This is a genomic window from Myceligenerans salitolerans, from assembly GCF_017349295.1.
Taxonomy (GTDB): domain Bacteria; phylum Actinomycetota; class Actinomycetes; order Actinomycetales; family Cellulomonadaceae; genus Myceligenerans; species Myceligenerans salitolerans.
Genome location: NZ_JAFMPK010000048.1, coordinates 65,192 through 115,707, shown reverse-complemented (window position 1 = coordinate 115,707; position 50,516 = coordinate 65,192). Strand labels below are relative to the sequence as shown.

Here is a 50,516-nt window from a genome sequence, read left to right as displayed (position 1 = left end):
AGGCTCTGGCCGGATCCGGTGTTGATGGTGACGACCCAGTCGTCGGTGCCGGTGACCTCGAAGGTGGTGTTGAACCGGTCACCCCAGGACTCCCCGGCGGTCACGCTGACCGAGCAGGTGCCGTCGCCGCCGCCGTTGTCGCCGCCGTCGTCGCCCCCGCCGTTGCCGTCGTAGTGGGTGCCCTCTCCGCTGTTGAGCTGGTCGAGCACGTAGTTGTAGGCGGCCTTCTTGTTGCCGTTGCCGTCGAACAGCAGCGGGGTGCCCTGGGAGCGCCACGAGTCGCTGTCACGCACGCCCCACACGGTGATGCCCTCGCAGCGGGAGACCGCCATGCAGGCCTGCGTCACACCGCGGAACTGCTCGGCCTGCGACGTTCCCGACCCCTCGATGTCGAGCTCGGTGATCTGCACGTCGACGCCCAGGTCGGCGAAGTTCTGGAGCGTCTCGTGGTAGTTGTTCGGCACGGGGTTGCCGGAGTTGAAGTGGGCCTGGAATCCGACGCAGTCGATCGGCACGCCCCGCGCCGTGAAGTCGCGGACCATGTTGTACACGGCCTGGGTCTTGGCGTGGTTCCAGTTGTCCGTGTTGTAGTCGTTGTAGCAGAGCTTGGCGTTCGGGTCGGCGGCGCGGGCGGCCCGGAACGCGGCCTCGATCCAGTCGTTGCCGGTGCGCTGCAGGTTGGAGTTCCGGCGGGCGCCGCTGTTGCCGTCCTCGAACGCCTCGTTCACGACGTCCCAGGCGTAGACCTTGCCGCGGTAGTGCGAGGCGACCTGGGTGACGTGGTTCAGCATCGCCTGACGGAGCGCCGAGCCCTCCATGTTCTGCATCCACTGCGGCTGCTGCGAGTGCCACGCGAGGGTGTGGCCGCGCACCTGCTTGCCGTTGTTCAGCGCCCAGTTCACGATCTGGTCGCCGGCGGAGAAGTTGAACTGGCCCTGCTGCGGCTCGGTCGCGTCGAGCTTCATCTCGTTCTCGGCCGTGATCATGTCGAACTCACGGTTCGCGATGGTCGTGTACTGCGAGTCGGAGAGCTTGTGGCCCGCGATCGCGGTGCCGTAGTAGCGGCCGGACTCGTCGGCCGCCGCGTGCAGCGTCGATCCGGCGGCCTGCGCGGAGGTGACGGCCAGGCCGGTGGTGAGCACCACGGCGGCGAGCGTTCCGAGCCCTGCGGCCCGCATCACGGACCTGCGGCGCCAGGGGAATGGTCGGGTCATCGTCGATCCTGTCCTCTCTTGACGTGCCCTCGTTGGCACGCTCGATAGAAAAGGTTTTCGGGACACAGCTAAGCACATCGCCGCCTATCTCGCAAACGTTTTCGATAACGATAAACTTGTGCGAACCTCTCAACGGCGGTGGCAGGACCCTGCCGGTGCAAGGCATCGGGCACACCAGACATAGTGGGGGTATGGGAGAGAGCGAGAGCCCGCCCGGCGGGCGCGTGCCGCACGACGACGCGTGGTTCGCCGCGCTGTTCGACGCGCACCACCGGTCCTTGTTCCGGTACTTCGTGCGCCGGCTGCCCGCGACCGGAGGCGCGCGGACGAGCGACGCCGAGGACCTCGCGGCCGAGGTCCTCGCCACGGCGTGGCGCCGCCGCGACGACGTGCCGGACGGCGCCGAGCTCCCCTGGCTCTACCGCACCTGCGGGTTCGTGCTGGCGAACCACCGGCGCAAGATCCGCGCGCTCCCGGTCGCCGTCGTCCCCGACGAACCGGACGACGTCGATCCGGAGAGCCTGGCGGTCGACGACGACGCCGTGCGCACCGTCCTCGCCTCACTCAGCCCTCGCGACCGCCGCGTCCTGCTGCTCGTCGCGTGGGACGGTCTCGACGGCGACGCGCTCGCCGAGGTCCTGGGCGTCTCGCGCGGCGGTGCCGACGCCGCGTTGTCCCGTGCCCGTTCCCGCCTCCGTGAGGCGTGGCTCACAAGCGAGCAAGCCCATGACGCGTGACGACATAAACCCGGGTGAGGAGCAGGACGACCAGGGCCCTGCTCCGCGAACGGAACCCCTGGACCACGACGAGCGCGGAGGGAACGCGATGAACGACGACGCCTTCGACCGCCTCCGTGCCGCCGATCCCGCGCACGACGCGTCCGAGCCGGTGGCCGGAGTGCTGCGGGCCAAGGTGGACGCCCTGATCGGGGCGGATGCTCCGGCCGCTGCCCGCTCCGGCGGCGGGCCGTCGTCGGCCGGTGCGGGTGCGGACGAGCTGGCCCCGCGCCGGTCGCGACGCCGGCAGCCCTGGCTGGTGGCGGCCGCCGTGGCGGGATTCGTCGCGGTCGGCGGCGGCGGGTACGCGGCAGGCTCGAACGGGTTGCTCGCGACCGGCGGGAGCGGGACCGAGGCCCTGGACGCGGCCTCCGTGCCCGAGGCGGCGCCACCGATCACCCTCGACCAGGGGCCCGACGCGGCGGGCGAGGGTCTCGCCGAGGGATCGGCCGGACCCGGGAGCACCGAGGAGGTCGCGCCGGACGTCCAGGGTGAGATCGGGCGGGAGCCGGCTGTCGGCACCTTCCTGTACCCGGCGCCGTCGCACACCGTGTTCCACGCGGGAGCCGGCCTCTCCGACGACGGGGGTGAGCTCGCGGCGTACACGCTCGACGCACGGGCGGCATACACGGAGGAGACGGCCGAGCGCGCGGCCCGTGCGCTCGGCCTGCGCGGCGACGTCCGCCGGGAGGGCGACGCGTGGGTGGCCGGCGCGACCGACGGATCGAGTGCGTCGCTGCGGATCGCCGCCGACGGCACCACCTCGCTCTGGTTCCACGACACCTGGCCGGACTCGTGGCGCTGCGACGTCGTCCCGCCCACCCTGCCCGAGGACCCGACGAGCGACGACGGGGACGCCACGGGGCAGGGCACGTCAGGCGCCGCGGCCCCTGACGGTGGGATCGCACCCGGTGACGGGGTCGACGGCAAGGACGGTCTCGCGCCTCCCTGCCGGGAGGACGACGCCGGGGCGCCGTCGTCCGGGGAAGCCCGTGAGCAGCTGCGGCGTGTCATGGAAGCGCTCGACGTCGACGTGGAAGCCTTCGACCTCGCGGTGGACGCGAGGGGGATGGGTACCGCGGTCACCGCGTTCCACACGATCGACGGGCGCCGGACGGGCCTGCAGTGGTCGGCCACGGTGTCGGGCACCGGGCCGGACGCCCGCATCGTCTCGTTGAACGGGTTCCTCGCCCCGGTCACGGAACTGGGGACCTATCCCGTGGTCTCGGAGCGCGAGGCGGTGGAGCGGCTCGGTGACACGCGATTCGGTGCCTCACCCGGCGGAGTCCGGACGCTGGACCCCGCGGCCTCCCAGGGCGCGGAGGGGACGGCGCCTGACGGAGCGCCCGCACCCCTCGAGCCCGGTGCCCCCATCGCCTGGCCGGTGCGTGACGTCACGATCACGAACGCCGACCTCGGTGTGGCGCAGCACGTGCTGACCGACGGCGCCGTGGTGCTCATTCCCGCGTACGAGCTGACGGGGGCGGGCGGCACGTGGTCGGTGATCGCCGTCGTGGAGGATCGTCTGGACTTCGCGGGGCGCTGACCGGGGGGATAGGTTCGGTGTGCGCAACCACCGAACAGAAGGAGCTCTCATGCCAGTCCGTACCGCCCGCACCGCCTGGAACGGCACCCTCCAGGAGGGGTCGGGTCAGGTGGAACTCACGTCGTCCGGCGCCGCCACGTTCGACGTGTCCTTCCCGCGCCGTGCCGCCGACGACGCCGAAGGCGTCACGAGCCCTGAGGAACTGATCGCCGCGGCGCACTCCTCGTGCTACGCGATGGCCTTGTCCGCGGAGCTCGGCAACGCCGGTGGCACGCCCGAACAGGTCGAGGTCGGTGCCGACGTCACGCTGGCGCCGGACCCGGCCGGCGGCTTCCGGATCTCGGCCGTCGCGCTGACGGTGCGTGGCTTCGCCAGTGGTGTCGACGAGGCCGGGTTCAAGGCGGCCGCCGAGGCGGCCAAGGCGGGCTGCCCCGTCTCGAAGGCGCTCGCCGGCGGTGTGGACGCGATCACCCTGGACGTCACCTTCGAGGGCTGACCGCCGACCCCGGGCGGGCGCCGCGGTAGCGCCCGCCCGGGTCACGCTCGCGTCGGTGGAGGCGGTTCCACGTGCTCGTGCGACGTGAAGCCGCCCCGGTGGATCAGGTCCGCCATCGGCTTACGTGCCCGGCGGGCCGGTGAGCCCGCCGCACCACCGGTGGCCGGATGCCCGACGGCGATCGCACCCGTGATCTCGTACTCCGCGGGGATCTCCAGGGCGGTCCGCACGGCGGGGGTCTCGCGCGGCGGGACGCCGAAGAAGCAGGCACCCAGGCCTTCGTCCACGGCGGTCTGCAGGATGAGCAGCGACGCCATGCCGGCGTCGACGTGCCAGTAGGGGACCGGCCAGCGAGACTCGTCGAGATCCTCCCAGCCTTTGTCCTTCTCCGCGTACCGCCGCAGGTAGGCGTCCTTCGAGGTGAGCACGAGGACCACGACGGGGGCCGTGCGCATGCCGACGAGCCAGGTGGACATGTCTCGATCCGACCGGGCGCTGCCCGAGTCCGCGCCGCCGGTCCGGGCGCCGCCGTCCGGCGGCGTGGCGGCCGTCCAGAAACGGTTCCGGTCCTCCGGCTCCTCGAGGACGACGAACGCCCATCCCTGGCTGAAGCCGGCGCTCGGTGCGCGGACGGCGTTCCGCAGCATCCGGTTCACGGCGTCGGCCGTGACGGGTTCGCCGGTGAACCGGCGGTGCATACGTCGCCGGCGGACGACCTCCTGAAACTCCATGGGCTCATCCTCCCCCGGAAAGCATCGGGGCGACCCGGCGGCGGCACGCTCCCGGAACCCGTGGAGGCACCCGCCGAGAGAATGCGACAATCACGGTCGTGCCCTCGCAGACCCGCCGTCCCCAGTCTCGTGCTCAGGTCGCCGCCGACGCGGACGCCACGACCGCAGGCCAGATCCGGCAGGAAGAGGCCCGCCTCGCGGCGGAGGCCGAGGCGCAGGACGCCGCCGCGATCGCCCGGGAGGCGGTCGCCGGCGCGCTGCGCACCGTCGTCGCGGGCGAGGTCGACCACTCCACCCGCCGTCGTGCCGAGTACTCCACGGACGCGTCGAACTATCGTGTGGTCCCGGACATGGTGGTGTTCCCCGAGTCGACCGACGACGTCGTCGCGGCGCGTGAGGTGCTCCGTGAGCTCGAGGTTCCCGTCACCGCACGCGGCGCGGGCACCTCGGTCGCCGGGAACTCCGTGGGGACGGGTGTCGTGCTCGACTTCTCCCGCCACCTCGGTGACGTGCTCGAGGTCGACCCGGATGCCCGCACGGCACGCGTGCAGCCGGGCACCGTGATGTCCAGGCTCCAGGCCGCCGCGAAGCCGCACGGCCTGCGGTTCGGGCCCGACCCGAGTACCCAGAACCGCGCCACGTTGGGCGGCATGATCGGCAACAACGCGTGCGGACCGCACGCCGTGGCGTACGGCCGTACCGCCGACAACGTGGTGTCGCTCGACGTCATCGACGGGCGTGGCCGCCGCTTCGTCGCGGGCGCCGGTGATCCGGAGTTCGCGGCCGTGCCGGGGCTCAAGGAGCTGGTCCGGGAGAACCTCGCGCTCATCCGGACGGAGTTCGGCAGGTTCGGCCGGCAGGTCAGCGGCTACTCGCTGGAGCACCTCCTCCCGGAGAACGGATCCAACCTGGCACGCGCCCTGGTCGGTACCGAGGGCACCCTGGTCACCGTGTGCGAGGCCACGCTCTCCCTCGTGCCGCTCCCGACCGCGCCCACGCTCGTCGTCCTCGGCTACCCCGACATGGCGACCGCCGCGGACGACGTCCCCGTGCTCCTCGGCTTCCAGCCGCTCGCGATCGAAGGACTGGACGCGCGGCTGGTCGACGTCGTCCGTCGTGCCAAGGGCGCGCGAGCCGTCCCCGATCTTCCCGAGGGCGCCGGCTGGCTGATGATCGAGGTCGGCGGCGAGACCGAGAACGAGGCGTTCGGGCGGGCACAGGCGATCACCGCCGCCTCGTCCGCCCTGGACGGCGCCGTGCTGCCCGCCGGCCCCGACGCGGCACGGATGTGGCAGATCCGCGCCGACGGCGCAGGCCTGGCCGGACGTACGTCCTCGGGCGAGCAGGCGTGGCCCGGCTGGGAGGACTCCGCCGTCCCGCCCGAGAAGCTCGGCGCCTACCTGCGTGACCTCCAGGCCCTGATGGATCGTTACGGCGTCGACGGGCTGCCCTACGGGCACTTCGGCGACGGATGCATCCACCTGCGGATCGACATCCCGCTCGAGGCGTCGGGGTCGATCCTGCGTACGTTCATGCACGACGCGGCCGAGCTGGTGGCCAGGCACGGCGGGTCGCTGTCCGGCGAGCACGGCGACGGTCGCGCCCGGTCGGAACTGCTGCCCCTCATCTACTCGCCCGAGGCGATCAGGCTCATGGAGCGGTTCAAGGCACTCTTCGACCCGGACGACCTGATGAACCCCGGCGTCGTGGTGCGCCCGCGCGCCGTCGACCAGGACCTGCGCCGTCCGTCCGCCAAGCCGGTGACGTCGGTCGTGCCGCTGGCCGGCGTCGTCTCGACCCTGCTGGGCGGGCCGTCGGCGCGGACCGGACACACCGGCTTCGGGTTCGCCCACGACCACCACGACCTGACGACGGCCGTGCACCGGTGCGTCGGCGTCGGCAAGTGCCGCGTGGTCCCCGAGCCGGGTGGCACCAGCACGTCCTTCATGTGCCCGAGCTACCAGGCCACGCGCGACGAGAAGGACGTCACGCGAGGCCGTGCCCGCGTCCTCCAGGAAGCGGTGAACGGCAACCTCGTCGGCGGCCTCGCCGCACCCGAGGTCCACGAGTCCCTCGACCTGTGCCTGAGCTGCAAGGCCTGCTCGTCCGACTGCCCGGCCGGTGTCGACATGGCGCAGTACAAGTCCGAGGTGCTGCACCGCACCTATCAGGGACGGCTCCGGCCGATCGACCACTACGTGCTCGGCTGGCTGCCCCGCTGGGCACGGCTCGTGGGACCGTTCAGCCGGCTCGTCAACAAGGTGCTGACGCCGCGCTGGGTGCAGAAGGCCGTGCTGTGGGCCGGAGGGATGGACCCGCGCCGCGAGATGGTGCGGTTCGCCGAGGTCCCGTTCCGGGAGTGGTGGCGCCGCGGCGGCGCGACCGGCGGCGTGCCTGGCCTGCGCGTCGGAGGGACGCCCGGCCACGAGGCCGAGACCGCCGCGCGGCTCGCCGCCAGGCCCAAGGTGGTGCTCTGGGCGGACTCGTTCAGCGACTCGATGGCGCCCTCGGTACCTCAGGCCGCCGTCGACGTGCTCACCGCGATGGGCTACGAGGCGGTGGCGGCCGACGACGGCGCCTGCTGCGGGCTCACCTGGATCTCGACCGGTCAGCTCGACGGCGCACGGCGGAGGCTCGAGAACCTTCTGCGCGTTCTCGGACCGTACGCCGTGAACGGGATCCCGATCCTCGGGCTGGAGCCGTCCTGCACCGCCGTTCTCCGCTCCGACCTCGTAGAACTCTTCCCCGAAGACCCTCGGGCACTCGCCGTGTCGCGAGCCGTGGTGACGATGGCCGAACTCCTCACGGGCAGGGGCGGGCCGGACACGATCCCGCTCCCGGCGCCGAGCCCCGACTGGTCCCTGCCGTCGATGAAGGACGTGACCGCCGTCGTGCAGCCGCACTGTCACCAGCACTCGGTGATGGGCTTCGCGGCCGACCGTGAGGTCCTCACGTCCGCGGGCGCGACGTTCGACGAGCTCGCGGGCTGCTGCGGCCTCGCGGGCAACTTCGGGATGCAGAAGGGCCACTACGACGTCTCGGTGGCGGTGGCGGAGAACGCGCTGCTCCCGGCCCTGCGCGCGGCGTCACCCGGCGACGTGTACCTCGCGGACGGCTTCTCGTGCCGCACCCAGGCGGACCATCTCGCGGACGTCCAGGGCAAGTCCCTGGTGGAGCTGATCGCGGAGCGGCTGTAGGAAGTGGCTCCCGGGAGCCGGCCCCGCGGTCAGAGCCGACGGGAGGAACGACCGGATGACCACTGCCGCGGGCGCGGCCTCATTCCCAGACGCGGATCCGCATCGTGAGGTCGTCGTCGGTGGCGTCGAGGATGCCGACCGACACCGTGCGCTCCTCGTCGGTCTGACCGCACATCCACAGGCCGTCGCCGAGATCGCGAGGACCGAGCTCATCACCCTCGACCAGGGTCTGGGACGCACAGTCCGCCAGGGTCGGCTCGGCATCGACGAGGCGGATGGCGCGGACTTCGAGCGCATCCGTGTAGCAGAGGTCGGAGCCGAGCTCATAGGACAAGCCGTAGCTGTTGACGACGAGGTCCCAGTTGGGGGCATCGCTGTCGAGATCGAGACAGGATCCTGCGGAGATGGCGACATCGTCGTCCTCGCGGAGGACGTCCGCGGGCGGCGTCGATCCGGTCTCCGGCGACGTCGTGTCCGACGAGGTGGCGTCCGACGACGGGCTGCTCGTGAGCCGGGCATTCTTGTCCTCGAGCGCGGAGACCTGGTCGCGGAGTGTGGTTGCCTCCTCCCGTGACGCGGCGAGCTGTCGTTCGAGCTCGTGCACCTGCGCCGACAGCTCGCTCGACGACTTCTCGGTGACGGTCTGCCGGACCTCCAGCCAGTTCGAGGCGACGGCGCCGGCGATCGTCGACGCCACCGTCAGAGCGCCGACGACCAGCGCGGCGATCACCTCACGCGAGGAGATCACGTCGCGAAGGCGGCGCTTCGCCGTCCCGGACCGGTCGGCGAGCTCCGGGAAAACGCGTTCCGGACGGGCGGAGTCTCTCGGGGCGGTGCGCTCGTCGTCGTTCACGGACAACCTTCCGCAGGTCACGTGCCGGACATATGGGCGCATAGAGCATGGCACAGGCCGGGAGGTGAGACAGAGTTGCGAGGTGCGGTGGGAAGAATCTGATCAGCGTGACGGGAAGCGGGCGTAGCGGGCGACAGCCGTGCGGACCTCCGCGGGGAGCTCGTTCCAGTCGTCGACCGTGTCCAGGTCGACGGCGGTGCTCGGACGACTGGTCGTCACCGCCCGCAGCCCGAGCCGTCGGGCTTCCGCCTCATGGGCATGACGGCTGTCCGGCCCGAACCGGAAGCGGAAGCCGACGGCTGCGCCGCCGTTCAGGAGCAACAGGTTCGTCCCGCGCCCCGCCCTGTCGGTCGCGATCACCACGTCGGCGGCCTGGGGCCGGTCCGGTGCCCCGAGTTCCGGCGACCGGCGCTCAGGAGGAGGTCCGGAACGTCGACCGTCCGGATGAAGGGGCGCTCGCGTCGCCAGGGCCGTGATGTCGGCGGGGGTGAGCGCGGGAAGATCGGCGTGCGCGACGAGCAGGGACGAGGGCGCGCCGAGGGCGTTGCCGGCGTCCGGTGTGCCCGAGCCGACGGCCTCCCGGGCCGTGTCCAGCGCGGCGTTCAGTCCCGGTCGGTCCGGTGACTGGGCCAGGAACGCCAGCTCGCCGACGTCGGACAGCTCGCCGACCGCCGAGCGTGCGAAGCCGATGTCCGCGGTGACCACCACGACCCGATGCACCTGCGGCGTCGCCAGCAGCGTGCCGACGACATGCTGGGCCAGCACGGTGATCAGCGCCCGCCGACCGTCGTCGTCGAGGACCGACGCGAGCCGTGACTTGCCGGAGACGCCGTCGCGCAGGGGGACGACGGCGGTGACGCCCGTCGCGAGGCGCGCGGGACCGGCGGGTGCCGGCGTGGCGGAAGAGCTCACGCGCGCGTCCCGAGCAACTCGTGCGCGAGCCGTGCGCGTCCCTCGGGACCGCCCATGATCGTGTCGGTCACCAGGACCTCGAAGCCGAGATCCGCGACCGGGCCGGAAAGGTGGGAGTCACGCTCGTCGATGCACATGACGTCCACGAGCCCGGTGTACAGCCGGGCCACGCCGAGCGCCGACACCTCGTGTCCCAGCGACTCCAGGATCTTCGCGGCCGGTCCCTTGATCGCCGCGCCGCCCACGATCGGGCTGACGGCGACGCGCCGCGCCGCGGTCCCGGCCAGGGCGTCGCGCACGCCGGGCACCGCCAGTACCGGGTCGATCGACAGGAACGGGTTCGACGGGGCGAGCAGCACCAGCTCGGCGTCGCGCAGCGCATCGATGACGCCGGGCGCGGGCCGCGTCGCCTCCGCGCCCTCGAAGTGCAGGCCGAGCACCTCGTCGGCGTGCTGGTGACCCACGAAGTACTCCTGGAAACCGAGCCGCCCGGACGGGGTGTCGACCATGGTGGCCAGCCGGTCGTCGGTGACGGGCACGACGCGTGGCCGTACCCCGAGCGACTCCGCGATCTGCGACGTCACCGTCGAGAGCGGCGTACCGGACCGCAGCCGGGCCGTGCGCGCGATATGCGTGGCGAGGTCCTTGTCCCCGAGCGTGAACCAGGTGTCCTCGCCGAGCCGCGCGAGCTGCCCGAGCGTCGCGTAGCTCTCCCCGCGCAGCCCCCAGCCGCGTTCCTCGTCGTTGAGCCCGGCAAGCGTGTACAGAACGGTGTCGATGTCGGGGGATATCCACAGGCCGTGCAGTTCGGTGTCGTCGCCGACGTTGACGACGACGGTCAGGGGATGCCGCGCCTCCGCGCTCCCGGGGGCCGCGACCGGCTCGCTCCCGGGGGCCGTCAAGTCCGTCGAGGCCGTCACCGGCTCGTGCGACGGCGGTCGCAGGGCAAGGTCGAGGCCGTGCGCGAGGCGGGCGCCGCCGACCCCGCCGGCCAGGAGAGTCACTCGTTCCACGCCCCGAGCCTATGCGCCCCGGACGGCCCGGTGCGGCGGCCGCCGTGTCACGATGGGGACATGGCTCTCTTCGCGTTCTCCGTCGCCCCGATGACCGGGAGCGAGTCCGTCTCCGCCGCCGTGGCCGAGGCGGTGCGTATCGTGCGGGAATCCGGCCTGCCCAACCGCACCACCTCGATGTTCACCGAGATCGAGGGTGAGTGGGACGAGGTGATGCCCGTCATCAAGGCCGCGACCGACGCCGTCGCGGCCGGTGGCCATCGCACCTCGCTCGTCGTCAAGGCCGACATCCGCCCCGGCGCGGCACCCGGCCAGATCGACAGCAAGATCTCCCGCGTCGAGGAGAAGCTGGCCACCGGCGACGAACCGCACGCCCGGCAGTGACGCTCGCCCGCGGGGTATAGCCTGCTCAGCGGTGTGCCGGGAAGCCTGGTCGGCGTCTCGTCCCGTCGAGCCACGGAGGTCCCCGTGCACGTCCTGATCATGTCCTTCGGCACCCGCGGCGACATCCAGCCGTACGCCGCGCTCGCGCGGGGCCTCGCCGAGGCCGGCCACGACGTCACGCTGGCCGTGCCGGACGGCTTCACCGACCCTGCCTCCGCCGATGCCGGCCCGGGCGTGATCACCGTCCACCCTGCCGGTACCGAGATGCTCCGGCTGGTCCGGGACGTCATGCCGGAACTCAGCGGCCCCACGGACGCACTCAAGACCTTCAAGGTCATGAAGTCCGCGATGCGCCGGCACATCGCCGAGACCTGGGACGCCGCGCGGGCCGCACGCCCCGACGTCGTCGTGTACCACCCGAAGTGCCTCGCCGGGCCGTCCGCAGCCGAGGCGCTGGGCGTCCCCGGCGTCCTGTCCATTCCGCTCCCGTTCTACACGCCCACCGCAGCCTTCCCCGTCCCGTTCCTCGGCGGTGCCTCCCTCGGGGCGTGGGGAAACCGCGCCACCTACCGGCTCGGCCGCATGGCGACCGTCATGTACAGCGGCATGATCAACGACTTCCGGCGTGAGATCGGGCTCGGCACCACGGTCGGCCGTCTCGCCGACCCGCTCAGGAACCCCGACGGGTCGCCCGTCCACACGCTCTACCCGTACAGCCCGCACGTCGTTCCGGTGCCCCCCGACTACCCTCCGTCGGCGCACGTCACCGGTTACTTCTTCCGTGACGACGACACCTGGGAGCCTCCCGCCCGGCTCTCCGAGTTCCTCGACGCGGGAACTGCGCCCGTCTACGTCGGGTTCGGCTCGATGGGATTCGGGAAGGGCGCCGATCGGCGTCGCGAAGCGATCCTGGGAGCGCTCGCGGCCAACGGGCTGAGGGGCATCGTCGCCACCGGATGGGGCGGGATCGAGCCGGGCGACGCGCCGTCGGACGACGTGCTCGTCATCCAGGATGCACCCCATGGCTGGTTGTTCCCCCGGACGGCCGCGGTCGTCCACCATGGCGGGGCCGGTTCGACCGCCGCCGGGCTGCGCGCGGGGAAGCCGAGCCTGATCGTGCCGTTCCTCGGTGACCAGCCGTTCTGGGGCGCCCGGGTGCACGCGGTCGGCGCCGGTCCGGAGCCGCTGCCGCGGAGAAGACTGGCTTCCGGGCTCGCCGGGCGTCTGGCCGACCTGGTCGGGAACGAGGGCTACGCCCGCCGTGCCGCGGCGCTGGGGGAGGCGATCCGCGGCGAGGACGGGGTCGGCCAGGGTGTGCGGGTCCTCGAGCGGATCGCGGGCTGAGGGGCGAGGGATCGCGAGCCGGGTCTGCCGCCGGACCATTCCCTACTGAACCTGATTCCAGTACCGTGGCTCGTGCCCGCTCACCTCACTGCCGAGGAGATGTCAGCATGGCTACGCGTACTCGTGTCCTGTCCGTTCTCGCCGCCACGACCCTGCTGCTCACAGGTTCGGCGGTACCGGCCCATGCCGATCCGCGCCCGCGGGAGGTGCTGTTCGTCGCGAACAACTGGGACGGCACGGCGTCCGTGGTGACGTCGGACGCGTCGCTGTCGCCGCTCGGCGAGCTGGACGTCACCCCGGACCGCGCCGAGCGGATGGCCGAGATCCGCCGCAACCCGATCTGGCTGGCGTTCTTCCTCGGCATCCGCGAGACCGTCGGAGAAGGGCACGACCAGTTCGCCGACGACATGTACTCGACCCCGGACGGGTCCGCGGTCGTGGTGTCCCGGCCGAGCTTCGCCGACGTCGCCTCGATCGACGTCCGTAGCGGAGAGGTCAACTGGCGCTTCCGCGTAGACGGTTACCGGTCCGACCACATGGCGCTGTCCCCGGACGGGACCCGCGTGGCCGTCTCCGCCTCGACGGGGAACCGCGTGCATGTGCTCGACGTCGCCACCGGCGAGGAGGTCGGCTCCTTCCCGACCGGTGACAAGCCGCACGAGAACGTCTTCACCGCCGACGGCCACATCTGGAACATGTCGATCGGCGAGGTGAACAACGACCTCGACGCGCCCTGGCTGGACTTCACCAAGGGAGACCGGGTCATCACCGTCGCCGACGCCACCACGTTCGACGTCGTCCGCGAGATCGACATGCGCGACCGGCTCGACGACTTCGGCCTCCCCGCGCACGAGGGCTGGTCCGACGCCGTCCGCCCCGCGGCGTTCAGCCCGGACGAGTCGAAGCTCTACTTCCAGGTCTCGTTCCACAACGGTTTCTTCGAGTACGACGTCGCCTCGGACGCGATCACCCGGCAGCACACGCTCCCCGAGAGGTTCGACGGCGGCCGCACCGACATGGTCAACGACTCGCGGCACCACGGCCTGACCATGGAACCGGGCGGCGAGCACCTGTGCGTGGCGGGGACCATGGACGACTACGCGGTGATCGTGGACCGCGAGACCTTCGCCGAAGGGCCGCTCGTCACCGTCGACAAGCCGTACTGGGCCACCGTGACGGGCGACGGGAGCGCCTGCGTGGTGTCGGAGTCCGGCGCGGACCGGGTGACGTCGATCGACTTCGTCACGGGCGAGAAGATCGGTTCCACGCCGGTCGGTGACCATCCGCAGCGGGTCCGGCTGGGCCACGTCCCGGCGGACTGGTCATGACTTCCCCGCGCCGGAACGGCAGATAGGTTGTCCGCATGCTTGCCGCGTCCGTGACCTCGTTCTCGCCCGACAGCCCGCTCGACGGTCTGGAGGTGGGTGATGCGCCCGAGCCCGTGGACCGCGAGCACTGGGTCACGGTCGACGTACGCGCCGCGAGCCTCAACCACCACGACCTCTGGTCCCTGCGCGGTGTCGGGCTGCGCCGGCAGCAACTCCCGATGGTCCTCGGCACCGATGCGGCAGGCGTCGCGCCCGACGGCACCGAGGTGGTCGTGCACGGCGTGATCGGCGCGGACGGGCACGGTGTCGGCCCGCGGGAGCGCCGCACGCTGCTGAGCGAGCACTACCCGGGCACGCTCGCGGAGCGGGTCGCCGTCCCCGCCGCGAACCTGATCCCCAAACCGGCCGGTCTCTCGTTCGAGGAGGCCGCGTGCCTCCCGGTGTCGTGGCTCACCGCCTACAGCATGCTGTTCACCGCCGGGGGCCTGGCTCCCGGCGACAGCGTCCTGATCCAGGGTGCCGGTGGCGGCGTGTCCACCGCCGCAGTCCTCCTGGGAGTCGCCGCCGGACTCGAGGTGTTCGTGACCTCGCGCTCCGAGGAGAAGCGTGAGCGGGCGCTGTCCCTCGGCGTCGCCGCGGCGCTGCCCCCGGGCGAGCGCCTGCCTCACCGGGTCGACGTCGTGCTGGAGTCCGTCGGGCAGGCGACGTGGGGACATTCCGTGCGTTCGGTCCGCCCGGGCGGGACGATCACCGTGTGCGGCGCGACGTCGGGTGACGCGTCGCCGGCGGAGCTGACCCGGCTCTTCTTCCAGGAGATCAGGGTCCAGGGCGTCACGATGGGATCCCGCGACGACCTGGCCGCGCTCGTCAACTTCGTGTCACGCCACGACGTGAAACCGCTGATCGACTCCGACCACCGGCTGCGGGACACCTCGGAAGCCATGGCGAGACTCCTCACCGGCACCCAGTTCGGCAAGGTCGTCATCACGACGTAGGCACCCGCCGCCGTCCCGGCCCCGGCTACGTCGACGCCGAACTCAGACGAACCGCTGCTGGAAGGCCTCCGTCAGGCTCGGTCCTTGCTCGCCCACCCTCCAGACGCTCCAACCGTCGGCGGTGTAGGACCCGGAGGCCGCGGTCGCCGCCGTGTCGGGGTGGCGGTACTGCCCGCCGTCGGCCAGTTCGATCACGCCGTTCGGATGGAGCACCGCCTCGTGATGCTGGCTGCGGCGGGGCCGGGACCACACGATCCGGGTGGGAGCACCGAAACTGCGGGCCAGGGCCTCCAGGTCCGGGTCCTCCTCCTCGTCGAACAGCCCCGGTGTGTTGGCGCGGATGCTCTCGTCCGACGGGACGGGCGGGATCTGCGCCTCGGGCGCCTGCCCCGGGAAGGGGGTGGCAGGCGGGGGCGGTAGGTAGTTCGCCTGCGCGTCGGGCGCGGACGGGTAGGCCGGCTGGGCGGGGAACTCGGTCTCGGCCGGGCCGAAGCTCGGGTCGGCGGACCAGTCGTACACCTGCTCCTGTCCGGGCGTACCGGCGTATCCGGCCTCCTGTCCGGAGGCCCCGCCTGGCGCGTACACGGGCTCCTGCCACTGGCTGTCGATCACGGGAGGTTCGAAGGGAGCGGAGTCGATCGGCCCGAACGAGCCGCTCGGCTGCCCGCTGTCGAACGACGGGAATGCCGGCTCGGGCGTCTCCGGGGAAGCCGGGGCGAAGAGGCCCGGGGCCGGGGGCGTCCGTGACGAGTACCCGGCGTCGGAGGGAGCGGCGGGCTGCCAGAGGTTCTCCTCGGCGGGCGGTGCCGGGGCCTCGGGCGCGGGCGGCTCGTGCGACGGAGGCGGCGGCACCGGGGAGTGCGTCGTGAACGGACCCCCTCCGAGTGCCGGTACGTCCTGGCCGTAGAGCGGAGCCGACCCCGGTTCGGCGGGCCCCGACACCGGCGGGCCGGGGTCGAGGGGCGCGGGTGTCGGCGGTGCGTGGTCCGTCACCGGCGGAGCGGGCCGTTCGTCCGGCGCGGAGGCGAAACGGTCCTTGCGCGACCGTCGCCGCACGGGTGTCTGCGAGGGCTTCGGAACGCGCGGCAGGGTGTCGGACGACGGCGCCGACGGGTCGGGATCCTCGCGCCGTGCGGCTGCGGGCGTCGGTGCCGACGCCTGGCCGCCGGGGCCGGGGCGTTCGGGGGAGAGCGGTGCGGGTGTGGACCCGCTCGGCGGGGCCGCCGCCTCGCGATCGGCCATGGCGCGGCGCGCGGAGCGGCTCGGCGGCAGCGTCTCGCGGCCGTTGGCGGGGCTCGGCGTGCTCTCCGTGGCGGACGCCCCCTCGCCGCCGCGGGCGAGGGACCTTCGCAGCCCTCGGGCCGGGTTCCCGCCTCGGCCCGGTGTGGCAGGCGTGGGATCCGATGCCGGTGCGCCCGCCCGGCCGGCGGCATCGGCCGACGCCTGGCGGGATGCTCGCGACTCGTGCGCGACCACGGGCAGCTTTCCGGTCAGCGCGTACCCGACCTTGACCCCCTCGGCGAAGGGGTCCGCGTCGGCTGCCTTCGACCGGGAGGTGAACATGGGCGCGGACGCGACCGTCTCGGGTGTCACGTGGTCCGGCGTGTTCCCCCGCGTGATCGAGCCGCGGTCCGCCTGGCGAGGCGACGGGAGCCCCGGCGGCAGGTGTATCACCAGGGGAGAGACGTCGAGGAAGCGGCGCCCGTCGTCGGACTTGACGACGTCCATCTTCAGCACCTCCACCGGCATGGTGGGCTGGCGCAGGAAGTCGACGGCGTTGAGGATCTCCTGGGGAGCGTTCTGACAGATGATGATGAGCCGCGCGCCTCCGCCGCTCTTCGGGCTGCTCGACTGCGTGATCGGGACGCTGTCGTAGAACTCGGCCACGTCGTGCGCGAAGCTGTGCTGCCCCCCGTGGTACCGGGCGGCCAGCTCGCCCCGCGTGAGACGTCCCGCGGCGCCCGCATGGTCGAGGGCACGCGTCAGCGTCGACTTGTCGAGATCACCGACCAGCTCCACGACGACCGGGAGGCCGGAGGCGTCGAGCGCCAGCAGATGCGGCTCGTCGGGCCCCGAGCCCTGAGCGACCGGGAACACCTGCTCGCCCAGGAGGCCGTCGATGTGTGACTCGACCACGCGATGCGCCGAGGTGTGCACCCCGGGCTCGCCACCCGCCCCGTTCCCCGAACTCTGCACGAGGAAGGGCCGCGTGGCGTCGACCTCGAACAGTGGCATAGCGGCGTTCCCCCGGATCCTCGGCCATGGTCCCGATGACCACGGTCCGCAAAATCTTACGGCGCGTGCCGTGGTGACCTGAAACACGTCTCGGTGAAGGTCCCGTGACGCTTGTCACCCGGGTACGGCACACGTCCTTGCGGCCCATGGCTCGTTCCTCGCGATGCTATGCGCCCGGTTCAGGACATGCTTTCGCCGGCCGTGAACCCGCCGGTCCGGGCGAACCCGCCGACCCGCCGCGAGACCGCCGGCCCCGGTGGTGCGGACGGTCTCGCGCCCGGTGCGCGGACGGTCTCGCGGCGGGCTCGAGGAGGCGCGTCAGCCCTGCTGTCCCGCCGCCACCGCGGCTTCGCTCTCGGGCGTGGCGGCGTCGAACATCCAGGAGATGCCGAACTTGTCCTTCAGCTGGCCGTAGAAGTCGCCCCACGGCGCCTTCTCGAAGGGAAGGATGTCGCTGGCGCCGTCGGACAGCTTCTCGAAGGCCGCGGCGATGTACTCGTGGTCGGCGGACGAGCCGGTGAGCGCGACGGTGACCCCGGCGGTCGGTGCGGCGTAGGGCGGCATGCCCTCCACGTCGGGTGAGTCCGCGGCCATGAGGGTCAGGCCGTTCGGCGTCTCGAGCTGCCCGTGCATGACGAGATTCCCGTCCACGTTCTCCATGCCCGGTGCGGGCATGTCACCGAACGCGCTGATGTCCAGGTCGCCGCCGAGCACCGACTGGTAGAACTCGAGGGCGGCGCGAGCCTCGGTCCGGAAGCTGAGATAGGGGTTGAGCTTGGTCATGATCGTCTCCTCCCGCCGCCGGTGACCGACGGCGTGGTGCGTGTGGACGCAGGATGGACCGGCAGGATTCTGCAGACTCATCGGTACGGCACCGAATTCCCTGATGCGGCCGACTCCTCGGTGCGGCCGGTCCGTTTCCACGGTAGGTGGGCACACCGACATCGACGAGCGGAGCGCCAACGCCCCTGGTCCGATCCCGGCGGCCCGGCCGGGCTCCTACGTCCCGGCGAGGAACTCGCCGACGATGGGGGCGAGCTGGTCGCCTTCCACGAGGAAGCCGTCGTGACCGTAGTCGCTGGTGATGATCCGCAGGGGATCGGCGTGCGGGATGCCGCGCACCAGGCGGGCCGACTGCTCGGGCGGGAAGAGCCGGTCGGAGTCCACCGCGACGACCAGGGTCCGCGTCGAGATCCCGGAGAGCGCCAGCTCCACACCTCCGCGGTCCCGGCCCAGGTCGTGGGAGTTCATGGACTGCGTCAGCACCACGTAGGAGTTCGCGTCGAACCGCCGCGCCAGCTTGTCCCCGTGGTGGTCCAGGTACGACTGCACGGCGAACCGGCCGCCGTCGAACGGGTTCTCGCCGCCCTGCGGCAGGCGGCCGAACCGGGTGTCGAGCTCGGACGAGGTCCGGTACGTCGCGTGCGCGATCTGCCGCGCGATGGCGAGACCGCGGTGCGGACCCGCGTCGTCGGGGGCGTCGTAGTAGTCACCGTCACGGAATCCCGCGTCGGCACGGATCGCGGCGAGCTGCGGGTGAGACCAGGCGATCTGGTCACCGCCCACCTGAGCCGTCGTCGCGATGGCGGCGACGTTCCGCACCTCCACGCCCGCCTCCGGGCCCTGGACGGCCCATTCGAGCGCGCGCAGGCCGCCCATCGAGCCGCCGATGACCAGTTCCCAGCCGTCGATCCCGAGAGCGCGGGCCAGTGCCACCTCGACCGCCACCTGGTCGCGGGTCGTGACGAAGGGGAACCGCCCGCCCCACGGCTGACCGTCGGGCGCCGTGGACGCCGGCCCCGTCGTTCCCTGGCAGCCGCCGAGCGCGTTCGGCGCGACGACGAAGTACCGGTCGGTGTCGACGGGGAGACCGGGACCGACGAGTTCCCGCCACCAGCCGGCCGTCCGGTGCCCGGGGCCGGCATCGCCCGTCACGTGGCTGTCACCGGTGAGTGCGTGCAGCACGAGGACGGCGTTGGAACCGTCCGGTGAGAGCTCGCCCCAGGTCTCGTACGCGACCCGCACGGCAGGGAGCCGCCCGCCCGCTTCCAGCTCGAAGGCGCCGAGATCGGCGAACCGGCGTCGTCCGGGCTCATCGCCCTCCCGCCAGGCGCCGGTCGCGGGGATCGGTGCCTCACCGGGCGCGCGCGGTGGCGCGGCGGGTGCGCTGAGGCCGGTCGCGAACGGCGGGAACGGGACGTCGATCTCGGGGCCGGGTACGGCGGGGACGTGGTGTGCCTCGATCGTCAAGGGACTCTCCTGCGGCTCTCGTGCGGGGTGGGAAGCGAGGGCGCGCACGCCCGCAGGCGTCAGGGTGCGCTGGTGTCAGCTGCACATTCGACGAGTCATGCGCCGCACGCTACCGCGCGGGCAGGCCTGCGGGGAACCCGCGGTCGCATGCTGAGACCAGCATCCGAGACGTGTCGTGCGCTGTCCCCCGTCGCCCGACGAGGCGCCTTTCGGCGTGCGCAATCCGAGAAGTCGGGTGAGCCTGATGGAGGTGCAGGTGATGTGCAAGACGACACGCCGTCGTACACAAGACATGCGCAGCGGTCGGGCGTCATGTGCTGTGTGGCCTGAGCAGGGGGTTGAACATGGCGTCGGAGACTGCGAGCACGAAGCCCGAAGCGATCGGGCACGTGGCGACATGGTGGATCAGCGGCGGCCGGGAGCGCGTGGGCCATCTGGGCTGGCGTGTCCTGGCGGTGCTGGTCCTCGTGATCGCGCTGGTCCTTCCCTGGGGACCGGTCGCGACGGCCGACGACGTCCGCCCGCCGGACGGTCCGACGGCGCAGGAGGCGGCCGAGGCGCGGGACGCGGTCCGTGCCGGAGAACTCGATGTCGCGCAGGCCGAGGCCGCCCTGACGGGTCTGCGCCAGGAACTCGAGGACGCACAGATCCGGGTGCAGGTGGCAGCCGCTGATCACGAGGACGCCGTCGCGGCCCTCGACGCGGCGGAGGCCGAGGTGCGGAAGGCCCGCGAGGCGGCGGAGCGGGCCGGTTCCGCCGAGGCGGAGGCCCGGTCGGCCCTCGCCGCCGTGTACCGGGCCGCGCAGCGTGCCGGCGGGTCGGCGGAGGCCTTCGGACCGCTCGAACTGCTCCTCGAGGCGGAGGACGTCGACGACATGATCGGCCAGGAAGCTGCCGAGCGTGCGGTACGCCGGAAGCTGTCCGCCGCGCTCGACGAGTACTCCGCCGCGCGAGCCAGGTCGGAGTCGGCGGACGCCCGATGGACCGCGGCCCGGGAGGCCCGTGAGACGGCGGAGGCGGAGGCCGAGGCGGCGTACGCGGCGGCCCGGCGGGCCGTCGCCGATCTGGCGGAGCGTACCGAGGCGGCTGAGCGAGACCGGGCGATCCTGCTCGAACGTCTCGCGGACCTGCGGGACACGAGTATCCGGATCGAGCGCGAGCGTGAGCGCGTGCGTGCCGAGGAGGAGCGCGCCGCCCGCGAGGCCGAGGCGCGGGCGGCGCTGGAGGCGGAGCGAGGAGGCTCCGGGGCGTCCGGAACGGATGAGGACTCTGCCCGCGAGCCGGGCGGTGGCGGCCGGGACGGGGACTCCGCCGGGGAACCGCCGTCGGGCGAGAGCCCGCCGGAGCCGGATCCCGGAGGCGGGCTCGAACCCGAACCGGAACCGGATCTTCCGCCCGGCTCGGGGACGGCGCCCGAACCGCCGGCGCCCGACCCGTCCGACCCTTGGCTGGGTACCGCCGCGCAGGGAGAGGCGGCGGTGGCGTGGGCGCGGACCAGGATCGGCTCGCCGTACCTGCTGGGCGGCAGCGGCCCGACGGCGTACGACTGCTCCGGGCTCACGTCCGAGGCGTGGAGGTACGCGGGGCAGTGGATCACCCGGACGTCGCGCTCGCAGTACCTCGCCGTGACCAGGATCGGCTACGACACGCTCCGGCCCGGCGACCTGATCTTCTACGGGACGGATCCGGCGGACCCGCAGAGCATCTACCACGTGGCGATGTACACCGGCGGAGGCCGGATGATCGAGGCCGTGATGCCGGGCGTGGCACTTCGCGAGACGGACCTGCGGTTCTCGGGCGCGATGCCCTACGCCGGCCGGCCCTAGTGCTTGTAGTAGCCCGTCTCCTTGGCGCGCTGGAACGAACGCTCGATCTCGGCCTCGGCCTCGGCGCGACCCGTCCAGTGGGCGCCCTCGACGGACTTGCCCGGCTCCAGGTCCTTGTAGACCTCGAAGAAGTGCTGGATCTCGAGTCGGTGGAAGTCCGAGACGTCATCGATGTCCTGGCGCCAGGCGGCCCGCTGGTCGCCCGTCGGCACGCACAGCACCTTGTCGTCGCCGCCGGCCTCGTCGCGCATGCGGAACATGCCCAACGCGCGGCACTTGATCAGGCAGCCGGGAAAGGTGGGCTCCTCCAGCAGCACCATGGCGTCCAGGGGATCGCCGTCCTCGCCGAGGGTGCCCTCGATGAAGCCGTAGTCGTCGGGGTAGCGCGTGGAGGTGAAAAGCATGCGGTCGAGGCGGATACGTCCGGTCTCGTGGTCGACCTCGTACTTGTTCCGCTGGCCCTTGGGGATCTCGATCGTGACGTCGAACTCCACGCCTCGTGCTCCACTTCTTCGAATGGGTCGCCCCAGGCGATGGCGCCCCGGTGCGGCTGGCTCGCGGCGGCGGCGCCGCGCTCGTCAAGTCTGCCATGGGGAGGTGTCCCGACCGGTCCGAGTGGCGAACATGTGGCGAGTCCCACTCGGCGGATTCGGCATAATGCGGGCTGGGTGGGCTGGTCACGACACGGGCTTTGCTTCCCCTAGGCTTGGCTGTGGGTTCAGCATGACGATGAGGGGAAGCCGATGACCAGGTCAGCGCGGCCGGGTACCGCGGTCGTGGTGCTCCTGGGGCTGCTGGGAGGCTACCTCGCGTTCGACGCGCTCGACGTCGTACCCGGGATGCTGACCACGGCCGAACCCTGGCCCGAGGCCGCACCCTTCCCCACGGCTCCGGGAGCCGTCGAGGCGCCCCCGCCCGAGACCGTCTTCCCCGTGCTGCCGCAGTCGGCGCCCGTGCCGGACGCGGACGACATCCAGAGCGAGGTGGCGGACCTCGTCGGGGACGACCGGCTCGGCTCGCGTGTCGGAGTCGTCGTCGCGGACGCCATCACCGGGGAGACGCTCGGTGCGTCCGACGAGGACCAGCTCATGACCCCGGCCTCGGCGCAGAAGATCCTCACCGGCGTCGCGGCGCTGTCCTCACCCCTCGCGGACCGGACCCTCGCCACGACCGTCGTCCGCAGCGAGGACACGCTCACGCTCGTGGGCGGCGGGGACATGATGCTCGCCGCGGGAAAGGGCAAGCCGGAACAGGTGAACGGGCATGCCGGCCTCGCCGACCTCGCCGACCAGGTGGCCGCCACGCTCCGGGCCGACGGCACGAGCCAGGTCCGGCTCACGATCGACGACACCCTGTTCAGCGGCCCCGCCATCGCGCCCGCGGTGCCGAGCGCGAACATGGCGTACATCGGAGAGGCCGCCCCGCTCGGCGTGAACATCGGACTCGCCGGCGACTCCTACAGCCCCAGCGGCCCCTGGGCCCCCGACCCCGCGCGACGCGCCGGCGAGATCTTCGCCGGCCACCTGCGTGACCGGGGCGTGGAGGTCAGGACGGTGACCCGTGGGACGGCGCCCGAGAGCGCCGAGAAGATCGGTGAGGTGCGGTCCGCGCCGGTGGCCGAGATCACCGAGTTCTTCCTGCACACCTCCAACAACACGATGACCGAGGTGATCTGCCGGCTCGTCGCGGTCGAGGCGGGCGCACCGGGCTCCAACGAGGCCGGCACGGAGGCCGTCACGGCAGCGGTCGAGGAGCTCGGCGTCGACCTGGACGGGGCCGACCTCAAGGACTGCTCCGGTCTCGGCGACGGCTCCCGGCTCAGCGCGAGGCAGCTCGCCGATGTCGTCCGGCTGACGATCGACCCGGCCCATCCCGAACTCCGCGACGTCGCCGTAGGGATGCCGGTCGGAGGGCTGAACGGCACCCTGTACGACCGGTTCCGGGGCGACAACCCCGCACGTGGGCTCGTGCGGGCCAAGACCGGGAGCCTGAGCAAGACACGCGCGCTCGCGGGCACCGTTGTCACCGCCGACCAGCGGCAGCTCGTCTTCGTCGTCCTCGCCGACTCCATCCCGGACTACGCGGAGGGTGCGGTGCCGGTCTACGACGCGTTCGTCGGCTCGCTCGCGGCCTACTCCGTCGCGGCCTGACGCAGTCCCGTCCGGGCAGGCGCCCCCCCGGGCGTCCGTGGCCGTGTCGTCCATCACCTACGGTGGAGCGGTGAAGCCCATCGCGCACGCGTCCTCGACAGCGACCGGCCGACCCGCCGTCGACTGGCCCGCGGCCGCCCGCATCGCGGCCCGGCTCGCCCCACCCGGCCCCGTCGCCCCGCGCCAGCGGCTGCACGACCTGGTCGGAGGGCTGCGGGAGGCCGCCGGCACCGCGGTCGACCACGTGCGCGAGGTCACCCGCATGGCGCCCGACGGCGTCCCCGCGTCCGTCGTGGTCGTCGACCGCGCCTCGTGGGCGCGAGCGAACACGCAGTCGATGGCCACCATGGTCGACGGTATCGAGGACGCCGTCCCGCGGGGTCTCGCGCCCGCGGTCCAGGCGGCGGGGGCCGCCGAGGTGGGCGCGGTGCTCGCGCTCCTCAGCGGGCGCGTGCTCGGCCAGTACGACCCGTACGTGCCAGGGGGCGGACCCGGACGCCTCCTGCTCGTGGCGCCGAACGTGCTCCAGGCCGAGACGTCGATGGGCGTGCCGGCTCGTGACTTCCGCCTGTGGGTGTGCCTGCACGAGCAGACCCACGCCTGGCAGTTCGCCGCCGCGCCGTGGCTCGCCGACCATCTGCGTGACCGCACCAGGGACCTCGTCACCGAACTGACCCGCACCTCCGCCGAACTCGCGAAGGCGCGGATCGACCACAAGCTCGCGGTGGTCGGCAGAGCCGTGCTCGATGCCCTGCGAGGCCGGGGCGACACCCTCGTCGACGGCTTCCTCACGCCCCGGCAGAAGGACGCGCTCGCCGACATCACCGCGGTCATGGCGCTGCTCGAGGGGCACGCGGACGTGATGATGGACGCCGTCGGACCGTCCGTGGTTCCGTCGGTACGCCGGATCCGTGCCCGCTTCGAGCGGCGGCGCGACGGCGAGGGCAGACCCGCGTTCGACGTCGTGGTCCGGCGGCTGCTGGGGATGGACGCGAAGCTCGCCCAGTACCGCGACGGAGCGACCTTCGTACGGGCCGTGGAACGTGCCGTCGGCCGCGACGGCCTCAACGCCGTCTGGGCGGCGCCGGGGAACCTCCCGGACGCGCGCGAGATCTCGGACCCGCGCGCCTGGGTCCGCCGCGTCCACGGCTGAGCGGGAAGCCGACAGTGGCCCAGATCGATCCGGCCGTGAGGCGGGCGCGGAGTGCCGTGCGCGGCGTTCTCGCCGGACTGCCCGCCGGGTCGTTGGTACTCGTGGCCTGCTCGGGCGGGGCCGACAGCCTCGCTCTCGCGGCGGCGCTCGCGTACGAGGCGCCTCGTGCGGGACGGTCGGTGCGCGCCCGGGCGCACGGGGTGCGGGCCGGGGCGGTCGTCGTCGACCACGGCCTGCAGGAGGGGTCCGACGACGTCGCCGCGCGCGCGGCCGAGCAGTGCCGTGGTCTCGGGCTGGACCCGGTGGTGGTGCGCCGGACCGCGCCCACCGAGCGGATGGGCGTGACCGGTGGGCGCGTGCCGGGAGGTCCCGGGCCCGAGGCCGCCGCGAGAACGGCGCGGTACGGGGTGCTGGAGCAGGTCACGGCGGAGACCGGCGCAGAGGTCGTGCTGCTCGGCCACACCCTTGACGACCAGGCCGAACAGGTTCTGCTCGGTCTCGCGCGCGGGGCGGGGGCGAGGTCGCTCGCGGGAATTCCGGCCGAGCGGGGGAGGTACCGGCGCCCGTTCCTCGGACTGCGGCGCACGGACACGGAGGCCGTCTGCGCGGCGTCGGGCCTCGACCACTGGGTGGACCCGACGAACCTCGTCCCGGGCCCGGGACGGGCCGGCGACCCGGGGGACGTCGGTGCCGCGCCGTTGCGGTCGCAGGTCCGCGGGATCGTGATGCCGGTGCTGGAGGACGTGCTCGGCCCCGGCGTCGCGGAGGCACTGGCCCGCAGCGCGAGCCAGCTCCGTGACGACGCCGACGCGCTCGACGCCCTGGCGGCGGACCTGCTGGCCGAGGCGCGCGTCCGGGACGTGGGCGAGTCACCACCGGACGGCACCGGGGGTGCGCTCGGCGCGGGTGACGTCGTTGTGCTCGACGTCACCGTGCTCGCGTCCGTGCCCGCGGCGGTCCGGCGCCGGGCACTGCGTCTCGCGGCGCACGAGGTCACCGCGGCTCCCACGACGGCGCGGCACGTCGAGGCGCTGGACGCGCTCGTCGTGGCCTGGGGCGGGCAGGGGCCCGCCCACCTGCCCGGTGGCGCACGGGTGGAGCGCGCGTGTGGCAGGCTTTTCCTGCGCCGTGAGCGTGCGTAGATCACCAACCCTGGAGCGAGCAGTGGACCAGTCCGACGTCGGCACCGACCTCGAGAAGATCCTCCTCAGCGAGGAGGACCTCGGCAAGAAGCTGGACGAGATGGCGGCGAAGATCGACGAGGACTACGCGGGCCGCGACCTGCTCCTCGTCGGCGTGCTGAAGGGCGCCGTCATGGTGATGGCCGACCTGTCGCGGCGCCTGCACCATCCGATCACGATGGACTGGATGGCGGTGTCGAGCTACGGCTCGGGCACGAAGTCGTCCGGCGTCGTCCGCATCCTCAAGGACCTGGACTCCGACCTCAGCGGGCGGAACGTGCTCATCGTCGAGGACATCATCGACTCCGGCCTGACGCTGTCCTGGCTGGTGTCGAACCTGAGGTCGCGCGGGCCGGCGTCGGTGGAGATCGCGGCCATGCTGCGCAAGCCGGACGCCGCGCAGACCGACGTCGACGTGAAGTACCTGGGGTACGACATCCCGAACGAGTTCGTGGTGGGCTACGGCCTCGACTATGCCGAGAACTATCGGAACCTGCCGTTCGTTGCCACTCTGGCGCCGCACGTGTACAGCGGCTGACGAAGGTCGGCGCGGTGGAGGGCGAGGAACGAGCCGTCCGCCCGGAGTGACCGGACCACGCCGGGAAGCCCGCCGCGCGGCGCCGCGGTGAGCGTGTCGCGCTCTCGGCGAAACGTGACGGGAACCCTCAGGGTTTCCGTGTAGTTTCAAACGAACAACACTTGCTCGCGGCTGACGAAGGCGCGGCGAAGGGCACCGGCCGAGGAACGACGCCGGAGCCCGCAGCCCGACAAGGAAGCCGCGAATCCAACACAGCGGAGGGATGCGGGGCCTCACCCCGTCACCGATGAACATCAAGAAGTTTCTGAGCGGGCCGATCATCTGGGTGATCCTGGCCCTCGTCGTGCTCTCGTTGGCACTGACCTCCCTGCTGCAACCGCAGGTCTCGCGGATCACCACGGCTCAGGGTCTGGAGTTGCTGAACGGCGACACCGTCACCCGGGCGCTCATCGTGGACGGCGAGCAGCGGGTCGAGCTCGAGCTCTCCGAGGACTTCACCGCCGAGGAGGGTGAGCAGCAGGAGGAGGTCGAGCACGGGAGAAGCGTCGAGTTCTTCTACGTGCAGCCGCAGGGCGAGGAGATCGTCGACGCCGTCAAGGAGGCCGACCCGGAGCTCGGCTACAACTCCGAGGTGCCGCAGCCGAGCTTCTGGGGTTCGATGTTCTCGGTGCTGATCCCGTTCCTCGTGATCGGCCTGCTGTTCTGGTTCCTGCTGTCCCGCATGCAGGGCGGCGGCAACCGGGTCATGGGCTTCGGCAAGTCCAAGGCCAAGCTGATCAGCAAGGACATGCCGCAGGTGACCTTCGCCGACGTCGCCGGCGTGGACGAGGCCGTCGAGGAGCTCCAGGAGATCAAGGAGTTCCTGCAGGAGCCCGCCAAGTTTCAGGCCGTCGGCGCGAAGATCCCGAAGGGCGTGCTGCTCTACGGTCCGCCCGGCACCGGCAAGACCCTCATCGCCCGCGCCGTCGCCGGCGAGGCCGGCGTGCCGTTCTACTCGATCTCCGGCTCGGACTTCGTCGAGATGTTCGTCGGTGTGGGTGCCTCCCGCGTGCGTGACCTGTTCGAGCAGGCGAAGCAGAACTCCCCGGCGATCATCTTCGTGGACGAGATCGACGCCGTCGGACGCCACCGCGGCGCCGGTATGGGCGGCGGGCACGACGAGCGCGAGCAGACGCTCAACCAGATGCTGGTCGAGATGGACGGCTTCGACGTCAAGACCAACGTCATCCTGATCGCCGCGACCAACCGCCCGGACATCCTGGACCCGGCGCTGCTCCGCCCGGGCCGCTTCGACCGGCAGGTGGCCGTCGAGGCCCCGGACCTCAAGGGCCGCGAGGCGATCCTCGAGGTGCACGCCGCCGGCAAGCCGATGGTCGACGAGGTCGACCTCAACGCCGTCGCCCGCAGGACCCCGGGCTTCACCGGTGCCGACCTGGCCAACGTGCTCAACGAGGCGGCGCTGCTCACCGCACGCAGCGGCGCCCAGCTCATCGACGACCGTGCCCTCGACGAGGCCATCGACCGCGTGGTCGCCGGCCCGCAGAAGCGCACGCGCGTGATGAACGACAAGGAGCAGAAGATCACCGCGTACCACGAGGGCGGGCACGCGCTGGTCGCGGCCGCCATGCGGTACACGGACCCGGTGACCAAGGTGACCATCCTGCCGCGCGGCCGTGCCCTCGGCTACACGATGGTCATGCCCACGGAGGACAAGTACTCCGTGACCCGCAACGAGCTGCTGGACCAGCTGGCGTACGCGATGGGTGGACGGGTCGCCGAGGAGATCGTGTTCCACGACCCCACGACCGGCGCGGGGAACGACATCGAGAAGGCGACCGGCACCGCCCGCAAGATGGTGACCGAGTACGGCATGAGCGAGCGGGTCGGCGCGATCAAGCTCGGTTCCGGCAACGGGGAGCCGTTCCTCGGGCGCGACTACGGTCACGAGCGTGACTACTCGGAGGCCGTGGCGGGCATCGTCGACGAGGAGGTCCGCCGGCTGATCGAGGCCGCGCACGACGAGGCGTGGGAGGTTCTCACCGAGTACCGCGACGTGCTCGACGACCTGGTGCTGCGCCTCCTGGAGAAGGAGACGCTGAACCAGAAGGAACTGGAGGAGGTCTTCGCCCCGGTCGTGAAGCGTGACGCCCGCGACGTGTGGCTCTCGAGCGAGCAGCGCACGGTGCACACCCGCGGGCCGGTCTCCATGCCGGGGAAGGCCGCGCGGAACGGCGTCCCCGTCACCGGAGCCGACGTCGTCCAGGGCGAGGTCCCCGGCGGTCCGGCGGTATCCGAATGAGCTCCGCCCCGATCTCCCCGGAGGCCGCGGTCGGGCGGCCCGCGGCCGACGTCCCGCCGTACGACGCCGCACGTGTCGAGGCCGCGGTCCGGGAGCTCCTCGTCGCCGTCGGCGAGGACCCGGACCGTGAGGGCCTCAGGGACACGCCGGCCCGTGTGGCCCGCGCGTACGCGGAGACCTTCGCCGGCCTGCGGCAGGAACCGGAGGACGTGCTCACCACGACCTTCGACCTCGGTCACGAGGAGATGGTCCTCGTGAAGGACATCGAGGTCTACTCGACGTGCGAGCACCATCTGGTGCCGTTCCACGGCGTCGCTCACGTGGGGTACATCCCGAACGAGGACGGCTGCATCACAGGGCTCAGCAAGCTGGCTCGCCTCGTCGAGGTGTACGCCAGGCGGCCTCAGGTGCAGGAGCGGATGACGAGCCAGATCGCGGACTCGCTGATGAAGACCCTCCAGCCGCGCGGCGTGATCGTCGTGGTGGAGTGCGAGCACCTGTGCATGTCCATGCGCGGTGTGCGCAAGCCGGGGGCGCGAACCGTGACGTCGGCCGTGCGCGGCCAGATGCGCGATGCCGTGACACGGGCCGAGGCGATGAGCCTGATCATCGGGAAGTGACCGTGGGCGCCACCATGGACGCGCGCGACGCGGAGGTCGCCGGGCTGCCGGAGCTGTCCGGTGCGGGACGCACGCTCGTGATGGGCGTCGTCAACGTGACGCCCGACTCGTTCTCCGACGGTGGCGAGTGGTTCGAGCCGGACACGGCCGTCGCGCACGGGCTCGAGCTGCTCGGCGAGGGGGCGGACGTCCTCGACGTCGGCGGGGAGTCCACCCGTCCCGGGGCAGGGCGGGTGCCGCAGGACCAGGAGCTGGCACGGGTGCTCCCGGTGATCGAGGCCCTGGCGGCGCACGGAGCGATCGTGTCCGTCGACACCACGCGGCCCGCGGTCGCCGAGCGTGCGGTCGCCGCCGGTGCGCGCATCGTGAACGACGTCTCGGGAGGGCTCGCCGAGCCCGCCATGGCACACGTCGTGGCGGAGCTGGGTGTGCCCTATGTCGCGATGCACTGGCGTGGTCACTCCGACGTGATGGACGGACTCGAGAAGTACGACGACGTCGTCGCGGACGTTCGTGACGAACTTGCCGCCCGCATGGACGCTCTGGTGGGAGCAGGTGTGGATGCTGCGCAGATCGTGCTCGACCCCGGGCTCGGATTCGCCAAGGCCGGAGTGCTCAACTGGCCCCTGCTGGCGCACCTGGACGCCCTGGGCTCGCTGGGGCGACCGGTGCTGATCGGGGCGTCGCGCAAGCGCTTCCTCGGGCATCTGCTCGCGCGTCCGGTTCCCGGGGCCTCCGCGACGGGCGGTGACGGGCGATCGGGCGCCGGTGAGCCGGTGCCTCCGCGGGCGCGGGATGACGCCACTGCCGCCGTCTCGGCGCTCTCGGCGGCCGCGGGCGCCTGGTGCGTGCGGGTGCACGCGGTCCGCGCCTCCGCCGACGCCGTGCGTGTCGCGGCGGCCTGGGCGAGAGCGTCGGAGGACGTGACGGACAAGTCCGTGGATTCTCTCACAGACGGCCGAACGGGTGTCGGGGGACTTGCGCGGACCTGGCAGGATTCTCAAACGTGCGACGATCACGGGGGGAGCCCACGGTGACCAACTTTGCGGGAGCGGTGCCGGGTCCGGACGGACGACCACTGGACCAGATCCGGATCACGGGAGTCAACGGGCGCGGACGTCACGGCGTGCTGGCGTCGGAGCGCGCGACCGGCCAGGAGTTCCGGGCCGACGTCGTGCTGCACGTCGACACCCGGGCTGCGGCCGAGGGTGACGACCTGCGGGCCACCGTCAGCTACGCGGACGTGGCGCAGGAGGCGCACGACGTGCTCGTCGGCGAACCGGTCGACCTCGTCGAGACACTGGCCGAGCGGATCGCGGCGGTCGCGCTGGGGCACGGGCCGGTGCACGCCGTGGACGTGACCGTGCACAAGCCGCAGGCTCCGATCCCGGTCTCGTTCACCGACGTGGAGGTCTCGATCCGTCGCGATCGCGTCACGACACCGCCCGTGGTGGGTGCTGCCCCGTTCGCCGACGTGTCGGTGCCGGAGGACCGGTGGCAGGCCGAGCACGCCGACGGGAACGCATCCGCGGGGGAGTTCTCGACACCGCTCGAGCACGCCGAGGCCGCGGCGCCTGCCTCGGCGGAGGCGCCGGCGGTCGATCCCCTGACCGCGCCGATCGCCGACGTCACGGCAGGCGAGATCGCTCCCGCGGCCGAGCCGGGCGGCTGGCCGGCCGACGCCGCCGGCGCGAGCACCCCCGTGTCCGCGGAGAACCTGGTGATCCCCGAGATCGCTCCGGTCGAGCAGGCCGGTACGGCCGACTCGTTCGACACGCGTCGGGCCGAGTTCGAGCAGGCCGGTGCCCCGGAGGAGCAGCCCGGCCCCGTGGTGGAGCAGGCCGCCCCCGTGGCGGAGGCCGACGGGGACCGGCCCCAGGGAGCCGGCATGATCGACGAGGTCCCCTCGGCGGATCACGGGGCACCCGCGTTCGAGCCGCACGTGGACGCGCCCGCGCGGCCCGGTGACGACGACGCGACGGCCCTTCGCCCGGCGTACGACCCCGCGGGGGCCCACGCGCCGGTGTTCGGGGCGCCGGACGCCGGGGCGCAGACCGCGGACGACGCGGTCCCCGGCGCCGAGCAGTACCAGCCCGACCAGTACCAGCCCGAGCGGTATCACCCCGAGCAGTACCCGTCCGAGGCCTATCCGTCCGACGCCCACCAGCCCGGATTCCCGCAGGACCCTCAGCCGTCGTTCCAGCCGGGGCAGGACCACCAGGTGGCCTACGGCGAACAGGCCGACCCGGCCCTCGCGGGCCAGACCGCACAGGGGTTCGCCGGACACCCCGCACCGGTGGCCTCGGGCGGTCAGGCGGTAGCCGGAGACCGGCTGGACGAGGTCCCGGCGGAGCCCGTCGAGGTCGTCCTCGCCCTGGGCGCGAATCTCGGTGATCCGCAGGCGACACTGCGAGCCGCCGTGATGGACCTGGACCGCATCGCTGGCCTCCAGATCACGGAGGTCTCGCCACTTGCCCGCACGGCCGCGGTCGGCGGACCGGAGCAGCCGGACTACCTCAACGCGGTCGTCGTGGCGCGGACCGGCCTCGCTCCGCGCGGGCTGCTGCACGCGTGCCAGGCGATCGAGTACGCGCACGGGCGCACCCGCGAGGAACACTGGGGCCCGCGCAGCCTCGACATCGACATCATCACCTACGGGCTGCTCACGGCTGCCGCGGACGACCTCGAGGTGCCGCACCCGCGGGCCCACGAGCGGGCGTTCGTGCTGGAACCGTGGTCCCAGCTCAAGCCGGACGCGGTGCTACCGGGGCTGGGCGGCGGTCCCGTCGCGCAACTCGCGGCGACGGCCCAGGACCGGCAGGGGATCCGCTGGCTCGCGCTGGACTGGCTGACCGAGTCGAACTCGGGCGCGGACCCGACGGGCGACGTCGAGCCGCAGCCGACCGCGTCCCACCGCCCGTACGATCCGCCCGCCGAGGCGCAGCCCGCGCCGTCCGGCCCGGACCAGCACTACCCGGACCAGCAGTATCAGGACCAGCAGAGGCAGCAGGAGCCGTCGCCGCACGACCAGGGCGGCCACGGAGGCCCGAGGCAGCAGCCCGACCACGGCTCTGCCGGTCCCTATCAGCAGGCGCAGGACGGCTTCCATCCGCCGGATCCGTTCCAGCAGGGGCAGAACGGCGCGCCGCGGCAGCACCCGCAGGGTTTCGGCCCGGACGGTGCGCGTCACTCGCAGGCCTCCGGTCCCGTGCCCCCACCGGAGGAGGCGCTCGTCCCGGCGCCGCACGCTTCCGCCACGGATCATCGGGCGCCGCACACGCCGCCCGCCGCGCCGCTCGTGCCGTCCGCGGTCCGTGAGACGGCGCACCACGACCTCTCGCGGGAGCAGGTTCCGGTCGATCCGGTCCACCCCGTGTTCGCCCCCGTGCGGCCGCAGCCGGGCGATGTCCCCTTCGCCCCGGTGAACCCGGCTGCCGACCAGCACGGGGCGCAGCCCGCCGACGACCGGCCCGCCTGGGCTCCGGTCCGGAGCGACGAGCACGGACATCGCGGCTGAGATGCGGCGGACATCGGTGGCCGGGCTGGTGCTGGCCTTCGGCGTGGTCGCGGTCGTGGGCTGGCCGGTGCTGCGCGCGCTGGAAGCCAACGGCGTGTACCTGCCGATGGTGCCGTGGCTCGTCGACGTGGCGATCGTGGCTCTGGCGGGAGGGGTGTTCTGGCTCGGCTGGACCGTGCGCGCCTACCAGAAGGGCGACCGCCCGTCGCTGGACGGCCTCCGCGCTGCCCGGACCCTCGTGCTCGCCAAGGCGGCGGCTCTGACCGGTGCGCTCCTCGGCGGCTGGTACCTGGCACAGGTGCTGCTCGTCCTGCCGGACCTGGCGGTCGAGCCACGGCGGGACAAGGCGATCGCGGCGGCCGTCGCCGTCGTGTGCGCGGTGGGGCTGTCCGTCGTCGGGCTCGTCGTGGAGCGGTTCTGCCAGCTGCCGCCGTCGGACGGTGAGGAGAGCGACACGAACGGATCCACGGCGACCGCCTGATGCCTGCCCGGCGGGCAGGGACCCGCCCGCCACGGTGTCCTTCGAGTCCTGTCGCGCCCGTGCGAGGATGACAACATGACCAGCCCGTTCGACCCGGCCGACGTGACCTGGAGCCGGGTCTCGACCCGTCTGACCGCCGCACGTCTCATACCCGCCACGATCACCTTCGCCGTCCCCGTCGTGGCCGGGACGGTCCTGGCGGCAACCGTCTCGCCCTGGTTCTGGCTGCTCGCCGGGGCCTCGGTGCTGCTCCTGGTGTGGACGGCGATCGTCGTCCCGCGGCAGGTGCGCGCCATCGGCTACGCGGAGCGTGAGGACGACCTGCTCATCCGCAAGGGCATCCTGTTCCGCTCGCTCACCGTGGTCCCGTACGGGCGGATGCAGTACGTGGACGTCGAGGCCGGTCCGCTGGACCGCAAGCTCGGACTGGCGAAGGTGCAGCTCCACACCGCCTCGGTGGGTACCGACGCGCAGATCCCCGGACTGCCCCCGCAGGAGGCGGCGCGGTTGCGGGACCGCCTCGCCTCCCGTGGTGAGGCCCGGTTGGCGGGCCTGTGAACGCGCCGGGGACGACGTCGGACCCGGTGCCGGACCGGGACGCGGCGCTGCACTGGCGCCGGGTGCACCCGGTCACGCCCATGGTCCGCGGCTGGGCCGTGCTGGGTGGTGCGCTCTTCATCATCGGCCAGCAGACGCTGGACGGCGGTCCCGAGGAAGGCGGCGTCATCGGCCTCCTCACCAGCCCGTACTGGTGGACGGTCCCGCTCGGCCTCGTTCTCGTCGGCCTGATCGGATTCGGGTTCGCGGCGCTGGCCTGGCGGATGACGACGTACGCCGTGGGGGACGAGACCGTCCACCTGCGCCGCGGCGTCGTGTTCAAACAGCAACGGCACGCGCGCCTCGACCGGTTGCAGGCCGTCGACGTACGCCAGCCGCTGGTCGCGCGGCTGTTCGGGTTGAGCGAGCTCAAGCTCGAGGTGGCCGGCGGCTCCGACTCGGGCATCGCCATCGGCTACCTCCGTGACGCCGACGCGAGCGAGCTGCGCAACGAGCTCCTGGCACGAGCCGCCGGGCTCAAGAGCACCACCCCCGCCCCCGTGCGCGAGGAGCACGAGACGGCCGGCGCACCGGACCACGCCGGTCCGGGTGCGGACGCACCGGCCGCGGACGCGCCCGTGACCGCCGCCCCGGAGGCGCCCGAGCAGCCCGTCCTCGAGGTGCCGATGGGCCGGCTGATCGTCTCGCTCCTGCGCACCAGCGTGACCATCTTCTTCGCCCTCTTCATCGCCGGCCTGATCGTGACCGTCGTGGTCACCGGCACCCCGCAGGTCGTGTTCGCCGTGATCGCGCCGTTCATCGGGATCGGCGGGTACCTGTTCAACCGGTTCTCCACGGAGTTCGCGTTCCGTGTCGCGATCAGCGCGGACGGTATCCGGCTCCGGCACGGGCTGCTCGAGACGCGAGCGCAGACCATCCCGCCCGGCCGGGTACAGGCCGTGTCGATCACCCAGGGGCTGCTGTGGCGAGGCCGGGACTGGTGGCGCGTTCAGGTCAACGTCGCCGGGTACGCCGCGGACGCCGCCTCCGGCACCTCCAACGTGCTGCTGCCCGTCGGTACCCGGGACGAAGCGCTGACCGTGCTCTCCCTCGTGCTGCCGGATCTCGGCGTCGACGACCCCCGTGCCGTCCTGGAGGCGGGCCTGTCCGGCGACTCCCGCACCCCCGGCCCGTTCACCGGCAGTCCCCGTGACGCCGTCTGGGTGGACCCGATCGGCTGGCAGCGGCAGGGCTTCGCGGTGACCGGCCGCGCGCTGCTGCTGCGCAGCGGGCGGCTGTACCGCATCCTGACGGTGGTGCCGCACGAGCGGACGCAGTCGCTGGGTATCGCCGCCGGGCCGCTCCAGCGGCGGTTGGGTCTCGCCTCGTTCGAGGTGCACTCCACTCCGGGACCGGTCAGTCCCGGTGTGCACCACCTCGCGGCCGCCGACGCCGCGGAGCTGCTGGAGGAACAGGCGGCGCGGGCGCGCAGCGCGCGGGCCCAGGCCGGACCGGAACGCTGGATGGAGGGACCCCGTTGACCACACCGCCCACACCGCCCGTACCGGCCGCGGGTTCCGCGGCCAGGCCCGGCCGGCTGGGTGTCGGCGTCGTGGGCGCCGGACGGGTCGGCGCGGTCCTGGGCAGCGCGCTGCGTGCCGCGGGACACACGGTCGTCGGTGCCAGCGGCGTCTCCGAGGCGTCGCGCGAACGCATCGCGACCCTGCTGCCGGGCGTCCCGGTGTGCGAGGTCGCGCAGGTGGTCGAGCGTGCCGAACTGGTGCTGCTCGCCGTGCCCGACGACGCTCTGGAACCGCTCGTGGCCGGCCTCGCCGACACCGGGGCGTGGCAGCCGGGCCAGCTCGTGATCCACACCTCGGGCGCTGCGGGGACAGCCGTGCTGGAGCCCGCGCGTGCCGCCGGAGCCATCCCGCTCGCGGTCCATCCCGCGATGACCTTCACGGGCACCTCGTTGGATCTCGCCCGGCTGGAGGGCTGCACGTTCGCGGTGACCGCCCCGGCGGCCGTGCAGCCGATCGGGCAGGCGCTCGTCGTGGAGATCGGCGGGGAGCCGGTGATCGTGCCGGAGGAGGCACGCGTGCTCTATCACGCGGCGCTCGCGCACGGGGCGAACCACCTCGTGGTGCTCGTCGCACAGGCCGCCCAGACGCTGCGGGAGGCGGGGATCGCCGCGCCGGGCAGGGTCCTGGCCCCCCTGCTGGGCGCGGCCCTCGAGTCCGCGACACGAGCGGCGGACGCGGCCGGTGACGGGGGACCCGGCGCGATCACGGCGCTGACCGGCCCCGTGTCGCGGGGGGACGTGGGCACCGTGGAACGGCACACGGACGCCCTGGCGGGGCTCGCGGCACGCACCGGCGCGACGGACATCCCGGCCGGGTACGCCGAGCTCGCCCGTGGCGCGACACGCCGGGCCCTGGCGAGCCACCGCATCGGTGACCGGGCAGCGAGCGCGCTGCTGGACGCACTGGACCGCGTCCGCGCAGAGAGGAAGGACCACTGATGACCTCGACGACCGACGGTGCCGGAGTGGCACGGGGCGACGACACGGGTGCCGCGGGCACCGTGGCCGGTGCGAGCGACTCGCCCGGGGGCGCGGACGCAGGCAGCGCCCCGGCGCGTCCGCTGGTGGCCCGTACGCGTGAGGACCTGCGTGAGGCGCTCGTGCGGTGGACGATGTCGGCCCCGATCGCGAGCGTGGCCGGCGAGGGCCCGGCCCGGCGCGCGGTCGTCATGACCATGGGTGCGCTGCACGAGGGACACCTGGAGCTGGTGCGCCGGGCACGCGAGGAGGCCGGTGCCGGTGGCCAGGTCGTCGTGACGATCTTCGTGAACCCTCTCCAGTTCGGCGAGGGGGAGGATCTCGCCGCGTACCCACGCGACCTGGCCGGCGACCTGGAGAAGCTGGCGTCGGTCGGGGCCGACGTGGTGTTCGCCCCCGCGCCCGACACCGTCTACCCGTTCGGCGAGCCGGTCGTCCGGGTCTCGGCGGGGCGCATCGGGGAGGTGCTGGAGGGCGATTTCCGGCCCGGACACATGGACGGCGTGCTCACCGTGGTGCTCAAGCTGACGCATCTGGTACGGCCGGACGTGGCGCTGTTCGGGGAGAAGGACGCCCAGCAGCTCCTCGCGGTCCGCCGTATGGCGGCGGACCTGGATCTCGACGTCGAGATCGTGGGTGTCCCGACGGTGCGCGACCCGGACGGCCTGGCGCTGTCGTCGCGCAACGCCTACCTGTCCGGCCCGGAGCGCGAGCGCGCGCTCGCGCTGTCGCGGGCCCTGCACGCCGGGGCGGAGGCCGGCCCCCGTGGTGCCGCCGATGTGCGCCGCACGGCGTCCGACGTGCTGAACGCCGCCGACGGCGTCGAGGTGGACTACCTCGCACTCGTCGATCCGATTACCGTTGATGATGTGCCCGACGACCATTCGGGTCCCGCCCTGCTCCTCGTGGCGGCGCGGGTGGGCACGACCAGACTGATCGATAACCAGGCTGTCGAGGTATCGCCGCAGGTCACATAAGTGATTGAGGGGGCGGCGGGCACGAGAGCCCAGGAGGCACGAATCGTGAACGACACCCCGCACCGGGCGCCCGTACGCCGCCCGGCCTCGCTGCAGCGGCCGATGATGATCGCCAAGATCCACCGCGCCACGGTCACTCAGGCCGACCTGCACTATGTGGGATCCATCACGGTCGACTCCGACCTGCTGGACGCGGTGGACCTCGTCCCGGGACAGCAGGTCGACGTCGTCGATGTGACCAACGGTGCCCGGCTCACCACCTATGTGATCCCCGGCGAACCGGGTTCGGGACAGATCTGCATCAACGGCGCGGCCGCGCACCTCGTCGACCCGGGCGACATCGTCATCATCATCGGCTACGGCATGCTCTCCGACGCCGACGCGCGCACCTTCCTGCCCAACGTCGTGTTCGTGGACGCGGGAAACCGGGTCGTGGAGCGCAGTGACGAGCCCGGCCACGTCCCGGACGGTTACGACCTCACCGAGAGCGGCCTCCCGATCGAGCCTTACCAGCAGGCCGGGCTGGTTCGGACCGCGGCCGGCCGGATGGCGGGTGAGGCCGGCGACGGCGTCCCGTCGAACGGCGCATGACGCTTCCCGCCGCGCGGCTCGCGCGGGCCCTGGCCGCCCCGGAGGCAGGCTGGACCACCCGCGCGGACGCGGTGGTGGTGGGCTCCGGCATCGCCGGACTCACGGCAGCGCTCGAGCTGCGCACCCGCGTCCCACGCGTGCTGCTCGTGACGAAGGGGAAACTGTCCAGCGGTTCCACCGTGTGGGCGCAGGGCGGCATCGCCGCGGCGCTCGACCCGCAGGACACGCCCGAGGCGCACCTGCAGGACACGCTGGCCGCAGGCGGCGGTCTCTCCGACCACGACGCCGTGAAGGTGCTGGTCACCGAGGGCCCGGAGCGGGTCCGCGAACTGGTGGCGCGGGGTGCGGTGTTCGACGCCGGCCCGGGCGGGGACATCGCGCTCACCCGGGAGGGCGGCCACCGCGCCGACCGGATCGCCCACGCCGGCGGCGACGCGACCGGCGCGGAGATCTCGCGTGCCCTGGTCGCCCAGATCGAGGCGGTTCGCGACGACCCGGGCATCGAGGTCGTCGAGCACGCCCTGGTCCTCGACGTCCTCACCTCCGCGCCGACCGGCGGTGGTGTGCGCCGTGTCGCCGGGGTGACGTTGCACGTGCGGGGAGAGGGCAGCCGCGACGGCGTGGGGGCGGTTCTCGCGCCCGTGGTGATCCTCGCGACCGGAGGCATCGGACAGGTGTTCCGCTCGTCCACGAACCCGGCGGGAGCCACGGGCGACGGGATCGCGGCGGCACTGCGGGCCGGAGCCGTGATCGGCGACCTGGAGTTCGTGCAGTTCCACCCCACCGTGCTCTGGCTCGGCACGGGTGCGAAGGGGCAGCTTCCGCTGATCAGCGAGGCCGTGCGGGGCGAGGGCGCGCTGCTGCTCGACGTCGACGGCCATCGCTTCATGCCCGGGGTGCACGAGATGGCGGAGCTGGCACCGCGGGACGTGGTGGCGCATGCCATCGTCCGCCAGATGGCGGCGACCAGCGCCGACAGCGTGCTGCTCGACGTGCGGCATCTCGGCCGGCGATTTCTCGCCGGACGGTTCCCGACCATCACCCGGCGGCTCGCCGAGCTCGGTATCGACTGGTCCGAGGAGCCGGTGCCCGTGGCCCCGGCCCAGCACTACCACTCCGGTGGCGTGGTGACCGACCTGACGGGGCGTTCGTCGGTGCCTGGCCTGTACGCGGTGGGGGAGGTGGCCTGCACCGGCGTGCACGGCGCGAACCGGCTCGCGTCCAACTCGCTGCTGGAAGGACTGGTGTTCGCGCAGCGGGCGGCCCACGACGTCGCCGAGCGGTACGCGGCGGGGAACCTGTCGGATGCCCCCGAGCCGGCGGCACGGCCCGGCGGTACCGGGCTGGTCGCGGCGGTGGCGCGGTCGCGGGTGCAGAAGGCGATGTCGGACGGGTCGGGTGTGATCCGCACGGCGTCGTCGCTCGCGCGTACGGACGAGCGGCTGGCCGCGGTGCGATCGGACGCGCACGTCGCCGCCGAGGTCGTGGCCCAGCCGCAGGCGGCCGAGTGGGAGACCACCAACGTGCACCAGGTGGCGCGTGCCCTGACGCGTGCGGCCTGGCTCCGCACGGAGTCCCGCGGCGGCCACTTCCGCGCCGACCACCCGCAGCCCGACCCGGACTGGGAACGCCGCGTCCTGGTCGGCCTGGACGACGACGGCGCCCTCCGGGTGCGCTGACGCCACACCCGGGGGGCGCCGTCGACGGTTCCCGGCGATCCGGCGTGGCGCCCTGTCGGTGACGGGCGCGCGATCCGACATGATGGGCCTCATGAACGACGACGCGCAGACAGCCATCGCCGAGGTGACCGAACAGGAGACCGAACTCGTCCTGGGCACCTTCACGCACGACGACGCCTGGCGGCTGGGCACCCGGCTCATCCAGCTCGCGACCGAGCGGGACCTCCCGGTGACGATCGACATCCGCAAGGGGACGCAGCAGGTCTTCCATGCCGCGCGCCCGGGGACGACGCCGGACAACGACTCCTGGGTGGAGCGCAAGGTGCGGGTGGTCTACCGGTTCGGCGCGTCGTCGTACCTGGTGGGACTGCGGGAACGGGCGAAGGGCAGGGACTTCAACGCCACCCATGAACTCCCGCTCCAGGAGTACGCCGCCCACGGCGGGGCGTTCCCGGTGCGTGTCGCCGGGGTGGGAGTCGTCGGCGTCGTGACCGTCTCGGGGCTGGCGCAGCAGGACGACCACGCCCTGGTCGTCGAGGCGCTGCGCGAACTGGTCGCCGCGCAGGCGCCGTCCGCGTGACCTCGACGGACGGCCGGAGCATCGCACCCGTCCGGTGACTACCCTCACCACATGGGCTGGGAGTTCTGGATCGACCGAGGCGGGACGTTCACCGACATCGTCGCGCGGCACCCGGACGGGTCGCTGAGCACGCACAAGCTCCTGTCCGAGGACCCGGAACGCTACGACGACGCCGCGGTGGCCGGAATCGAGCGAGTCCTCCGGCAGGCGGGTGCGGGCCCGGCGCCCCGTTCCGTGGCGGCCGTGCGGATGGGCACCACCGTCGCGACCAACGCCCTGCTGGAACGCACCGGCGAACCCACCGTCCTGGTGACCACCCGCGGGTTCGGCGACGCCCTGCGCATCGCGTACCAGAACCGGCCGCGCATCTTCGACCGGCACATCGTGCTGCCGGAGCCGCTGTACACCCGCGTGATCGAGGTCGACGAGCGCGTCACCGCGACCGGGCAGGTGCTGCGCGAGCCCGACCTGGCCGCCGTCGAACCCGAGCTGCGCCGCGCCTACGACGACGGGTTCCGGGCCGCGGCCGTCGTCTGCCTGCACTCCCACCTCTTCCCGGACCACGAGAACCAGGTGGCCGACCTCGCCGAGCGGATCGGGTTCCCGCAGGTCTCCCGGTCCGCCGAGGTCAGCCCGCTGATGAAGCTGGTGCCGCGGGGCGACACCACCGTCGTCGACGCCTACCTGTCGCCCGTGCTGCGGCGGTACGTGGATCAGGTGGCCGGGCAGCTCACCGACGTCCCGCTGCAGTTCATGCAGTCCAACGGCGGCCTGGTCGAGGCACACCGGTTCCGCGGCAAGGACGCGATCCTGTCCGGACCGGCCGGCGGGATCGTGGGCATGGTGCGGATGTCCCGGCTGGCGAGTCACGACCACGTCATCGGCTTCGACATGGGCGGCACCTCGACCGACGTCTCCCACTACGCAGGCGAGCTGGAGCGGGTGTTCGACGCCCAGGTGGCCGGTGTCCGGCTGCGGGCACCCATGCTCGACATCCACACCGTCGCGGCAGGCGGTGGCTCGATCCTGCACTTCGACGGCAGCCGGTACCGAGTCGGCCCGGACTCGGCGGGCGCCTGGCCAGGACCCGCGTGCTACCGCAACGGCGGCCCCCTCACGGTCACCGACGCGAACGTGCTGCTGGGCAGGGTGCGTCCCGAGCACTTCCCCGCCGTGTTCGGGCCGACAGGCGACCAGCCGCTGGACGCCGACGTCGTGCGGCGGAAGTTCGCGGCGCTCGCGGCCGAGATCGGCGACGGCCGCACGCCCGAGCAGGTCGCCGAGGGATTCCTCGCGGTGGCCGTGGCGAACATGGCCGGCGCCGTGAAGAAGATCACGGTCCGCAAGGGGCACGACGTCACCCGCTACGCCCTGACCACCTTCGGGGGCGCGGGCGGGCAGCACGCCTGCGCCGTCGCGGACTCGCTCGGCATCGAGACGGTCCTGGTACCGCCCATGGCCGGTGTGCTGTCGGCGCTCGGCATCGGTCTGGCCGACACGACGGTGATGCGTGAGCAGTCGGTCGGGGCGGCGTTGTCCGACGACGCGCTGCCGCGGCTGCGCGAGACGGCCGACGCGCTGGAAGCCGCCGCCCGCGCGGACCTCGTGGAGCAGGGCGCGGTGGACGACGCCTGCCGCGACGCGCCTCCCGTCGTCGTCACCCGCACCGTTCATCTCCGCTACGACGGGACGGACACGACCGTCCCGGTGCGGTTGGCGAGCGCCGGGACGATGGTCGCCGAGTTCGAGGCGGCACACCGGAGCGTGTACTCCTTCCTGCTGGACCGGCCACTGATCGCGGACGCGGTGGCCGTCGAGGCCGTGGCGCCGTCGGCGGTGGACGCCGACCTGCGTCCCGGTCCGGTCGGTACCCCGGTGCACGATCGGCGCAAGGACGTGCCGGCCACCGGCGCGGGCCCCGGTCACGGGGCCGACCGGTCCGGCGAGGACCCCGCGGCCGACGGTGCGAGGGCACAGCCGTCGGGCGCGGACGGGGCGGACGGTGTGTCCGTGCGGGTCTTCGCCGCGGGTCGATGGCGGGACGCGCCGCTGCGGCGGCGGGAGGATCTGATGCCCGGCGAGGCCGTGTCCGGGCCCGCCGTCGTCACCGAGGCGAACGCGACGACCGTCGTCGAACCCGGGTGGCGGGCCGAGGCGACCGCAGAGGGGCACCTCGTGGTCCGCCGGGCCACCCCGCGCGCCGACGCGCGCGTCTCGGCCGAGGCCGACCCGGTGATGCTGGAGATCTTCAACAACCTGTTCATGTCGATCGCCGAGCAGATGGGCGCCCGCCTGGAGGCGACGGCGCAGTCGGTGAACATCAAGGAGCGGCTCGACTTCTCCTGCGCGATCTTCGACCCCGACGGCAACCTCGTGGCGAACGCGCCGCACATGCCCGTGCACCTGGGGTCGATGGGCACCACCGTACAGGAGGTCATCGCCCGCCGCCGGGGGACGATGCGGCCCGGCGACACGTACGCGGTCAACGACCCGTTCCACGGCGGCACCCACCTGCCGGACGTCACGGTGATCACGCCGGTGTTCCGCGAGGGCGCCGGGGAGGTGCCGGGCGCCGGCGTCGCGGCGGCGACCCGCGAGGAGGCCCCAGACGCGCACGCCGGCCGCGCGGGTTCCGGCGGCGGCGTGACCGGCGGTGAGACGCCCGGCGACGAGATCCTGTTCTACGTCGCCTCGCGCGGCCACCACGCCGAGATCGGCGGGATCACGCCGGGCTCGATGCCCGCCACCAGCACGGAGATCCACGAGGAGGGCGTGCTCCTCGACAACTGGCTGCTGGTCGGCGACGGGCGGATGCGGGAACAGGAGACCCGCGAGCTGCTCACGGCGGCGCGCCACCCGTCCCGCGACCCCGAGACCAACCTGGCGGACCTGCGCGCGCAGATCGCCGCAGGCGCCAAGGGCGTGGAGGAGATCGGCGCGATGATCCGGCACTTCGGTCTCGACGTCGTGCAGGCCTACATGCGCCACGTGCAGGACAACGCGGCCGAGGCGGTCCGCCGGGTCGTCGACACGCTGTCCGACGGCGAGTTCACCTACGAGACCGACCACGGCGCCACGATCGCCGTGCGCGTGACGACGGACCACGAGCGGCGCCGGGCGACGATCGACTTCACCGGGACGTCGCCCCAGGTGGCGTCCAACTTCAACGCCCCGTCCTCGGTGGCCGTGGCGGCGGTGCTGTACGTGTTCCGCACGCTGGTCGACGACGACATCCCGCTCAACGACGGCTGCCGCCGCCCGCTGGACGTCGTGATCCCGCCCGGCACGCTGCTGTCACCGGAGTACCCGGCGGCCGTGGTGGCGGGCAACGTGGAGACGAGCCAGGCCGTCACGGGAGCTCTGTACGGGGCCCTCGGCGTGCAGGCCGAGGGTTCGGGCACGATGAACAACGTCACGTTCGGCAACGCGGACCACCAGTACTACGAGACGGTGGCGTCCGGCTCGGGTGCGGGCGAGGGGTTCGGTGGGGCGTCCGCCGTGCAGACCCACATGACGAACTCGCGGCTCACCGACCCCGAGGTGCTGGAGACACGCTTCCCGGTGCTGGTGCGGGAGTTCTCGGTACGTGGGGGATCGGGCGGCGCGGGCCGGTGGCGCGGGGGAGACGGCGTCGTACGGGCGCTGGAGTTCCGGGAACCGATGACGGCGAGCCTGCTGACCGGTCACCGCGTCGTCCCGCCGTACGGCATGGCGGGCGGAAAGCCGGGCGCGTTGGGCCGCAACGCGGTCCTCCGGAAGGGCGCCGACGACGCCGAACCGCTGGCCGGCCGGGACACGGTGAACCTCACCCCCGGCGACACGCTGATCCTGCAAACCCCGGGCGGCGGCGGCTTCGGCAGCCCCTTCGCCCGGTGAGGCGATGTGGTCGGTCCGTTGTCCTTGCGGTCGGTCCCTCAAGGTGCCGACCGCAAGGACAACGGACCGACCGCTCGGCAGCGGACCGTTAGGTTGTGGGGATGAGGATCTCCGGTGCCGTGCCGTCCGTCGTCGAGCCGGGGCTCGATCCCGCGTGGATCTCGCGCACCGTCGCCGTCGCGCTCGACGAGGATCTCGGGCCGGCTCCCGGGCGGGACGTGACGACGCAGGCGACGATCCCGCGGTCCGCCACCGGCGTCGCGGACCTCCTGGCGCGCGAGGACGGGACCGTCGCCGGGCTCGTCGTCGTCCCCGAGACGTTGCGCCAGGTCGCCGAACGCCTCGGCCTCCCCGTCCCGGAGGTCACCTTCCCGGCCCGCGACGGGGACGACGTCGGGGGTGGCCGGGTCCTCGCGACCGTGACGGGCCCCGCCCAGGTGCTGCTGGTCGCGGAGCGGACCATGCTGAACCTCGCTTCCCGTGCGTCCGGTGTGGCGACCGCCACCCGGGCCTTCACCCGGGCGCTGGAGGGGACGGGCGCCCAGGTGCTCGACACCCGCAAGACCACACCCGGCCTGCGCGCCCTGCAGAAGTACGCGGTCCGGGCGGGGGGCGGCACCAACAAGCGCATGGGCCTGTACGACGTCGCCATGGTCAAGGACAACCACGTCGTCGCCGCAGGGTCGGTCGCCGGGGCCGTCGCCGCCGTCCGTGCGGCGTTCCCGGAGGTGGACGTCCAGGTCGAGGCCGACACGACCGAACAGGCGATCGAGGCCCTCGGTGCGGGCGCGGACTTCCTGCTGCTCGACAACATGCCGGTCCCCGTCCTCGCGGAGACCGTGAGAGCGGTGCGCGACCGTGAGGGGCGGGACGGGATCCCGGCGCACGTCGAGCTGGAGGCCACGGGGAACCTCACGCTGGACCGGGCGCGCGAGGTCGCGGCGACCGGTGTCGACTACCTGAGCGTGGGAGCGCTGACGCACAGCGCCCCCATCCTGGACCTGGCCCTGGACCTCCGGGCCTGAGCGGTCGGGGGCCACGGCGCTGCGCCGATAGAATCTCTGCGTGACTTCCGAGACCACCGCGACCCATCCCGCGCCCGAGACCGACGACCTGCCCGAGCAGACCCGCGTCCGGCGCGAGAAGCGCGAGCGGATCCTCGCCCGGGGGGATGCCGCCTATCCGGTGAACCTCCCCGTCACGCACACCGTCGCCGAGATCCGCGCGAACTACGGCCACCTGGAGGCCGGCGAGGAGACCGACGACATCGTGGGCGTCGCCGGGCGCGTCGTCTTCCTCCGCAACACCGGCAAGCTGTGTTTCGTCGCCCTTCAGGACGGCGAAGGGCATCGGCTGCAGGCCATGCTCAGCCAGAAGGTCGTGGGCGAGGAGAACCTCGCGAACTTCAAGGCCGACGTGGACCTGGGCGACCACCTCTTCGTGCACGGCCGTGTCGGCGCCTCCAAGCGCGGCGAGCTGAGCGTCTTCGCCGACGAGTGGCGCATGGCGGCCAAGGCGCTGCGGCCCCTGCCGGTGCTGCACAAGGACCTGTCCGAAGAGGCGCGGGTGCGCCAGCGGTACGTGGACCTGATCGCACGCCCGGCGGCTCGTGACATGGTGCGCCTGCGCGCCGGTGTCATGCGGTCGTTGCGCGACAACTTCCACCGTCGCGGCTTTCTCGAGGTGGAGACGCCGATGCTGCAGACCGTCGCGTCCGGTGCGTCGGCCCGCCCGTTCTCCACGCACATGAACGCCTACGACATGGAGCTGTTCCTCCGGATCGCACCGGAACTGTTCCTGAAGAAGGCTGTCGTCGGCGGTGTGGAGAAGGTCTTCGAGATCAACCGCAACTTCCGTAACGAAGGCGCGGACTCGTCGCACTCCCCGGAGTTCGCGATGATCGAGGCCTACGAGGCGTACGGCGATTACGACACGATCGGAGCGCTCACCCAGGATCTTGTCCAGACGGCGGCCCAGGACGTGCTCGGGAGCACCGTCGTGACCCTTGCGGACGGCCAGGAATACGACCTCGGCGGCGAGTGGGCGCAGATCACGATGTATGGCTCACTGTCCGAGGCCGTCGGCGAGGAGATCACGCCCGAGACAGGTGTTGAACACCTGACCAAGCTCGCGGACAAGGCGGAGATCTCCTTCGACCCCAAGAAGGCGAATCACGGCAAGCTCGTCGAGGAGCTGTGGGAGCACTACGTCGGTGACACGTTGTATGCCCCGACGTTCGTGCGCGACTTCCCGGTGGAGACCTCTCCGCTCACCCGAGAACACCGGAGTATTTCCGGCCAGGTGGAGAAGTGGGACCTGTACGTGCGTGGTTTCGAGCTCGGTACGGGTTACTCGGAGCTCGTCGACCCGGTGATCCAGCGGCAGCGTTTCGAGCAGCAGGCGCGTATGGCCGCGGTCGGGGACGAGGACGCGATGCCGATCGACGAGGACTTCCTCACCGCGATGGAGATCGCCATGCCGCCGTCGGGCGGAATGGGCATGGGTGTCGACCGCCTGCTGATGGCGCTCACGGGTCTCGGAATTCGCGAGACCATCATGTTCCCCCTCGTCAAGCCGCAGGCCTGAGTCGAAGCGATTGTGAGGATCCTGTGGTGGACACATTGGGTGCGGTGATCGCGGGGCTGCTGCCGTCGATCGGCGTAGGCGTTCTGTTCTGGTTCGCGATGCGAAAGATCATGCGCGCCGACCGCGACGAACGGCAGGCCGTGGAGCGTATGGGGAACCCGTCCGAGACCGCGGCGGGGGATTCTACGGCGAGGGCCGCGGATTCCGCCTCCGACGGCGTGGTGTCCAGCGACAATCCCTGATCCGCGGGAACCGGCACCACAGGATTTTCCGGCCCGATTCCGCGGCCAGGTCCCGCGTCACCGTGCCAGTGAAGCTTCTGTGTGTACGAAATCGCCCGACCAGCTCCTTTGTTTGACGTGTGATACACCCGTGCGGCATGCTTTCGACAACACCCAGATGTTTTGTTGAAATGAAAGGGCGTGCGGACAATGGTCCAGAGGGTTCAACTGGTGCTCGAGGACGACATCGACGGCGGTGTCGCCGATGAGACGGTGAGCTTCGGCCTCGATGGAACCAACTACGAGATCGACCTGAGCAAGGAGCACGCCGCGGAGCTCCGCGACGCTTTCGCGCCGTGGGTCGGAGCCGCGCGCAAGGCGAAGTCGACGCCGGCGGCGTCACGGTCGTCCCGGCGCTCGCGCAGCGCGAACAACACGGCGGCGATCCGGGAGTGGGCCCGCGCCCAGGGCCACACGGTGAGCGACCGCGGCCGTATCGCCGCCGAGATCGTCGCGGCCTACGAGAAGGCCCACGGCTGAGACGTCTCGTGAGCGGGTGTCGCGCGGCGCCGGTCGGTGCCGTGGCGATCCCTCCGCGGGCGAGCCCTAGGCTGGGCTCATGATCTCGGAGCACGACCCCGGCACCCGCTCGTTGTGGATCGGCACGTACCCTCGCCCCGGCGCCGATCCTGGTAGTGGGGAGGGAGTGTTCCGTGTCGGTCTCGATACCGGCACCGGTGCGCTGAGCGGCGGCGGGCGCGTGATCGCGCTCCCCGCTCCCTCCTTCCTCGCCGCCCACCCCTCGGGGCGCACGCTCTACGCGGTCGGGGAGACCGGTACCGGTTCGCTGGCCGTACTCGGCACGGGCGGTGACGGGTCGCTCGTCGCCCGGCGTACCGTCTCCTCGGGCGGCTCGGATCCGTGCCACGTCGTCGCCACCGCCGACCGGGTGTGGGTGAGCAACTACGGCGACGGCGTCGCGGTGACGTGGCCGACCGACGACGACGGCCTGCTCGCCGGAGCGCCCGAGTCCTTCGGGCACCACGGCGCCGGCCCGGTTCCCGACCGGCAGGCCGGCCCTCACGCCCACTCCGCGCACATCCTGCGCGACGACCACGCCACCGCCCTCGTCGCCGACCTGGGCACCGACGAGCTGCGTACCCACCGGGCCGCCCCGGACGGCAGCGAGGGTTCCGAGGTCGCCGCCACTTTCCCTCCGGGCGCCGGTCCCCGCCACCTCGTGGAGCTCCCCGACGGCGCCCTCCTCGTGGCCGGTGAGCTCGACTGCCGGCTCCACCTGCTCGTCCCGGACCCCGGACCGCAGAACCTTCCCCGCTACCGTCACGCGGACAGCTTCCCGATCACCGATGCGACGTGGGGTGCCGACGACGCCCCCGGATTCCCGTCGCACCTGACCTTGTCGTCGGACGGACGCCACGTCCATGTCGGCGTGCGCGGTCCCGACGTGCTCGCCGTGCTGCGCCTCGAGCGCCTCTTCGCCGGGTGGACGGCCGGCCACGTCGCCGACGTGCAGCTCGGGGCCGGTGCCTGGCCCCGGCACCACGCCGTCGTCGCTTCCGGGGCCGCCGGGGACGCGCCCGGTCACGACGTGGTCGTGGTCGCCGCCCAGAACACCGGCGAGCTCATCTCCGTGCTCGTGGACACCGCGTCCGGCGACGGAGAGGTCGTGGCGCGTCTCCCGCTTCCGGTCCCACCCGCGTGCGTGCTGGTGTCCTGATGCGCGTCGCCATGATCACCGTGCACACGTCGCCGCTCGAACAGCCCGGAACGGGTGACGCGGGCGGGATGAACGTGTACGTGCTGGAGCTGTCGCGCGCGCTCGCGCGCCGTGGTGCCGAGGTGGAGATCTACACACGCGCCACGTCGTCGGCCCAGCCCAAGGTGGTCGACGCGGAACCGGGGATCAAGGTGGTCCACATCCCCGCCGGCCCTTTCGAAGGGCTGGACAAGAACGATCTGCCCGGCCAGCTCTGCGCCTTCGCCGCGGGTGTGCTGCGGGCCGAGGCGCACCGCCCGGTCGACTGGTACGACGTCGTCCACACCCACTACTGGCTCTCCGGTCAGGTGGGGTGGCTCGCGACCGAGCGCTGGGACGTCCCCCTCGTCCACTCCATGCACACGATGGCGCGCGTGAAGAACGCCGCGCTGGCGCCCGGGGACTCACCCGAGCCGATGGTTCGGGTGGTGGGGGAGGAACAGGTCGTCGCCGAGGCGGACGCGCTCGTGGCCAACACGGAGCAGGAGGCCGAGGACCTGGTGTGCGGGTACGACGCGGATCCGGACCGGGTGCATGTCGTGCCGCCGGGTGTGGACACGCGCCTCTTCGCGCCGCTCGAGGCGAGGTTCGACGCCGGCGACGCGGGCCCGCGGACGGTCTCGTGCCCGGTGGACGACGCCGAGGGCGGTGCGGCGGTCGCGGCGGCGCGGCGGACGTTGCGGGAACGCCTCGGGCTCCCCCCGGATCGTCGGGTGGTGCTCTTCGCCGGCCGTGTCCAGCTTCTCAAGGGGCCTGACGTCCTGGTCCGGGCGCTGGGCGCCTGGCCGGGTACGACGGCCCGCCCCCTGCTCGCCGTCCTCGGGGGCGCGAGCGGCAAGGCCACCGCCGTGCGCGAGCTGGAGGCGCTGGCGTGGCAGGAGGGCGTGACCGACGACGTGCTGGTACGCCCGCCGGTGCCGCAGACGGAACTGGTGGACTGGTTCCGTGCCGCGGACCTGGTGGCGGTCCCGTCGCACAACGAGTCGTTCGGCCTCGTGGCGGCCGAGGCCCTGGCGTCGGGGACGCCGGTGGTCGCGGCGGCGGTCGGGGGCCTGCGCACGGTGGTGGCCGACGGCGAGTCCGGTGTCCTCGTGCACGGGCACGACCCCGGCGACTGGGCGCGCGAGCTGCACGACCTGCTCGCGGACGACCGCCGTCGGACCCGGATGGCGCGTGCCGCCGCCGCGTCGGCGGCACGTTTCAGCTGGGACCACGCCGCCGGCGAGGTCCTCGCGGTCTACGAGACGGCACGCAAGCATCACGCGGAGTCGGGCAGGATGGGTCCATGACCTACAAGCTCGTCCTGCTCCGCCACGGCGAGAGCGAGTGGAACGCCAAGAACCTGTTCACCGGCTGGGTGGACGTTCCCCTGTCCGAGAAGGGCACCGAAGAGGCCAGGCGTGGCGGCACGCTGCTCACGGAGGCGGGCGTCACGCCCGACGTCGTGCACACCTCCCTGCTGCGCCGCGCGATCACGACCGCGAACCTCGCACTGGACGCGGCCGACCGGCACTGGATCCCGGTGAAGCGCAGCTGGCGGCTCAACGAGCGGCACTACGGCGCGCTGCAGGGCAAGAACAAGAAGGAGACCCTTGCCGAGTTCGGCGAGGAGCAGTTCATGACGTGGCGGCGGTCGTACGACGTGCCCCCGCCCGAGATCGAGCTCGGCTCGGAGTACAGCCAGGACGCCGACCCCCGGTACGAGGGCGCGCCCCTGGTGCGGACGGAGGCGCTCAAGCAGGTGCTCGAGCGGGCGCTCCCGTACTGGGAGGACGAGATCGTCCCGGACCTCAAGGGAGGGAAGACCGTGCTCGTGGCGGCGCACGGCAACTCGCTGCGCGCGCTGGTCAAGCACCTCGACGGCATTTCCGACGAGGCCATCGCCGGCCTCAACATCCCCACGGGCATCCCGCTGTTCTACGAGCTCGACGAGTCGCTGACCCCGGTCACCGCGGGCGGTACCTACCTGGACCCGGAGGCGGCCAAGGAAGCCATCGCGGCGGTCGCGAACCAGGGCCGCTGACGAAGGGCGCAGCGTAGGGTGCGGGCCGAGGTACGAGGCGTGCGCCCGGAGCGGAGCCCGAGGAGGCGGC

General features: G+C 72.6%; 42 protein-coding genes. 33 read left to right on the top strand and 9 right to left on the bottom strand.

All coding sequences use genetic code 11. The features are described from left to right. On the bottom strand, positions 1 to 1,214 hold a 1,214-nt coding region (locus tag J0911_RS18495; RefSeq protein WP_242636996.1), incomplete at its 3' end, for a glycoside hydrolase family 10 protein. 191 nt (positions 1,215 to 1,405) lie between these two features. Here J0911_RS18495 and J0911_RS18490 point away from each other — a divergent pair. The 3 genes from J0911_RS18490 to J0911_RS18480 are packed head-to-tail and all read left to right on the top strand — an operon-like array spanning position 1,406 to position 4,032. Next, positions 1,406 to 1,951: an RNA polymerase sigma factor gene (locus tag J0911_RS18490; RefSeq protein ID WP_207276970.1), complete on the top strand. Its 546-nt coding sequence runs from the start codon at positions 1,406 to 1,408 to the stop codon at positions 1,949 to 1,951. Next, positions 1,941 to 3,536 (top strand): hypothetical protein, encoded by a 1,596-nt coding sequence (locus J0911_RS18485; RefSeq protein ID WP_207276969.1) that lies wholly within the window; start codon positions 1,941 to 1,943, stop codon positions 3,534 to 3,536. Before J0911_RS18490 ends, J0911_RS18485 begins: the two co-directional genes overlap by 11 nt. 49 nt (positions 3,537 to 3,585) lie before the next feature. Further along, the gene (locus J0911_RS18480; RefSeq protein WP_207276968.1) at positions 3,586 to 4,032 is read left to right on the top strand and encodes an OsmC family peroxiredoxin; all 447 of its coding nucleotides are present in this window, start codon (positions 3,586 to 3,588) and stop codon (positions 4,030 to 4,032) included. Positions 4,033 to 4,073: 41 nt separating this feature from the next. Here the strand turns inward: J0911_RS18480 and J0911_RS18475 are convergent, their stop codons facing one another. Beyond that, complete coding sequence (locus J0911_RS18475; RefSeq protein ID WP_207276967.1) at positions 4,074 to 4,763, bottom strand: nitroreductase family protein; 690 nt, start codon at positions 4,761 to 4,763, stop codon at positions 4,074 to 4,076. Positions 4,764 to 4,936: 173 nt separating this feature from the next. Between J0911_RS18475 and J0911_RS18470 the strand changes: the two genes are divergently transcribed. Further along, positions 4,937 to 7,960, top strand: coding sequence for an FAD-binding and (Fe-S)-binding domain-containing protein (locus tag J0911_RS18470; RefSeq protein ID WP_207277102.1), 3,024 nt, complete (start codon positions 4,937 to 4,939; stop codon positions 7,958 to 7,960). 79 nt (positions 7,961 to 8,039) lie between these two features. Here J0911_RS18470 and J0911_RS18465 read toward each other — a convergent pair whose 3' ends face one another. From J0911_RS18465 to cofD, 3 genes are all read right to left on the bottom strand, one after another. Next, on the bottom strand, positions 8,040 to 8,813 hold the full coding sequence (locus J0911_RS18465; protein WP_207276966.1) for a hypothetical protein: 774 nt from the start codon (positions 8,811 to 8,813) through the stop codon (positions 8,040 to 8,042). 102 nt (positions 8,814 to 8,915) lie between these two features. Beyond that, positions 8,916 to 9,725 carry a CofC family guanylyltransferase gene (locus J0911_RS18460; protein ID WP_207276965.1) on the bottom strand — a complete coding sequence of 270 codons (810 nt, stop codon included), beginning with the start codon at positions 9,723 to 9,725 and terminating at the stop codon, positions 8,916 to 8,918. After that, positions 9,722 to 10,738, bottom strand: a complete 1,017-nt coding sequence (cofD, locus tag J0911_RS18455; protein WP_207276964.1) for a 2-phospho-L-lactate transferase — start codon at positions 10,736 to 10,738, stop codon at positions 9,722 to 9,724. Before cofD ends, J0911_RS18460 begins: the two co-directional genes overlap by 4 nt. Positions 10,739 to 10,798: 60 nt before the next feature. Here cofD and J0911_RS18450 point away from each other — a divergent pair, with 60 nt between their 5' ends. From J0911_RS18450 to J0911_RS18435, 4 genes are all read left to right on the top strand, one after another. Continuing rightward, positions 10,799 to 11,122, top strand: coding sequence for a thiamine-binding protein (locus J0911_RS18450; RefSeq protein WP_207276963.1), 324 nt, complete (start codon positions 10,799 to 10,801; stop codon positions 11,120 to 11,122). Between the two features lie 84 nt (positions 11,123 to 11,206). Then, a complete protein-coding gene (locus J0911_RS18445; RefSeq protein ID WP_207276962.1) occupies positions 11,207 to 12,466 on the top strand; it encodes a glycosyltransferase in 1,260 nt (419 codons plus the stop codon). Between the two features lie 107 nt (positions 12,467 to 12,573). Next, a complete protein-coding gene (locus tag J0911_RS18440; protein ID WP_207276961.1) occupies positions 12,574 to 13,794 on the top strand; it encodes a YncE family protein in 1,221 nt (406 codons plus the stop codon). A 35-nt stretch (positions 13,795 to 13,829) separates the two neighbouring features. After that, entirely contained in the window at positions 13,830 to 14,789 is a 960-nt protein-coding gene (locus tag J0911_RS18435) for a zinc-binding dehydrogenase (RefSeq protein ID WP_207276960.1), read from the top strand. 42 nt (positions 14,790 to 14,831) lie between these two features. Here J0911_RS18435 and J0911_RS18430 read toward each other — a convergent pair whose 3' ends face one another. The 3 genes from J0911_RS18430 to metX form a co-directional block, all read right to left on the bottom strand. Next, the gene (locus tag J0911_RS18430; protein ID WP_207276959.1) at positions 14,832 to 17,024 is read right to left on the bottom strand and encodes a restriction system modified-DNA reader domain-containing protein; all 2,193 of its coding nucleotides are present in this window, start codon (positions 17,022 to 17,024) and stop codon (positions 14,832 to 14,834) included. Positions 17,025 to 17,342: 318 nt separating this feature from the next. Then, the gene (locus J0911_RS18425; RefSeq protein ID WP_207276958.1) at positions 17,343 to 17,807 is read right to left on the bottom strand and encodes a VOC family protein; all 465 of its coding nucleotides are present in this window, start codon (positions 17,805 to 17,807) and stop codon (positions 17,343 to 17,345) included. A 216-nt stretch (positions 17,808 to 18,023) separates the two neighbouring features. Then, positions 18,024 to 19,274: a homoserine O-acetyltransferase MetX gene (gene metX, locus J0911_RS18420; protein ID WP_242636995.1), complete on the bottom strand. Its 1,251-nt coding sequence runs from the start codon at positions 19,272 to 19,274 to the stop codon at positions 18,024 to 18,026. A gap of 344 nt (positions 19,275 to 19,618) precedes the next feature. Here metX and J0911_RS18415 point away from each other — a divergent pair, with 344 nt between their 5' ends. Then, the gene (locus J0911_RS18415; protein ID WP_207276957.1) at positions 19,619 to 21,100 is read left to right on the top strand and encodes a C40 family peptidase; all 1,482 of its coding nucleotides are present in this window, start codon (positions 19,619 to 19,621) and stop codon (positions 21,098 to 21,100) included. Here J0911_RS18415 and J0911_RS18410 read toward each other — a convergent pair. Next, complete coding sequence (locus tag J0911_RS18410; RefSeq protein ID WP_201850492.1) at positions 21,097 to 21,594, bottom strand: inorganic diphosphatase; 498 nt, start codon at positions 21,592 to 21,594, stop codon at positions 21,097 to 21,099. The genes J0911_RS18415 and J0911_RS18410 overlap by 4 nt on opposite strands. Before the next feature lie 249 nt (positions 21,595 to 21,843). Between J0911_RS18410 and dacB the strand changes: the two genes are divergently transcribed. The 24 genes from dacB (at position 21,844) to J0911_RS18285 (ending at position 50,446) form a co-directional block, all read left to right on the top strand. After that, entirely contained in the window at positions 21,844 to 23,250 is a 1,407-nt protein-coding gene (gene dacB, locus J0911_RS18405; RefSeq protein ID WP_207276956.1) for a D-alanyl-D-alanine carboxypeptidase/D-alanyl-D-alanine endopeptidase, read from the top strand. Between the two features lie 70 nt (positions 23,251 to 23,320). Next, a complete protein-coding gene (locus tag J0911_RS18400; RefSeq protein WP_307865171.1) occupies positions 23,321 to 24,403 on the top strand; it encodes an Rv3626c family coenzyme F420 biosynthesis-associated protein in 1,083 nt (360 codons plus the stop codon). A gap of 14 nt (positions 24,404 to 24,417) precedes the next feature. After that, positions 24,418 to 25,545 carry a tRNA lysidine(34) synthetase TilS gene (tilS, locus tag J0911_RS18395; protein WP_207276955.1) on the top strand — a complete coding sequence of 376 codons (1,128 nt, stop codon included), beginning with the start codon at positions 24,418 to 24,420 and terminating at the stop codon, positions 25,543 to 25,545. 22 nt (positions 25,546 to 25,567) lie between these two features. Beyond that, the gene (gene hpt / locus J0911_RS18390) at positions 25,568 to 26,122 is read left to right on the top strand and encodes a hypoxanthine phosphoribosyltransferase (protein WP_207276954.1); all 555 of its coding nucleotides are present in this window, start codon (positions 25,568 to 25,570) and stop codon (positions 26,120 to 26,122) included. Positions 26,123 to 26,408: 286 nt separating this feature from the next. Then, positions 26,409 to 28,421, top strand: a complete 2,013-nt coding sequence (gene ftsH / locus J0911_RS18385) for an ATP-dependent zinc metalloprotease FtsH (RefSeq protein ID WP_207276953.1) — start codon at positions 26,409 to 26,411, stop codon at positions 28,419 to 28,421. After that, a complete protein-coding gene (gene folE / locus J0911_RS18380; RefSeq protein WP_207276952.1) occupies positions 28,418 to 29,041 on the top strand; it encodes a GTP cyclohydrolase I FolE in 624 nt (207 codons plus the stop codon). Before ftsH ends, folE begins: the two co-directional genes overlap by 4 nt. A gap of 14 nt (positions 29,042 to 29,055) precedes the next feature. Beyond that, positions 29,056 to 30,078: a dihydropteroate synthase gene (gene folP, locus J0911_RS18375; protein ID WP_207277099.1), complete on the top strand. Its 1,023-nt coding sequence runs from the start codon at positions 29,056 to 29,058 to the stop codon at positions 30,076 to 30,078. Beyond that, positions 30,075 to 32,558, top strand: coding sequence for a 2-amino-4-hydroxy-6-hydroxymethyldihydropteridine diphosphokinase (folK, locus tag J0911_RS18365; RefSeq protein WP_307865170.1), 2,484 nt, complete (start codon positions 30,075 to 30,077; stop codon positions 32,556 to 32,558). The genes folP and folK overlap by 4 nt, the downstream gene beginning before the upstream one ends. 1 nt (position 32,559) lies before the next feature. Next, complete coding sequence (locus J0911_RS18360) at positions 32,560 to 33,039, top strand: DUF3180 domain-containing protein (RefSeq protein WP_207276951.1); 480 nt, start codon at positions 32,560 to 32,562, stop codon at positions 33,037 to 33,039. 75 nt (positions 33,040 to 33,114) lie between these two features. After that, complete coding sequence (locus J0911_RS18355) at positions 33,115 to 33,597, top strand: PH domain-containing protein (RefSeq protein WP_207276950.1); 483 nt, start codon at positions 33,115 to 33,117, stop codon at positions 33,595 to 33,597. Continuing rightward, entirely contained in the window at positions 33,594 to 35,117 is a 1,524-nt protein-coding gene (locus tag J0911_RS18350; RefSeq protein ID WP_307865169.1) for a PH domain-containing protein, read from the top strand. The genes J0911_RS18355 and J0911_RS18350 overlap by 4 nt, the downstream gene beginning before the upstream one ends. Beyond that, positions 35,114 to 36,097, top strand: a complete 984-nt coding sequence (locus J0911_RS18345) for a Rossmann-like and DUF2520 domain-containing protein (protein WP_242636994.1) — start codon at positions 35,114 to 35,116, stop codon at positions 36,095 to 36,097. Before J0911_RS18350 ends, J0911_RS18345 begins: the two co-directional genes overlap by 4 nt. Next, entirely contained in the window at positions 36,097 to 37,113 is a 1,017-nt protein-coding gene (gene panC / locus J0911_RS18340; protein WP_207276949.1) for a pantoate--beta-alanine ligase, read from the top strand. Before J0911_RS18345 ends, panC begins: the two co-directional genes overlap by 1 nt. 102 nt (positions 37,114 to 37,215) lie before the next feature. Continuing rightward, positions 37,216 to 37,704: an aspartate 1-decarboxylase gene (panD, locus tag J0911_RS18335; protein ID WP_278186871.1), complete on the top strand. Its 489-nt coding sequence runs from the start codon at positions 37,216 to 37,218 to the stop codon at positions 37,702 to 37,704. Beyond that, a complete protein-coding gene (locus J0911_RS18330; RefSeq protein ID WP_207276948.1) occupies positions 37,701 to 39,383 on the top strand; it encodes an L-aspartate oxidase in 1,683 nt (560 codons plus the stop codon). Before panD ends, J0911_RS18330 begins: the two co-directional genes overlap by 4 nt. 91 nt (positions 39,384 to 39,474) lie before the next feature. After that, positions 39,475 to 39,963 carry a heme-degrading domain-containing protein gene (locus tag J0911_RS18325; protein WP_207276947.1) on the top strand — a complete coding sequence of 163 codons (489 nt, stop codon included), beginning with the start codon at positions 39,475 to 39,477 and terminating at the stop codon, positions 39,961 to 39,963. Positions 39,964 to 40,014: 51 nt separating this feature from the next. Next, positions 40,015 to 43,839, top strand: a complete 3,825-nt coding sequence (locus tag J0911_RS18320; RefSeq protein ID WP_207276946.1) for a hydantoinase B/oxoprolinase family protein — start codon at positions 40,015 to 40,017, stop codon at positions 43,837 to 43,839. A 101-nt stretch (positions 43,840 to 43,940) separates the two neighbouring features. Next, entirely contained in the window at positions 43,941 to 44,864 is a 924-nt protein-coding gene (gene nadC / locus J0911_RS18315) for a carboxylating nicotinate-nucleotide diphosphorylase (RefSeq protein ID WP_207276945.1), read from the top strand. A gap of 40 nt (positions 44,865 to 44,904) precedes the next feature. Next, positions 44,905 to 46,425: a lysine--tRNA ligase gene (gene lysS, locus J0911_RS18310; protein WP_207276944.1), complete on the top strand. Its 1,521-nt coding sequence runs from the start codon at positions 44,905 to 44,907 to the stop codon at positions 46,423 to 46,425. Between the two features lie 44 nt (positions 46,426 to 46,469). Next, the gene (locus J0911_RS18305; protein ID WP_242637041.1) at positions 46,470 to 46,667 is read left to right on the top strand and encodes a hypothetical protein; all 198 of its coding nucleotides are present in this window, start codon (positions 46,470 to 46,472) and stop codon (positions 46,665 to 46,667) included. A gap of 189 nt (positions 46,668 to 46,856) precedes the next feature. Further along, positions 46,857 to 47,186: a histone-like nucleoid-structuring protein Lsr2 gene (locus tag J0911_RS18300; RefSeq protein WP_207276942.1), complete on the top strand. Its 330-nt coding sequence runs from the start codon at positions 46,857 to 46,859 to the stop codon at positions 47,184 to 47,186. Between the two features lie 79 nt (positions 47,187 to 47,265). Further along, the gene (locus tag J0911_RS18295) at positions 47,266 to 48,384 is read left to right on the top strand and encodes a lactonase family protein (protein ID WP_207276941.1); all 1,119 of its coding nucleotides are present in this window, start codon (positions 47,266 to 47,268) and stop codon (positions 48,382 to 48,384) included. Further along, the gene (locus tag J0911_RS18290) at positions 48,384 to 49,712 is read left to right on the top strand and encodes a glycosyltransferase (RefSeq protein WP_207276940.1); all 1,329 of its coding nucleotides are present in this window, start codon (positions 48,384 to 48,386) and stop codon (positions 49,710 to 49,712) included. Before J0911_RS18295 ends, J0911_RS18290 begins: the two co-directional genes overlap by 1 nt. Further along, complete coding sequence (locus tag J0911_RS18285) at positions 49,709 to 50,446, top strand: phosphoglyceromutase (RefSeq protein WP_207276939.1); 738 nt, start codon at positions 49,709 to 49,711, stop codon at positions 50,444 to 50,446. Before J0911_RS18290 ends, J0911_RS18285 begins: the two co-directional genes overlap by 4 nt. Positions 50,447 to 50,516: the final 70 nt, after the last annotated feature.

Coding starts and splice junctions, on each gene's coding strand:
- J0911_RS18490 (WP_207276970.1), top strand. CDS start 1,406: ATGGGAGAGAGCGAGAGCCCGCCCGGCGGGCGCGTGCCGCACGACGAC.
- J0911_RS18485 (WP_207276969.1), top strand. CDS start 1,941: ATGACGCGTGACGACATAAACCCGGGTGAGGAGCAGGACGACCAGGGC.
- J0911_RS18480 (WP_207276968.1), top strand. CDS start 3,586: ATGCCAGTCCGTACCGCCCGCACCGCCTGGAACGGCACCCTCCAGGAG.
- J0911_RS18475 (WP_207276967.1), bottom strand. CDS start 4,763: ATGGAGTTTCAGGAGGTCGTCCGCCGGCGACGTATGCACCGCCGGTTC.
- J0911_RS18450 (WP_207276963.1), top strand. CDS start 10,799: ATGGCTCTCTTCGCGTTCTCCGTCGCCCCGATGACCGGGAGCGAGTCC.
- J0911_RS18440 (WP_207276961.1), top strand. CDS start 12,574: ATGGCTACGCGTACTCGTGTCCTGTCCGTTCTCGCCGCCACGACCCTG.
- J0911_RS18435 (WP_207276960.1), top strand. CDS start 13,830: ATGCTTGCCGCGTCCGTGACCTCGTTCTCGCCCGACAGCCCGCTCGAC.
- J0911_RS18430 (WP_207276959.1), bottom strand. CDS start 17,024: ATGCCACTGTTCGAGGTCGACGCCACGCGGCCCTTCCTCGTGCAGAGT.
- J0911_RS18425 (WP_207276958.1), bottom strand. CDS start 17,807: ATGACCAAGCTCAACCCCTATCTCAGCTTCCGGACCGAGGCTCGCGCC.
- J0911_RS18415 (WP_207276957.1), top strand. CDS start 19,619: ATGGCGTCGGAGACTGCGAGCACGAAGCCCGAAGCGATCGGGCACGTG.
- dacB (WP_207276956.1), top strand. CDS start 21,844: ATGACCAGGTCAGCGCGGCCGGGTACCGCGGTCGTGGTGCTCCTGGGG.
- ftsH (WP_207276953.1), top strand. CDS start 26,409: ATGAACATCAAGAAGTTTCTGAGCGGGCCGATCATCTGGGTGATCCTG.
- folE (WP_207276952.1), top strand. CDS start 28,418: ATGAGCTCCGCCCCGATCTCCCCGGAGGCCGCGGTCGGGCGGCCCGCG.
- folP (WP_207277099.1), top strand. CDS start 29,056: ATGGACGCGCGCGACGCGGAGGTCGCCGGGCTGCCGGAGCTGTCCGGT.
- J0911_RS18360 (WP_207276951.1), top strand. CDS start 32,560: ATGCGGCGGACATCGGTGGCCGGGCTGGTGCTGGCCTTCGGCGTGGTC.
- J0911_RS18355 (WP_207276950.1), top strand. CDS start 33,115: ATGACCAGCCCGTTCGACCCGGCCGACGTGACCTGGAGCCGGGTCTCG.
- panC (WP_207276949.1), top strand. CDS start 36,097: ATGACCTCGACGACCGACGGTGCCGGAGTGGCACGGGGCGACGACACG.
- panD (WP_278186871.1), top strand. CDS start 37,216: ATGATGATCGCCAAGATCCACCGCGCCACGGTCACTCAGGCCGACCTG.
- J0911_RS18330 (WP_207276948.1), top strand. CDS start 37,701: ATGACGCTTCCCGCCGCGCGGCTCGCGCGGGCCCTGGCCGCCCCGGAG.
- J0911_RS18325 (WP_207276947.1), top strand. CDS start 39,475: ATGAACGACGACGCGCAGACAGCCATCGCCGAGGTGACCGAACAGGAG.
- J0911_RS18320 (WP_207276946.1), top strand. CDS start 40,015: ATGGGCTGGGAGTTCTGGATCGACCGAGGCGGGACGTTCACCGACATC.
- nadC (WP_207276945.1), top strand. CDS start 43,941: ATGAGGATCTCCGGTGCCGTGCCGTCCGTCGTCGAGCCGGGGCTCGAT.
- J0911_RS18300 (WP_207276942.1), top strand. CDS start 46,857: ATGGTCCAGAGGGTTCAACTGGTGCTCGAGGACGACATCGACGGCGGT.
- J0911_RS18295 (WP_207276941.1), top strand. CDS start 47,266: ATGATCTCGGAGCACGACCCCGGCACCCGCTCGTTGTGGATCGGCACG.
- J0911_RS18290 (WP_207276940.1), top strand. CDS start 48,384: ATGCGCGTCGCCATGATCACCGTGCACACGTCGCCGCTCGAACAGCCC.
- J0911_RS18285 (WP_207276939.1), top strand. CDS start 49,709: ATGACCTACAAGCTCGTCCTGCTCCGCCACGGCGAGAGCGAGTGGAAC.